Origin of the sequence: Cellulomonas cellasea (assembly GCF_006538745.1) — a bacterium.
Lineage (GTDB): Bacteria > Actinomycetota > Actinomycetes > Actinomycetales > Cellulomonadaceae > Cellulomonas_A > Cellulomonas_A cellasea.
The window spans coordinates 230,002-283,717 of sequence record NZ_BJLR01000001.1 but is presented as its reverse complement, the minus strand read 5'-3'; the positions used below and the strand labels follow the sequence as shown (position 1 = coordinate 283,717).

The following is a 53,716-nucleotide window of genomic DNA, read 5'->3' as shown; positions in this document are numbered from 1 at the left end:
GCAACGTCGACCTGCGCTGCCGCGCCACGGTCGGCGAGGTGGGCAACGCCGAGCAGTCGAACATCAACTGGGGCAAGGCCGGCCGCATGCGCTGGAAGGGCAAGCGGCCCTCCGTCCGCGGTGTCGCGATGAACCCGATCGACCACCCGCACGGTGGTGGTGAGGGCAAGACCTCCGGTGGTCGTCACCCGGTCAGCCCGTGGGGCCAGGCCGAGGGTCGTACCCGCCGTCCGAACAAGCCGAGCGACAAGCTCATCGTGCGCCGTCGGCGCACCGGCAAGAACAAGCGCTGATAGGAGCCTGAGATGCCACGCAGCCTGAAGAAGGGCCCGTTCGTCGACGGCCACCTGCAGAAGAAGGTCGACGTCCAGAACGAGAAGGGGACCAAGGCGGTCATCAAGACCTGGTCCCGTCGTTCGATGATCACGCCGGACTTCCTCGGCCACACGTTCGCGGTGCACGACGGCCGCAAGCACACGCCGGTGTTCGTCACGGAGTCGATGGTCGGGCACAAGCTCGGCGAGTTCGCCCCCACGCGTACGTTCCGCGGCCACGAGAAGGACGACCGGAAGGGCCGTCGCCGCTGACCCCCGGGTCAGCTCAGGCGACGTCCTTGACGGCAGAGACAGAAGGCAGGACAGCAATGGAAGCCAAGGCGAAGGCGCGGTTCGTCCGCGTCACGCCCCAGAAGGCCCGGCGCGTCGTGGACCTCATCCGTGGCAAGCAGGCCGGCGAGGCCGTGGCGGTGCTGAAGTTCGCACCGCAGGCCGCAGGGGAGACCGTCCTCAAGGTGGTCGAGAGCGCGATCGCGAACGCCCGTGAGGGTGCGAAGCGCGCGAACGAGCGTCTGGACGAGCAGGACCTCTACATCTCCGAGGTGTACGTCGACGAGGGCCCGACCCTCAAGCGGTTCCGCCCCCGGGCGCAGGGCCGCGCCAGCCAGATCCTCAAGCGCACGAGCCACATCACGGTCGTGGTCGCGGAGCGCGAGAGCACGAAGGGAAGGACCCGATAGTGGGACAGAAGGTCAACCCGCTCGGGTATCGCCTGGGCATCACGACAGACCACCGTTCGCGCTGGTTCGCCGACTCCACCAAGCCGGGGCAGCGCTACCGCGACTACGTCCGCGAGGACGTGCAGATCCGCAAGCTCATGAGCACGGGTCTCGAGCGCGCGGGCATCGCCAAGGTCGAGATCGAGCGCACGCGTGACCGCGTCCGCGTCGACATCCACACCGCCCGCCCGGGCATCGTCATCGGGCGTCGTGGCGCGGAGGCCGACCGCATCCGCGGCGAGCTCGAGAAGCTCACGGGCAAGCAGGTCCAGCTGAACATCCTCGAGGTCAAGAACGCCGAGATCGAGGCCCAGCTGGTCGCCCAGGGCATCGCGGAGCAGCTCGCGAGCCGTGTCTCGTTCCGTCGCGCCATGCGCAAGGGCATCCAGAGCGCCCAGCGCGCGGGTGCCAAGGGCATTCGGGTGCAGGTCTCCGGCCGCCTCGGTGGCGCGGAGATGAGCCGTACGGAGTTCTACCGCGAGGGTCGTGTGCCGCTGCACACGCTGCGCGCGAACATCGACTACGGCTTCTTCGAGGCCCGCACGACCTTCGGGCGCATCGGCGTCAAGGTCTGGGTCTACAAGGGCGACATGACGGAGAAGGAGTTCGCCCGCGAGCAGGCGACCCAGGCTCCGCGCCCGGCCCGTGGCCCGCGTCAGGACCGTGGCGGCGAGCGTCCCGCCCGCGGCGGCGCACCGCGTCGCAACGACCGCACCGAGGCTCCGGCCGAGGCCGCGGCCGAGGCCCCGGCAGCAGCGACCGAGTCGGCCGCTCCTGCTCCTGAGTCCGGAACGGAGGCCTGAGCCGTGCTGATCCCGCGCAGGCTGAAGCACCGCAAGCAGCACCACCCGGGGCGCTCCGGCGCCGCGACCGGTGGCACGACGATCACGTTCGGTGAGTACGGCATCCAGGCTCTCGAGCCGGCCTACGTCACGAACCGGCAGATCGAGGCTGCTCGTATCGCGATGACCCGCCACATCAAGCGTGGCGGCAAGGTCTGGATCAACATCTACCCGGACCGTCCGCTCACGAAGAAGCCCGCCGAGACCCGCATGGGTTCCGGCAAGGGCTCGCCCGAGTGGTGGATCGCCAACGTCAAGCCGGGTCGAGTTCTCTTCGAGCTCGCCGGCGTCCCGGAGCCGCTGGCTCGCGAGGCCATGCGCCGCGCGCAGCACAAGCTCCCGATGAAGACCCGTTTCGTGGTTCGCGAGGGTGGTAACTGATGGCTATCGGAACCAAGGACCTGGCTCCCAGCGAGCTGGACGCCTTCGACGACGAGCGCCTGGTCGCCGAGCTGAAGAAGGCCAAGGAGGAGCTGTTCAACCTCCGCTTCCAGTCGGCGACGGGCCAGCTCGAGAGCCACGGGCGGCTCAAGGCCGTGCGCCGCGACATCGCCCGGATCTACACGATCCTGCGCGAGCGCGAGCTCGGAATCCGTACCGCCCCGAGCGCGAGCGAGTGAGGTCACGATGAGCGCGAAGACTGACGACAAGGCAACGGCCTCCTCGGCTGCCGAGGAGACCACCGCCGCCGCCGCCGCCCGTGCGGACCGCAAGGTCCGCCGCGGGTACGTGGTGAGCGACAAGATGGAGAAGACCGTCGTGGTGGAGGTCGAGGACCGGGTCAAGCACCCGCTCTACGGCAAGGTCATCCGGCGCACGAGCAAGGTCAAGGCGCACGACGAGGCCGGCGCTGCCGGTGTCGGCGACCTCGTCCTGATCATGGAGACGCGTCCCCTCTCGGCCACCAAGCGGTTCCGCCTGGTGGAGATCCTCGAGAAGGCCAAGTAGTTCCCTGCAGTACTCAAGGTTGCCCACGGGCTCCGGCCGAGCCAGCTCGGCCGGAGCGACGTGTGCACGACGGCAACGACACGTTCGGCCAGGCTCGCCCCGCGAGAACCGGCAGACGACAGGAGTTCAGTAGATGATTCAGCAGGAGTCCCGACTTCGGGTCGCCGACAACACGGGTGCCAAGGAGATTCTGTGCATCCGCGTCCTCGGTGGCTCCGGGCGTCGCTACGCCGGCATCGGTGACGTGATCGTCGCGACGGTCAAGGATGCGATCCCCGGCGGCAACGTCAAGAAGGGCGACGTCGTCAAGGCGGTCATCGTCCGTACCCGCAAGGAGCGTCGGCGTCCCGACGGCTCGTACATCAAGTTCGACGAGAACGCGGCCGTGATCCTCAAGAACGACGGTGAGCCTCGTGGCACGCGCATCTTCGGCCCGGTGGGCCGGGAGCTGCGTGACAAGAAGTTCATGAAGATCATCTCGCTGGCTCCGGAGGTGCTCTGACCATGGCCAAGATCAAGAAGGGCGACCTCGTCGTCGTCATCTCGGGCCGCGACAAGGGCCAGCAGGGCCGCGTGCTCGAGGTCCTGACGGAGACGCAGCGCGTCGTCGTCGAGGGCGTGCAGCGCGTGACCAAGCACACGAAGGCCGGCCAGTCGGCGCGCGGCACCCGCACGGGTGGCATCGAGACCGTCGAGGCCCCCATCCACATCAGCAACGTGATGCTGGTGGACCCGGAGACCAAGAAGGGCACCCGGGTCGGCTACCGCACCGAGCAGGTCGAGCGCGACGGCCGCACCCGTAACGTCCGGGTCCGCGTCGCCAAGCGCTCCGGTAAGGACATCTGATGACCGCGATCGACGACACCACCACGCCGGACGCGCCGCTCAAGCCGCGTCTCAAGTCGCGCTACGCCGAGGAGATCGTCCCGGCGCTGCGCGAGGAGTTCAGCCACGTCAACGTCAACCAGGTCGCGCGGATCGTCAAGGTCGTCGTGAACATGGGTGTCGGTGACGCCGCGAAGGACTCCAAGCTCATCGAGGGCGCGATCCGCGACCTGACCCTCATCACGGGTCAGAAGCCGCAGGTCACGAAGGCTCGCAAGTCCATCGCCCAGTTCAAGCTGCGTGAGGGCATGCCGATCGGCGCGCACGTCACGCTGCGTGGCGACCGGGCGTGGGAGTTCCTCGACCGCCTGCTCTCGACCGCTCTTCCGCGCATCCGCGACTTCCGCGGGCTGTCGCCGAAGCAGTTCGACGGGCACGGCAACTACACGTTCGGTCTCACGGAGCAGTCCATGTTCCACGAGATCGACCAGGACAAGATCGACCGCGTGCGCGGCATGGACATCACGATCGTGACGACCGCCTCGACCGACGACGAGGGCCGCTCGCTGCTGAAGCGTCTCGGCTTCCCCTTCAAGGAGGACTGACATGGCGAAGACCGCCCTGGTCAACAAGGCCGCCGGGACCCCCAAGTTCAAGGTGCGCGGCTACACCCGGTGCCAGCGGTGCGGACGTCCGCACAGCGTGTACCGCAAGTTCGGCCTCTGCCGCATCTGCGTCCGTGAGATGGCGCACCGCGGCGAGCTGCCCGGGCTCACCAAGAGCTCCTGGTAAAACCACTACGCCGCAGGTCTGTGCTCCGGTGGTGCGGCGCGAGCCGCACCACCGTGCAGATACCCCGGCGAGGAAGGGCTGACGCCCCATGACGATGACCGACCCGATCGCAGACTTCCTGACGCGTCTGCGCAACGCGAACTCCGCGCACCACGACTCGGTCTCGATGCCGTTCTCGAAGCTGAAGTCGCACATCGCGGAGATCCTTCAGGCCGAGGGCTACATCGCCGGCTGGAAGGTCGAGGACGCGCCCGTGGGCAAGTACCTCGTGATCGAGCTCAAGTACGGCCCGAACCGCGAGCGTTCGCTCGCCGGCATCAAGCGCGTGTCCAAGCCGGGCCTGCGCGTGTACGCCAAGTCGACCAACCTGCCCAAGGTGCTCGGCGGCCTCGGCGTGGCGATCCTGTCCACGTCCTCCGGTCTCCTCACCGACAAGCAGGCCGCCAAGAAGGGCGTGGGTGGGGAAGTCCTCGCCTACGTCTGGTAAGCCCGAGACGGAAAGGAGCTAGCCATGTCTCGTATCGGCAGAGTCCCCGTCCCGGTCCCCTCCGGCGTCGAGGTCACCATCGACGGCGCAGTCGTGACGGTCAAGGGCCCCAAGGGCACCCTGGCGCACACGATCGCGTCCCCCATCGAGGTCGCACGTGACGACGCGGGTGCGCTCGTGGTCACGCGCCCCAACGACGAGCGCAACTCGCGCTCGCTGCACGGCCTGACCCGCACGCTGCTCGCCAACCTCGTGACCGGTGTGACCACCGGCTACGAGAAGAAGCTCGAGATCGTGGGCACCGGTTACCGCGTCGCGGCCAAGGACGGCGGGCTCGAGTTCGCTCTCGGCTTCAGCCACCCGGTCGCGGTCAAGCCGCCGGAGGGCATCACGTTCACCGTCGAGTCGCCGACCAAGTTCGCGGTCGTCGGCATCGACAAGCAGCAGGTCGGCGAGGTCGCCGCGAACATCCGCAAGATCCGCAAGCCTGAGCCGTACAAGGGCAAGGGCGTGCGCTACGCCGGCGAGAACGTCCGCCGCAAGGTCGGAAAGGCTGGTAAGTAGCCATGGCCATCGGGATCAGGGGCAAGGGCAAGGCGATCGCGCGTACGCGCCGTCACCTGCGGCTCCGCAAGAAGATCAGTGGTTCGACCGCCCGTCCGCGTCTCGTCGTGACCCGGTCCGCCCGGCACATCACGGCGCAGGTCGTCGACGACAGCGTCGGCCGCACCCTCGCGTCGGCGTCGACCCTCGAGTCGGACCTGCGCGCACTGGGCGACGACAAGACGGCCAAGGCGCGCAAGGTCGGCGAGCTCGTCGCCGAGCGGGCGAAGGCTGCCGGCATCGACGCGGTGGTCTTCGACCGCGGCGGCAACAAGTACCACGGTCGTGTGGCAGCAGTCGCCGACGGGGCCCGCGAAGGCGGTCTGGCCCTGTGACGACGACCACCGACTCCGCATCGAAGAAGAGGACTCACTGATGGCTGCTCCTCAGCGCAGCAACACCGGCGGCGCGCCCCAGGGCGCGGCCGGCGGCGGCGACCGTCGTGACGGCGGTCGTCGTGACGGCGGCGGGCGTCGTGGCGACGCCGCAGAGAAGAGCGCCTTCGTCGAGCGCGTCGTGACGATCAACCGTGTGGCCAAGGTCGTCAAGGGCGGCCGTCGGTTCAGCTTCACCGCGCTCGTCGTGGTGGGCGACGGTGACGGCACGGTCGGCGTGGGCTACGGCAAGGCCAAGGAGGTGCCCGCCGCGATCGCGAAGGGTGTCGAGGAGGCCAAGAAGAACTTCTTCAAGGTCCCGCGCATCCAGGGCACGATCCCGCACCCCATCCAGGGTGAGGCCGCGGCCGGTGTCGTCTTCCTGCGTCCGGCGTCGCCGGGTACCGGTGTGATCGCCGGTGGTCCGGTGCGCGCCGTGCTCGAGTGCGCCGGCATCCACGACGTCCTGAGCAAGTCGCTCGGCTCGTCGAACGCGATCAACATCGTGCACGCGACGGTCGCGGCCCTGCGGGGTCTCGAGCAGCCCGAGGCCGTGGCGGCTCGCCGTGGTCTCCCGCTCGAGCACGTCGCGCCGGCCCCGCTGCTGCGGGCGCAGGCCGCGGGCATCGCTGCGAAGGCGGGTGTGTGATGGCCCGTCTCAAGGTGACCCAGACCAAGTCCGCCATCGGCGGACGGCAGAACCAGCGCGACACGCTGCGCACCCTGGGCCTCAAGCGGATCGGCGACGTCGTCGTCAAGGAGGACCGTCCTGAGATCCGCGGCATGGTCTCCACGGTGACGCACCTCGTCGCTGTCGAGGAGGTCGAGTGATGGCTGACGACAAGAAGGCCACGGACGACGCCGAGGTGACCACCCCGGCGAAGAAGGCTCCGGCCAAGAAGGCGGCGGCCAAGAAGGCTCCGGCCGAGGAGACCGCGACCACGGAGTCCGCCGCGAAGGCGCCCAAGGTCGCGACCACCAAGGCCGCTGCCAAGCCGGCAGCGACCAAGGCCGTCGCCGAGGAGCAGGGCGCGGGCGGCACGCTGCGCGTGCACCACCTGCGTCCAGCCCCCGGCGCCAAGACCGCCAAGACCCGCGTGGGTCGTGGTGAGGCGTCGAAGGGCAAGACGGCCGGCCGCGGTACCAAGGGCCAGAAGGCGCGCTACCAGATCCCGGACCGCTTCGAGGGCGGGCAGATGCCGCTGCACATGCGGCTGCCCAAGCTCCGCGGCTTCCGGAACCCGTTCCGCGTCGAGTACCAGGTCGTGAACCTGGACAAGCTCTCGGCGCTGTACCCGAGCGGTGGCGACGTCACGGTCGAGGACCTCGTCGCCAAGGGAGCCGTCCGCAAGGGCGCCCCGGTGAAGGTGCTCGGCACGGGCGAGCTCACGGTGAAGCTGTCGGTCGCCGTGGACGCCTACTCGTCGTCGGCCAAGGACAAGATCCTGGCTGCCGGCGGGAGCGTCGCGCAGGACTGATCGCAGGACGGGGTCGGCAGGGCACTGTTCCTGCCGGCCCCGTTCTCGCATCTTGGCGGATGTCCGTTAAGGTGCCCGGGGTTGCTCAGCGTCGCGCCACGTCCTGGCACGCTGCCTGAGACCCATCGGAGACGACCGGATCGGCCCGGCCGTACGACACACCGCCACGGCGGAGCAGGAGGACAGGTGCTCAGCGCATTCGTGCGGGCGTTCAGGACGCCCGACCTGCGGCGCAAGCTGCTCTTCACGATCGGCATCATGGTGGTGTTCCGGGTGGGCTCGTTCCTGCCCACACCCGGGGTCTCCTACACCAACGTGAACGCCTGCATCGCGCAGACCCAGGACAACGACCTGCTCGGGCTGGTCAACCTGTTCAGCGGCGGTGCGCTGCTCCAGCTGTCGGTCTTCGCGCTCGGGATCATGCCGTACATCACGGCGAGCATCATCGTGCAGCTGCTGCGCGTGGTCATCCCGCGCTTCGAGGCGCTGCACCAGGAGGGCCAGTCGGGCACCGCGAAGCTCACGCAGTACACGCGGTACCTGACGATCGGCCTGGCGATCCTGCAGTCGACGACGGTCATCACGATCGCGCGCACCGGGCAGCTCTTCCCGAACTGCACGGTCGACGTCATCCCGCAGGACACCCCGATCACGATCATCCTCATGGTGCTGACCATGACGGCGGGCACGGGCCTGATCATGTGGCTCGGTGAGCTCATCTCCGAGCGCGGCATCGGCAACGGCATGTCGCTGCTCATCTTCACGTCGATCGCGGCGACGTTCCCCTCGGCCATGTGGTCGATCGCGGGCGGCGACGGCGGCTTCGGCAAGTTCCTCGTCGTGCTGGCGATCGTCGTGCTCGTGATCGCGCTGGTCGTGTTCGTCGAGCAGTCGCAGCGCCGGATCCCGGTGCAGTACGCCAAGCGCATGGTCGGCCGGAAGATGTACGGCGGGTCGAGCACCTACATCCCGATCAAGATCAACATCGCGGGCATCATCCCGGTCATCTTCGCGTCGTCGCTGCTCGCCGTCCCGGGCCTCATCGCCCAGTTCGGCGACCCGACGCAGGAGTGGGTCGCGTGGGTGAGCAACAACCTCGCCGACCCGGGCGCGCCGCTGCACCTCGCGATCTACGTCGTCCTGATCATCTTCTTCTGCTACTTCTACACGGCGATCACGTTCAACCCGGACGAGGTCGCGGACAACATGAAGAAGTACGGCGGCTTCATCCCCGGCATCCGGGCCGGGCGTCCGACGGCCGAGTACCTCGACTACGTCATCACGCGCATCACCGCGCCGGGGTCGGTGTACCTCGCGCTGGTCGCGCTCATCCCGACGATCGCGTTCATCGTGCTCGGCGTCGGGACCAACATCCCGTTCGGTGGAGCCTCGATCCTCATCGTCGTCGGCGTCGGCCTCGAGACGGTGAAGCAGATCGAGTCGCAGCTCCAGCAGCGGCACTACGAAGGGTTCCTGCGTTGACAGCACGGCTCGTGATCATGGGACCGCAGGGTGCGGGCAAGGGGACGCAGGCGGCGCGGCTCGCCGACCGTCTCGGCGTCCCGGCGATCTCCACCGGTGACATCTTCCGCGCGAACATCAAGGGCGGCACCGACCTCGGGCGCCTCGCGCAGGAGTACACCGCCCAGGGCGAGCTCGTGCCCGACTCCGTGACCAACGACATGGTGCGCGACCGGCTCGCGCAGGCGGACGCCGCCGAGGGCTTCATCCTCGACGGGTACCCGCGCAACGCGGCCCAGGTGACCGAGCTCGACGAGATCCTCGCCGCGCTCGGCACCCGGCTCGACGCGGTCGTGGAGCTCACGGCCGAGCGAGACGAGCTCCTGGCCCGGCTGCGCAACCGCGCGCAGGTCGAGGGTCGCGACGACGACACCGAGGAGGCCATCGCCCGCCGCCTCGACATCTACGCCGAGCAGACGGCGCCCCTCACGACCGCCTACGGCGAGCGCGGGCTGCTGGTGCGGGTCGACGGCATCGGCGAGATCGACGAGATCACGGCGCGTCTGACGGACGCGCTCGCACCCGCGCTCGGCTGACGACGGGCCGGCGGGGGAGAGCCCGGTGTTCGGCCGCGAGCGGATCGAGTACAAGACGCGCGAGCAGGTCCAGGTCATGCGGCGCGCGGGACTGGTGGTCGCGGACGCGCTCGACGCGGTGCGCGACCAGGTCGCCGTCGGCATGACGACCGCCGACCTGGACGCGATCGCGGCCGACGTCATCCGGCGTGCGGGGGCGACCCCGTCGTTCCTCGGCTACGAGGGCTACCCGGCGACGCTGTGCGTCTCGGTCAACGACGAGGTCGTGCACGGCATCCCCGGCCCCCGCGTGCTGGACGCGGGCGACGTCGTGTCGATCGACTGCGGTGCGGTCGTCGACGGCTGGCACGGCGACTCCGCCATCACGGTCGTGCTCTCGGGCGCGGACCCGGCCGACGAGGCGCTCAGCGACGTCACGGAGCGCGCGATGTGGGCCGGCATCGCCTCGCTGGCGTCGGCGACGAGGCTCGCGGCGGTCGGCGAGGCCGTCGAGGGCGTCGTCGAGGCTGCGGCGGCCGGCGGCGGGCCGCAGTACGGCATCGTGCAGGAGTTCGTCGGCCACGGGATCGGCTCCGCGATGCACCAGCCGCCTGAGGTCCTCAACTACCGCAGCCGCGACCGCGGGGCGCGCGTGCGCCCGGGTCTGTGCGTCGCCGTCGAGCCGATGATCGCGCGCGGCGACCAGGCCACCCGCACGCTCGAGGACGACTGGACCGCGGTCACGGTCGACGGCTCGCGTGCAGCGCACTGGGAGCACTCCGTGGCGGTGCTGGAGGACGGCATCGTCGTGCTGACCGCGCGCGACGGGGGAGCGGCCCGCCTGGGCGCGCTCGGCGTCGAGGTCGTCGCGCTCGGCTGACGGGTCGCCGGCGGCCCTGGGGCTGCGGACCGGGGGTCCCGTCGCACGCTCGGTGTGCCGGTGTGCCGATGTGCCCGTGTGCCCCTGCGCCCGGCCGGTCGCACCCGGGGAACGCGCCCGTGCGCGCGTCGGTGGAGGAGCCGGCTGAGCCGTCCGGGGCGGATCTGGCGAAACTGGTGCAAAAGCCGGACACGTGTCCGGTTCGTCGGCTACGGTCCCCTATGTACGGGATCGACCGTCCCGGGACCCACTGCTGCGGCCCTCGTGTGCTCGCGCGGTGACGGCCGGTGACGGCGCGATCCTCCCTCGGGTAGTCGCGTCCCTGCCGCCTGCCCCCGGACCGATTGGTTTGCCCATGCTGCACGGCCTGCGTCCCTCCGCCCACGACCGCGGTGCCGCCCCGAGGCGACGGGCGCTGGCCCTGACGCTGGTCACCGGGGTGATCGCCGCCTCGACGCTCGCGGCCGCCGCGCCCGCGTCCGCGACCGACAAGCCGTACGGCAAGCCGTACTCGGTCGCCGCGTACGTGTACAAGAAGGTCGACCCCGCCAAGGACGCCGCGTGGGAGAACTCGACCCAGCAGTTCCTGGTCGCCGCGTGGGACGGCAAGGAGTACCGCGCCGACCTGACGCTCGAGGAGATCCAGGCCGCCGTGGCCGAGCCCGTCTGCGGTCCCGGCTGGGGCATCCAGCAGGACAAGGCGTTCGGGACGACGGCCGTCTTCACGGACCCGGACAAGCAGCCGTGGTACCCGAACAGCTACATCGGCTGGTGGGACTCGAGCAAGGGCGGCTACCAGCCCGGCAAGCTCTACCAGGCCGCGCACTGGAACCTCGAGGACGCGATCGGGTCGGTCCCCGAGTGCGACGAGGTCGCGCCGGTCCCCAGCGCGACGCCCACCCCCGTCGTGACGCCGTCGCCGCTGCCGACCGTCCCGCCGGTCACGACGCCCTCGGCCACGCCGACGCCGGTGGCGAGCGAGGACCCCACCTCGACGCCGACGCCCACCACGACGTCGTCGGGTGAGGTCTCCGCCGCACCGACGCCGTCGGCCACCCCGACCCCGTCCGCATCGACGGTCCCGGGTGCGAGCGAGGTGCTCAACTCCGCGCCGAGCCCGAGCCCGAGTTTCACCTCCGAGGTCCTCGCCGCACCGCCGAGCGGCCGCGTCCTCGCCGCGACGGGTTCGTCCGTCGGGCCGGTGCTCGCGATCGCGGGTGTGCTCGTCGCCGGTGGTGCCGGCCTGGTCGTCGCACGCCAGCGCCGGGCCCGCCAGCAGGGCTGACCCGCACGTCGAGCGACGGGCGGTCCGGGAGCATCTCCCGGGCCGCCCGTTCGTCGTGCCCGGCCGTGCCGAAGGTCACGCGGAGGCCCCTCGGGGGTGTCCTACCGTGGTTTCTTCTGCGGCGCCGATGCCGTAGGATTGTCCGTTGGGTGTGTGCGCCCCTTCGGGCGTTCGACCGGCATGCAGAGCGGCGGTTTCGCCTTCCGTGGGAGTCCTCGACCCCCACGGACGGAGCCGGCGGCTCGTGGGTCCAGCGGTCAGGGGCCCGGCGCGTCGGTGCACTCCCGACCACGGAGCGTGTGAGCGGTTCTCGCTGTCCGGGCCACGGCCCGCTCGGCGCAGAGGGCGCGGGCCGACGTGGTGCGTCTCATCCATCAGAGAGTTAGCGGAGGATATGGCAAAGAAGGACGGTGTCATCGAGATCGAGGGCAGCGTTGTCGAGGCCCTGCCGAACGCGATGTTTCGCGTGGAGCTGGCCAACGGCCACAAGGTGCTCGCCCACATCTCGGGGAAGATGCGTCAGCACTACATCCGGATCCTCCCCGAGGACCGCGTGGTCGTTGAGCTGAGCCCGTACGACCTGTCCCGCGGCCGGATCGTCTACCGCTACAAGTAACCGCCACTCGATCACGCCGTCGGTCCGGGCAACCGGGCGCCACGGCGGCGGAGGAACACGCAATGAAGGTCAAGCCCAGCGTCAAGAAGATCTGCGACAAGTGCAAGGTCATCCGCCGGCACGGTCGCGTCCAGGTGATCTGCGAGAACCTGCGCCACAAGCAGCGCCAGGGCTGACGCCCTGACGCTCGGCAGGCCCGAGCAGCACCACCGGCCCCCGCCCCCGGTTCTCCCGGGAAGGGCCAGCAAGCGCACAGCCACTCCGGCGCAGCACCACGGACCCCCGGGTCCGCGGGACCGCGCCGGCGAACCCTCGGTCGGAGGCCGGGGCCCGCAGAACGCGGGAGGGCCGTGCGGAAGACCTCCGATGCAGTACAGGAGCCACCAGGCACATGGCACGTCTTGTCGGCGTCGACCTCCCCCGCGAGAAGCGGCTCGAGATCGCGCTCACCTACATCTTCGGCGTCGGCCGGACCCGCGCCCAGCAGACGCTGGCCGCGACCGGCATCTCCCCGGACGTCCGCGTGAAGGACCTCGGTGACACCGAGCTCGTCGCGCTGCGCGACTACCTCGAGGGCAACTACAAGCTCGAGGGTGACCTTCGCCGTGAGGTCGCCGCGGACATCCGCCGCAAGGTCGAGATCGGGTCCTACGAGGGCCTCCGCCACCGTCGTGGCCTTCCGGTGCGCGGTCAGCGCACCAAGACCAACGCGCGTACCCGCAAGGGTCCGAAGCGCACCGTCGCCGGCAAGAAGAAGGCCGGCCGGAAGTAGCCCGCGACGGGCAGGCGGCGCGCACAGCGCCGCGGCCCGCGCGTCGGACACCCGACCTCACGACCCCCGCAGACCCGGAAGAGAACCCACATGCCTCCCAAGTCCCGTACCGCCGTGCGCAAGCCGCGCCGCAAGGAGAAGAAGAACGTCTCCCACGGCCAGGCGCACATCAAGAGCACGTTCAACAACACCATCGTCTCGATCACCGACCCGTCGGGCGCCGTCATCGCCTGGGCCTCCTCGGGCCAGGTCGGCTTCAAGGGCTCGCGCAAGTCGACGCCGTTCGCCGCGCAGCTCGCTGCCGAGGCCGCCGCGCGTCGTGCGCAGGAGCACGGCATGAAGAAGGTCGACGTCTTCGTCAAGGGTCCCGGCTCCGGCCGTGAGACCGCGATCCGCTCGCTCCAGGCCACGGGCCTCGAGGTCGGCTCGATCCAGGACGTGACGCCCCAGGCGCACAACGGGTGCCGTCCCCCGAAGCGTCGCCGCGTCTGATCCACCGGTGGGCCGGGTCGCCGCGGGAGTGCCCGCAGCGACCCGGCTCAGCCGTGCACGACTCACCGACCGGGTGGACCGAGACCGGGTCGGCCAGCAGTAGCTGCGCAGCGTCATATGGCGGACGCGCGCTGAGAGGAAACAAGAAGTGCTCATCGCACAGCGCCCCACCCTGACCGAAGAGGTCATCTCGGAGAACCGGTCGCGGTTCTCCATCGAGCCGCTCGAGCCGGGCTTCGGCTACACGCTCGGCAACTCGCTCCGCCGCACCCTGCTCTCCTCGATCCCCGGCGCCGCCGTCACGTCCATCCGGATCGACGGCGTGCTGCACGAGTTCACGACCGTGCCCGGGGTCAAGGAGGACGTCACCGAGATCATCCTCAACATCAAGAACCTCGTCGTCTCCTCGGAGAACGACGAGCCCGTCGTGATGTACCTGCGCAAGCAGGGCGCCGGCGTCGTCACGGCCGCGGACATCGTCCCGCCGGCCGGGGTCGAGGTCCACAACCCCGACCTGCACCTCGCGACGCTCAACGAGAAGGGCAAGCTCGAGATCGAGCTCACGGTCGAGCGCGGTCGCGGGTACGTCTCGGCGAACCAGAACAAGTCCTACGACGCCGAGATCGGCCGCGTGCCGGTCGACTCGATCTACTCGCCGGTCCTCAAGGTGACCTACAAGGTCGAGGCGACGCGTGTCGAGCAGCGCACGGACTTCGACAAGCTCATCGTCGACGTCGAGACGAAGGCCGCGATCACGCCGCGCGACGCCCTCGCCTCCGCGGGCAAGACGCTCGTCGAGCTGTTCGGTCTCGCCCGCGAGCTGAACGTCGAGGCCGAGGGCATCGAGATCGGCCCGTCGCCGACGGACGCCGCGCTCGCCGCGGACCTCGCGCTGCCGATCGAGGACCTGCAGCTCACGATCCGGTCGTACAACTGCCTCAAGCGTGAGGGCATCCACTCCGTGGGTGAGCTCGTGGCGCGCAGCGAGGCCGACCTCCTGGACATCCGCAACTTCGGCGCGAAGTCCATCACCGAGGTCAAGGAGAAGCTGGCCGAGCTGGGCCTGTCCCTCAAGGACAGCCCGCTCGACTTCGACCCGACCGCCGCCGCCGGCTACTACGACGGCGACGAGGGCGACTTCACCGAGGACGAGCAGTACTGACGCCCCCCGGGAGGCGTGCGGCCCGTCCGGCCCGCGCACAGCCCTTCACTGACCTCAAGGAGTAAAGACCATGCCTACGCCCACCAAGGGTCCTCGTCTCGGTGGCGGCCCGGCGCACGAGCGGCTGATCCTGGCCAACCTGGCCACGGCGCTGTTCGAGCACAAGCGCATCACGACGACGGAGACCAAGGCCAAGCGCCTGCGTCCCCTCGCCGAGCGGCTCATCACGTTCGCCAAGCGCGGTGACCTCGCGGCCCGCCGCCGCGTCCTGACCGTCGTCAGGGACAAGGGCGTCGTGCACACGCTCTTCACCGAGATCGCCCCGGCCGTGGCCGAGCGTCAGGGTGGCTACACGCGCATCACGAAGATCGGCCCCCGCAAGGGCGACAACGCGCCGATGGCCGTGATCGAGCTCGTCCTCGAGCCGCTCTCGCCGAAGCAGGCGGTCGTGCGCGAGGCCGAGAAGACGGCCGCGAAGTCCGCCCCGAAGAAGGCCTCGACGAAGGACGCCGCTGCGGCGCCCGCCGCCGAGGAGCCGGCTGCCGACGAGGCCGCTGTCGAGGAGACCACGGAGGCCCCGGCCGCCGAGTCCACCGAGGCTCCGGCCGAGGACAGCGCCGACAAGGCCTGAGCACCACCGACGCGAGGCCCGGACCGGGGGACACCCGGTCCGGGCCTTCGTCGTTCCCGCGGTCGGGCGGCGGTGGCCGGGACGCGTGTGGCGACGGCCGGGACCGGTGTGGCGACGGCCGGGACGGGCGCTCGCCACGTACGTGCCGCAGCTCGCCGAGGCCATCGCGGCCGTGGTGTGGCGAGGGGTCGGCAGGCCGCAGGACGGCGCAGGCCGGCGTGCGCGGTTCGCGGGGGCGGTGCCAGACTCCGAGGATGACGACCGCTGCGCCCCGCGACGCCCGCGACGGAACCGGCACGTCCGCGGGCGACGGAGCCGGCATGCGCACCGTGACGTGTGCGGGCACCGCGATCGACCCCGGCCCGCGCCGCGAGGTCGGTGCGCGGCCGGACGGTGCCGCGGATCCCGCCCCCGGCGACGGCCCGCCGGCGCCCGGGGCACTGCCGGTCGTGCTGCTGCACGGCCTGCGGACGTCGTCGACCATGTGGCGCGCGCAGGTGCGGGCGCTCGAGGCGGTCGGCCGGCGCGTCGTCGCCCCGGACTTCCCCGGGCACGGGACCCGGATCGACGAGCGCTTCACGCGCGCGGGCGCCGTCGAGACGGTCGAGGCGGCGGTCGACGGGGTCGGCGGGCGTGCGCTGGTCGTCGGGCTCTCGCTCGGTGGGTACATCGGGATGGCACACGCCGCGGCGCACCCCGAGCAGGTCGCGGGGCTCGTCGCGGCGGCGTGCTCGACCCGGCCGGCGCGCGTGCTCGTCGCCGGGTGGGCGCTGGCCGCCCGCGGGATCGTACGGCTGCCGGACCACGGGGCGGCGCTCAACCAGCTCCTCGTCGAGCGGGTCCTGCCGCCGTCCGCGGCGGAGGACGCCGGCGCCGGGGGCTTCGCCCTGCACGTCGTCGAGGACGTGCTGCGGGAGGTCTCCGCGTGCACGCCGATCGAGGACCTCGCGCGCATCGACGCGCCGGTGTGGCTCGTGAACGGGCGCTTCGACCACTTCCGCGGCGAGGAGCGGCGGTTCCTCGCGGCCTGCCGCGACGGCCGGCTCGTCGTCGTCGCGCGCGCGACGCACCTCGTGAGCCTCGTGGCGCCCGAGCGCTTCACGCGCGCGGTGCTCGAGGCGCTCGACGAGCTCGAGCACGCACCGCACCTGAGTGCCTCAGCGGCGGGGCGAGGGCCCGTGGGGTCGCGGTGAGCGGGCACGGCGGCGGTAGCACCGTGGGGAGGTCGGCGTGCGGTCGGCCTCAGGCGGGACGGCGCCGCGCCCCCGGCCCGGACGCTGCCCGGCTGCGTCAGTCCGGGCGGCGCAGGTCCCACGCCCGGACGCCACCGACGATCCCGGCCTGGTTGGGGACCACCACGACGTCGTCCCCGAGCCGGGCGAGCACCTGCGGGGTGATCTGGCGCGCGTTGCCGCCGCCGAGGTAGAGGCGGTCCCAGAGGAACACCGGGCGGAGCCCGTCGACGACGCGGCGGACCCGGCGCGACCACAGGCCGTTGCCGAGCCGCGCACGCTCGATCTGGCCGATGTAGGAGTCGTACGTGGTGTCGCGGCGGACCGGCGCGTGCGAGAGCTCGAGGTGCGGGGCGAGCACGCCGCCGTCGAACAGCGCGGAGCCGAGCCCGGTCCCGAGGGTGAGCACGAGCTCGACCCCTGTCCCCGAGACGACGCCCGCGCCGTGCACCTCGGCGTCGTTGAGCACGAGCGTCGGCATGCCGAGCTTCGCCTCGAGCAGCGCGCCGATGTCGCAGCCGGACCAGAGGGCGACGAGGTCGGGGTCGACGCGCGTGTGGGGGCCCGAGCGCGTGACGTAGTGCGGGGTCGCGACGACGACGCCGTGGCGCACCATCCCGGGCATCCCGACGGTCGCCCGCCCGGCGCGGGGGAGGCCGTCGGCGATCGACGCGATCGTCTCGACGGGCCGGTCGGGCGGCAGCGGGTAGGGGGTGGGAACGCGCACCGCCGGGGCGTGCAGGGTCCCGGCGGCGTCGAGGACGGACGCCTTGATCCCGCCGCCGCCGCAGTCGACCGCGAGCGTGAACGACGCGCGTCCGCCCGGGCCGGGGGCGACGGGTGCGGGCATCCGTCCACGCTAACCCGGTCGGCGGGGTGGCGGCCTGCGGCACGACGCCGGCGCTCGACCGGTGCCGACCGGGTGCGCGGGGAGGCAGGCGTGCACCGGGGGTCCCGCCCCGCGGCAACCCCGGCGTGCACGGCGCCTGCCCCGGGGCGACGACGGCGTGCGCCGGGGGTCCCGCCTCGCGGGCGTTACGGTGTCCGGCGTGAGCAGCGTCCGTGTCCGCCTCGACCTCGCCTACGACGGGACCGACTTCGCGGGCTGGGCGCGTCAGCCCGGGCTGCGGACGGTCCAGGGAGTGCTCGAGGACGCGCTCGGGCAGGTGCTGCGGACCGGCAACCCGCGCGTCGCGGTCGCCGGCCGGACCGACGCGGGCGTGCACGCGCGCGGCCAGGTCGTGCACGTCGACCTCACCTCGGAGGCGTGGGAGCGCGTCGTCGGGCGCTCGACGCGCACGCCCGCTCAGGCGCTCGAGCGACGCCTCACGGGCGTGCTCCCCGCGGACGTCGTCGTGCACCGGGTCGTGCTCGCGCCGCCGGGGTTCGACGCGCGCTTCTCCGCGCTGCGGCGGCGGTACACGTACCGGGTGTGCGACGACGCGCTGCTGCGCGACCCGCTGCGCCGCAGCCACGTGCTGTGGCACCGCGCCGCGCTCGACGTCGAGGCGATGGACGCCGCCGCGCGGCTGCTGCTCGGGCGGCACGACTTCGCGGCGTTCTGCCGGCCGCGCCCGGGCGCCACGACGATCCGCACGCTCGAGGTGCTGCGCTGGGAGCGGCCCGAGCACGGTGCCGACGCGGGGCTCGTCGTCGCGCACGTCCAGGCGGACGCGTTCTGCCACAGCATGGTCCGGGCCCTCGTCGGGGCGAGCATCGCGGTGGGCGAGGGCCGGCAGGACGTGACGTGGCCCGCGGACCTGCTCGCGGGTCGACGGCGGGACCCCGGCAGCGCGGTCGTGGCGGCGCTCGGGCTCACGCTCGAGGAGGTCGCCTACCCGCCGGACGCCGAGCTCGCTGCGCGCGCCGAGCAGACGCGGGCGACGCGTGCGGCCGACGACGTCGACGTCCTGCGCGGGGCGTGCACGGACGAGGGCTGACCGGCCCTCCGGAGCGGGGCCTCCTGCTCGACGCGACCTTGCGCCCCGACGCGACCTTGCGCCCCGACGCGACCTTGCGCCCCGACGCAACCTTGCGCCCCGACGCGACCTTGCGCCTCGACGTGACCTCGCACCGACGCGGCCTCGCACCCCCACCCGGCCGCGCGCGCAGCAACCGCCGGACGACCGGCCCCGGACGCACGACGACGCGGCACCCTCGCACGGGGTGCCGCGTCGTCCTGACCGGGCTCAGGCCTCGTCGTCGCGGGCGAGGTACGGCGCGTCGGTGCTGCTCGGGTCCTCGGTGAGCCCCAGGTCGCCCACCACGTCGCGGTCGGTCGCGTCCGCGCCCACCGTGACGTCGTCGACCAGGAGGTCCGTGTCGACGCGGGGGTCCTCGTCCTCGAACGTGTCGTCGCCCTCGTCGGCGGTCTCGAGCTGGTCGAGCACGATCTCCTCGTCGTCGACGATGTGGATCGCGGCCTCCTCGGCGCTCACGGTGCCGGCGGTCGAGCCGGTCTCGATCGCGAACGCGTCGGTGCCGTGCGCCGCGACGGCGTCGTCGTCCTCGACGAGCTGACCTGCGCCGTCGGGCGCGACGTTCGGGTCGACGGTCCGCTGCTCCTCCCAGACCTCGGGCTCCTCCTCGTCGAGGCGCTGCGCGAGGGTCTCGCCGTGCGCCTGCTCCCACGCGGTCTCGCCGAAGTGGTTGGGGCGGGGGTGGTCCGGCGGGGAGTAGCCCTCCTCGAGCATCGTGTCGTCGTCGGGCTCCGCGAGCGTGTCCTCGCCGGGCAGCTGGTTCGTGTCGCCCTCGGAGCCGAGGGCCGGGTCGGTGCTGGTGGCCGGGGTGTCTTCACTCATGGCACTCACCATGGCACCGCCGTGCGTGACCTGCGAGGGGAGCGCCGGTTCGCCCGGCGGGGGAGCTCGGGGTATGAGGTCGCCCGCAGGGCTCGCGGCCCGGGACACTGGTGGGGTGGGACACCTCGACATCAGCTCCGTGAGCTACTACCTGCCCGACGGCCGCCCGCTGCTCGACCAGGTCGACCTGCGCGTCGCGGACGGCGCCAAGGTCGCGCTCGTCGGGCCGAACGGCGCGGGCAAGACGACGCTGCTGCGGATCGTCGCGGGCGACGAGGCGCCGCACGGGGGAGCAGTCGCCCGCAGCGGGGGGCTCGGCGTGATGCGGCAGATGGTCGGCCGGATCGACGACGACCGCTCGATCCGCGACCTGCTCGCGTCGCTGGCGCCGGCGGCGGTCCGGGACGCCGCGACCGAGCTCGCCGCCGCCGAGCTCGGCATCATGGAGGTCGACGACGAGCCCGCGCAGATGCGGTACGCGACGGCGCTCGTCGACTGGGCGGATGTCGGCGGCTACGAGGCCGAGGCGGGCTGGGACCAGGTGACCGACTCGGTGCTGTCGATCCCGTTCGACCGCGCGCAGCACCGCGAGGTGCGCACGCTGTCCGGCGGCGAGCAGAAGCGGCTCGTGCTCGAGGCCCTGCTGCGCGGGCCCGAGGAGGTCCTGCTGCTCGACGAGCCCGACAACTACCTCGACGTCCCCACCAAGCGCTGGCTCGAGCAGCAGCTCGCGGCGTCGCCCAAGACGGTCCTGTTCGTGAGCCATGACCGCGAGCTCCTCTCGACGACGGCGACCCAGGTCGCGACGCTCGAGCCGACTGCCGCCGGCTCGAGCATCTGGGTGCACGGCGGCTCGTTCCGCACGTACCCGCAGGCGCGCGAGGACCGGCGCTCGCGGCTCGAGGAGCTCATGCGCCGCTGGGAGGAGGAGCACGCGAAGCTCAAGGACCTCGTCTTCACGCTGAAGAACAAGGCCGCGTTCAACGACGGGCTCGCGTCGCGCTACCAGGCCGCCCAGACGCGCCTGCGCAAGTTCGAGGAGGCCGGTCCGCCGCAGGTCATGGCGCGCGAGCAGAACGTGCGGGTGCGGCTGCGGGGCGGCCGGACGGCCAAGCGCGCGGTCGTCGCGACCGGGCTCGAGCTCACCGGGCTGATGAAGCCGTTCGACCTCGAGGTCTGGTTCGGGGAGCGCGTCGCGGTGCTCGGGTCGAACGGCTCGGGCAAGTCCCACTTCCTGCGGCTGCTCGCGACCGGCGGCTCGGACCCCGGCCCGGAGCACGAGCCCGCGGGCGAGGTCGACGTCGCCCCCGTGGCGCACAGCGGGCGCGTCGTGCTCGGCTCGCGCGTGCGCCCCGGCTGGTTCGCGCAGAACCACACGCACCCCGAGCTCGGGGGCCGCACGCTGCTCGAGATCCTGCACCGCGGCGACGGGCACCGCCCGGGGCTGGGCCGGGAGCCCGCGAGCAAGGCGCTCGACCGCTACGAGCTCGTCGCCGCGGCCGAGCAGGCGTACGACACGCTCTCGGGCGGCCAGCAGGCGCGGTTCCAGATCCTGCTGCTCGAGCTCGGCGGCGCGACGCTCCTGCTGCTCGACGAGCCGACCGACAACCTCGACCTGCACTCCGCCGAGGCGCTCGAGGCCGGCCTCGAGGCGTTCGAGGGGACCGTCATGGCCGTGACGCACGACCGGTGGTTCGCGCGCGGCTTCGACCGGTTCCTGTCGTTCGGGGCGGACGGCGAGGTCGTCGAGACGCCGGAGCCGGTGTGGGACGCGGGGCGGGTGCGGCGCGCGCGCTGAGCCGTCGGGCCGGTGCACGCGCTCGCGCGGGCTCGCGCGAATCCGGCGCGCCCGGCGACGTCACACCGGGTTCAGCCGCCCGCGTTTTGACCCTGCCTCGGCCCGGCGGCTACTCTGGTGTGTCGTTGTGCGTCTCCCGCCTGCGCTGGATGTGCGAAGAGCAGCCGCTACCTGCTCCCGCCGGGTCCAGCTCGGTCGGTCGTGCCGGTGCGATCCCACTCGCCGGCCAGGGATGCTCCACCGACAGCACTCATCGGCGGGACCCCCTGTGGTCCCACGCCGTGAACACATTCAGCAACACGAGACGAAGGCTTAGACCGTGCGCACGTACACCCCGAAGCCCGGCGACGTCGAGCGGAACTGGTACGTCATCGACGCGACCGATGTCGTCCTGGGCCGCCTCGCCACCCACGTGGCCACGCTGCTGCGCGGCAAGCACAAGGCGACCTTCGCCCCGCACGTCGACGGTGGCGACTTCGTCGTCGTCATCAACGCGGGCAAGGTGGCCCTCACGGGCAATAAGCGTGAGACCAAGCTTGCCTACCGCCACTCCGGTTACCCGGGTGGCCTGCGTGCCACCGCGTACGCCGACCTCCTCGACAAGCACCCCGAGCGGGCGATCGAGAAGGCCGTGCGCGGCATGCTCCCGAAGAACTCCCTCTCGCGCGCTCAGATGAGCAAGCTGAAGGTGTACGTCGGCGCGGAGCACCCCCACGCGGCCCAGCAGCCGAAGCCCTTCGAGATCACCCAGGTCGCTCAGCAGGCCTGAGCCTGCTGAAGCCAGCCACCCAGACAGGACGCGAGGACACACCAGTGGCCGAGACCACGGTCGACATCGACCTTGAGGGCGACGACACGCCCACCAGCTACACCTCCGAGACGGCGGCGCCCACGGGCCGCGGCCAGAGCATCACGGCTCCCGGCCAGGCCCTCGGCCGCCGCAAGGAGGCCATCGCCCGCGTGCGCCTCGTGCCCGGCACCGGGCAGTGGAAGATCAACGGCCGCACCCTCGAGGACTACTTCCCGAACAAGGTGCACCAGCAGCTCGTCAACTCGCCGCTCAAGCTCGTCGACGTCGAGGGCCGCTTCGACATCGTCGCGCGCATCACGGGCGGCGGCGTCTCGGGCCAGGCCGGCGCGCTGCGCCTCGGCATCGCCCGTGCGCTCAACGCGATCGACGCCGACTCGAACCGTGCGGCGCTCAAGAAGGCCGGCTTCCTGACGCGTGACGCGCGGGTCGTCGAGCGCAAGAAGGCGGGTCTCAAGAAGGCCCGCAAGGCGCCGCAGTACTCCAAGCGCTGACCCCTCAGCCGTGGCCCGATGGCCCCGACGGTCACCAGACCATCGGGGCCATCGGCGTCTCACGAGCCGGCCAGCACCGCACCATGCACGACGAAGGAGTCTCCTGATGGGTCTGTTCGGGACCGACGGGGTCCGTGGCCTCGCGAACCGCGACGTCACGGCCGAGCTCGCGCTCGACCTGTCCGTGGCCGCGGCGCACGTGCTCGGCTCGCTCGGCGAGTTCGAGGGGCATCGCCCGCGCGCCGTGATCGGCCGGGACTCCCGCGCCTCGGGAGAGTTCCTCAGCGCCGCGGTCGCCGCCGGGCTCGCCAGCGCGGGCGTCGACGTGGTCAACGTCGGCGTGCTGCCGACGCCGGCGGTCGCCTTCCTGACGGCGTCGCTGGACGTCGACCTCGGCGTGATGCTCTCGGCGTCGCACAACCCCATGCCCGACAACGGCATCAAGTTCCTCGCCCGCGGCGGCCACAAGCTCGACGACGAGCTCGAGGTCGCGATCGAGGGTCGCCTGCGCGAGGACTGGGAGCGTCCGGTCGGCGCGGCCGTGGGGCGCATCCGGATGGACAACGGGCAGGCAGGGGCCGACTACGTCGCGCACCTCGTCTCGACGATCGACGTGAGCCTCGCCGGGCTGCGCATCGCGGTCGACTGCGCGAACGGTGCGGCGAGCGAGGTCGGCCCGGCCGCGCTGCGTGCCGCCGGGGCCGACGTCGTCGTCATCAACGCCTCGCCCGACGGGCGCAACATCAACGAGAAGTGCGGCTCGACCCACCCCGAGCAGCTCCAGGCGGCGGTCGTCGCGTCCGGCGCGGACCTCGGTGTCGCGTTCGACGGCGACGCGGACCGGTGCCTCGCGGTCGACCACACGGGGGCGCTCGTCGACGGGGACCAGATCCTCGGGACCCTCGCGGTCGCGATGCGCGAGCGCGGCACCCTGACCGACGACACGCTCGTGGTCACCGTGATGAGCAACCTCGGGCTGCGGCTCGCGATGACGGCGGCGGGCATCCGCACGATCGAGACCGCGGTCGGCGACCGGTACGTGCTCGAGGAGATGCGTGCGGGCGGCTACTCGCTGGGCGGCGAGCAGTCGGGCCACGTGATCCTCGCGCAGCACGCGACGACGGGCGACGGCGTGCTCACGGCGCTCCAGCTCGCGGCGCGCGTCGTCGGGACGGGCCAGAAGCTCGAGCAGCTCGCGTCGATCGTCCAGCGGCTCCCGCAGACGCTCGTCAACGTGCCGCGCGTCGACCGGGCGCGTGCGTCGACCGACGAGGTGCTCGCGGACGCCGTGCGCGCCGCGACCGCTGAGCTCGGCGACACCGGACGCGTGCTGCTGCGCCCGTCCGGCACCGAGCCGCTCGTGCGGGTCATGGTCGAGGCCGCGAGCCAGGACGACGCCGAGCGCATCGCGAACGGGCTCGCGGACGTCGTGCGCGCCCGGCTCGCCCTGTGAGCACGACGACCCCCGGCGCGACCCCGGCCGCCGCCGTGCGCGAGCAGGTGCACCGCCTGCTCGACGCCGCCGACGCGCACGACGGTCTCGCCCCGATCGTCCAGGCCGGTCACCCGGTGCTCCGGGCCGTGGCCGCGCCGTACGACGGGCAGCTCGACTCGGCCGAGCTGGGTGCGCTCGTCGAGCTCATGCGCCGCACGATGCACGCCGCGCCCGGCGTCGGTCTCGCGGCGCCGCAGATCGGGTTGTCGCTCGCGCTCGCCGTCGTCGAGGACCCGGGCATGGTCGACCCCGACGTCGAGCAGGTGCGCGAGCGCCCGCGCCTGCCGTTCCGCGTGCTGGTGAACCCCCGGTACGAGGCGGTCGGCGACGAGCGCGTCTCGTTCTACGAGGGCTGCCTGAGCGTCGTCGGCTACCAGGCGGTCGTCGCGCGGCTCCGCTCGGTCCGCCTCACGGGCGCGGACGAGACGGGGCGGACGCTCGACGAGGTGCTCACGGGCTGGCCCGCGCGGATCGTCCAGCACGAGACCGACCACCTCGGCGGGACGCTCTACCTCGACCGGGCCGAGCTGCGCTCGCTCTCGCGCGCGGACGAGCTCGGCGCCCGCTGGGCCGGCGAGCCCCGGCCGGAGACCGCCGCCCGCGCGCTGGGCTTCCCGCTGCACTGACCCGTCCGGACGCGCCGGGGGCCGGACGCCGGCGCCTGCGCGCCGTGCGCGCGCCGTCGTGCCTGCACCGCCGCGCCGCAGGTCGCGCCCGGCAGCCCCGCAGGTCGTCCCGCGCGGGCGCCTTCGGCGCACGTTGGGGCGCCCTCGGTCGCGGGACGAGGTATCAGGTGTCGATCTGTCGGTCCCTCGGAGTAGCGTCCTGGACGCGATCTCATCCGGTCGACGGACGCGTCACCACGCCCGCGTCCAGCACGATCGAGGGGAACGGGAGGGCGCGCACCCCGGGGTCACCTGGGGGTCGCTGGGGGTCGGCTGGGGGGCTTCCCCCATTCCGGCAGCCACGGGCGGCGACCTACCGTGACAGGACGACCTCGCCGGCGGCTTCGCTGCCACGACCTAGTGGAGCTGATGACTGGTGCTGGAGGAGTGGATCCTCGCGCTCGCGGGCTCCGGGTGGATCTACCTGGGGATCTACGTGTTCGCGACGATCGACGGGTTCTTCCCGCCGATCCCGAGCGAGTCCGTCGTGATCGCGGTCGCGGCGACGGCGATGGTCGGGGACGGCGCGAACCTCGGGCTCCTCGTCCTGTCGGCGGCCGCGGGTGCGTTCACGGGGGACCAGATCGCGTACCAGATCGGCAGCCGGGTCGACGTCCACCGCGTCCGGTTCCTGCGCGGCAGGCGGGGCCGGGCGACGCTCGCCTGGGCGGAGCACGCCCTCGCGAACCGCGGCTCGTCGTTCATCCTCGCGGCTCGGTACATCCCCGTGGGGCGCGTCGCCGTCAACATGACCGCCGGGGCCCTGGGCTACCGGCGCCGGCGCTTCGTCGCGCTGACCGGGCTGGCGGCCGTGACCTGGGCCGTCTACGGCACCGCGATCGGCGTCGGCGCGGGGGCGTGGCTGCACGACCACCCGGTCATCGCGGTCGTGGCCGGCGTCGTGATCGGCGTGGTCGTGGGGCTGCTCATCGACTGGGTCCTGCGCCGGTGGCTGCAGCCGGGCGTCCCGGTCCTCGAGCAGAGCGTCGTGCTCGACGCCGCCGAGGACGTCGACGCCGCGGACGACCCGGCGGCCGACGTCGGCCCGGCGGGGCCGCTCCTGCACGAGACCCGGGTGCGGGCCGTGACCGACCCGCGCGCCGTCCGGCCGGTCACGTCTCCGCAACGATCCGCTCACCCGGGTTAACGATCTGGTCTCGTCCGAGGCCCTGCGCCGACGTCCGTCCTACGCTCGTCATGGGACGACACCGCTGTCGTCCCTCCCGCCCACCGGACCACCCCTGAGGGGGTGCTCCCTCGGTGCGCGGGTCGGCAGGGGGCGAGCGGGGGATCCGGCATGCGACGACGACACGAGGGACGCGGGCGAGGGAGCCCCGGGCGGCGCCGCGCCGCGCTCCTCGGCGGTGCGACGCTCGCGTGCGTGACGGTCCTGGCCGGCTGCGGCGTGGCCGACCCGCTCCCGGCGGAGGCCGAGACGGCACCGCGGGCCGACTGCCTCGCACCCCAGGTCATCGCCGCGCTCGGGCTGCGTGCGGACGACGCGCCGGGCACCGCGCACCCGGACGCCCCCGAGCCGGGCGCGGTCCCGGAGTCGTTCACGCCGGTCAGCGCGGTGCAGTGCATGAGCGGGGAGCGCCTCACCGACGCCGACGGCGTGTGGTCCGCGGTGACCGTGCGACAGCTGGAGGGCGACCTCGCGCCGCTGCTGGACGCGCTCGCGCAGCCGTCCGAGTCGGCACGCGCGGACCAGGCGTGCGCAGCCAGTCCGTTCCCCACGTGGGAGCTGTGGCTCGTCGACGCGCTCGGGCGCGCGGTGCGGGCCGAGCGGCCCGTCGATCCCTGCGGCGTACCGACCGCGCAGGTCACGGCCGCGGTCGAGCAGCTCGAGACGACGGGCGAGGAGCACTTCCCGGTGGCCCTGCTCGCCGCCCGGGTCACCGCGACGCCGACGCCCTGAGCGTCGCCGGGGGGCTCAGAGCTTGCGCAGGCGCACGCGCTGGACCGCGTGGTCGGGGCCCTTGGTCAGCACGAGCGTCGCGCGGCTGCGGGTCGGCACGATGTTGCGCTCGAGGTTCGGGGCGTTGATCGCGTCCCAGATGGCCTCCGCGCGGACCACGGCCTCGTCGTCGGAGAGCGACGCGTACCGGTGGAAGTACGACTCGGGACGGGCGAACGCCGTCGCGCGCAGGGACAGGAACCGGTCGACGTACCACTGCCGCACGTCCGCCGTGCGGGCGTCCACGTAGATCGAGAAGTCGAAGAAGTCGCTGACCGCGAGGTTGGAGACGCCGCCGTCGAGCGACGGGCGCGCCGGCTGGAGCACGTTGAGGCCCTCGACGATGAGCACGTCGGGGCGTCGCACGACGACCTCCGCGCCCGGCACGATGTCGTACGTCAGGTGGTCGTACACCGGTGCGCGGACCTCGGCGCGGCCGGCCTTGACCTTGGTGAGGAACCGCACGAGCGCGCGCCGGTCGTACGACTCCGGGAAGCCCTTGCGCTCCATGAGCCCGCGGCGGGCGAGCTCGGCGTTCGGGTAGAGGAAGCCGTCGGTCGTGAGCAGCTCGACCCGCGGGGTCGCGGGCCAGCGGGCCATGAGCTCGCGCAGCAGGCGCGCGGTCGTCGACTTGCCGACCGCGACGGAGCCGGCGACGCCGATCACGTACGGCGTGCTGCCGGTGTCCTCGCGCAGGAACGTGCTCGACGCCTCGTGCAGCCCGCGCGTCGCGCCGACGTACAGGTCGAGCAGGCGGGACAGCGGGCGGTAGACCGCGTCCACCTCCGCGAGGTCGATCGGGTCGCCGAGCCCGCGCAGCCGCGTGACGTCGGCGTCGGTGAGCGGCAGCGGCGTGGACTCGCTCAGCCGGGCCCACGCGGACCGGTCGAGGTCGACGTACGGGGACGACGGCGCGAGGGCGGAGGGGGCCACGAGGAGCCATTCTGCCGGACGGGACCGCGCCGGCCGGCCCGACGACCGCGGGGTCGCCGCACCCCTGCCGCCGGAGGCGGCTCCGCCCCGAGCGGCGCCGTCGTCACGTGCGCGAGATCACCCGGAGCCCGACGCGCGCACCCGTAGACTCCCCACCATGTGCGGAATCGTGGGATACGTCGGTAGCCAGGATCCGAGCGGTCGCCCGCTCGACGTCGTGCTGGAGGGTCTGCGCCGGCTCGAGTACCGCGGCTACGACTCCGCGGGCGTCGCGCTCACGTGCGGCGACGGCACGCTCACGAGCGCGAAGAAGGCGGGCAAGCTCGCGAACCTCGTCGAGGTGCTCGACGCCGAGCCGCTGTGCCCGTCGACCGCCGCGATCGGCCACACCCGCTGGGCCACGCACGGCGCGCCGAACGACGTCAACGCGCACCCGCACGTCGTCGGCAAGCTCGCGCTCATCCACAACGGCATCGTCGAGAACTTCGTCGCCCTCAAGGCCGAGCTGCTCGCCGCCGGTGTCGAGTTCGACTCCGAGACCGACACCGAGGTCGTCGCGCACCTCCTCGCGCGCCAGTACGAGCAGACGCCGGACCTGACCCAGGCGCTCACGACGGTCGTCCGCCGCCTGCACGGCACGTTCACGCTGCTCGCGGTGCACGCTGACCTGCCCGACGTCGTCGTCGGCGCACGGCACGACTCCCCGCTCGTCGTGGGCCTCGGGGACGGCGAGAACTTCCTGGGGTCGGACGTCGCGGCGTTCATCGCGCACACCAAGCAGGCGCTCGAGCTCGGGCAGGACCAGGTCGTCACGATCACCTCGACGTCGGTCACGGTCACCGACTTCGACGGCCGCCCCGCCGAGGGCCGGCGCTACACGGTCGACTGGGACGCCGCGGCCGCCGAGAAGAGCGGGTTCCGCTCGTTCATGGACAAGGAGATCCACGACCAGCCGCAGGCCGTCGCGGACACGCTGCTCGGCCGGACGGACCTGCAGGGCAGGCTCGTGCTCGACGACCTGCGCATCGACGAGTCGGTGCTGCGGTCCGTGGACAAGATCGTCGTGATCGCGTGCGGCACCGCCGCGTACGCCGGGCACGTCGCGAAGTACGCGATCGAGCACTGGTGCCGCATCCCGGTCGAGGTCGAGCTCGCGCACGAGTTCCGGTACCGCGACCCGGTCGTCAACGAGAAGACCCTCGTCGTGGCGATCTCGCAGTCGGGCGAGACGATGGACACGCTCATGGCGGTCCGGCACGCGCGCGAGCAGGGCGCCAAGGTGCTCGCGATCGTCAACACGCACGGCTCGACGATCCCGCGCGAGTCCGACGCGGTGCTCTACACGCACGCCGGGCCGGAGATCGCGGTCGCCTCGACGAAGGCGTTCCTGTCGCAGATCACCGCGGCGTACCTGCTCGGGCTGTACCTCGCGCAGCTGCGCGGCAACAAGTTCCCCGACGAGATCGCGGAGATCTTCGAGGACCTGCGCCAGATGCCCGACAAGATCCAGCAGGTGCTCGACCGCGCCGGGCGGGTCCGCGAGATCGCGCGCTGGATGTCGGACACGTCGTCGGTGCTGTTCCTCGGCCGGCACGTCGGGTACCCCGTCGCGCTCGAGGGTGCGCTCAAGCTCAAGGAGCTCGCGTACATCCACGCCGAGGGCTTCGCGGCCGGCGAGCTCAAGCACGGGCCGATCGCGCTCATCGAGCCCGGTCAGCCGGTCTTCGTGATCGTGCCGTCGCCGCGCGGGCGGGACTCGCTGCACTCGAAGGTCGTCTCGAACATCCAGGAGATCCGCGCGCGCGGCGCCCGCACGCTCGTGGTCGCCGAGGACGGCGACGAGGACGTCCGGCCGTTCGCGGACGAGGTGTTCTACGTCCCGCAGGCGCCCGTGCTGCTCGCGCCGCTGCTCGCCGTCGTGCCGCTGCAGATCTTCGCGTGCGAGCTCGCGACCGCGCGTGGCCTCGACGTCGACCAGCCGCGCAACCTCGCGAAGTCGGTCACGGTCGAGTGAGCGCGGGCCGCGGGCGGGCGCCGGCGGTCGGCGTGCTTCCGCTCGCGGGCCCCGCGCGGGTCGACCGGCGGGCTCCGGCCGCGCGGGTCGCCCGGTGATCGTCGGCGTCGGTATCGACGTCGTCGACGTCGCGCGGTTCGTGGCGACCCTCGAGCGTGCACCCGGGCTGCTCGAGCGGCTGTTCACGCCCGACGAGCGGCACCTGCCGCCCGCGTCGCTCGCCGCCCGGTTCGCCGCCAAGGAGGCGATCGCCAAGGCGCTCGGGGCGCCCGCGGGCATGAGCTGGCAGGACGCGACGGTCCGCCGCGTCCCGGGTCAGCAGCCCGTCGTCGAGGTGGTCGGGACGGTCGCGGCGCGCGCGGACGAGCTCGGCGTCGCGCGCTTCCACCTGTCGATCTCGCACGACGCGGGGATCGCGTCGGCGGTCGTGGTCGCCGAGCGCGACCCGGCCTGACCCCGGCCCGGCACGACGCGGGCCGCCCCTCCCGCAGGAGAGGCGGCCCGGTCGGGGGAGCGCCGGTCAGCGCAGCGCCGGCACGACCTCGCGCTCGAACAGCTCGATGCCCGAGCGGTCGTAGGCGGCCTCCGCGAAGTACGTGATCGCGTACGTCATGCCCAGGGCCTCGAGCTCACGGAGCTTCCCGACGATCTGCTCGGGGGTCCCGACGAGGGGCCCGTTGCGGAACTGCTCGACGACCTCGGCGGCCTTGGCGGGGACCGTGCGGCCGTAGTGGTCCGCGACCCACGCGAGCCGGTCCTCGACCTCCGCCTCGGTGGCACCGATCACGACGTTGTAGTTGGACGACCGCGTGATCTCCTCGAACGGCCGCCCGAGCGCCTCGCAGTGCCCGCGCAGGACCTCGGACTTGTGCGTGAACGTCTCGGGCGTCCCGTCGAAGTTCGTGTACTGCGCGTGCTGGGCGGCGATGCGCAGGGTCTTCTGCTCGCCGCCGCCCGCGATCCACAGCGGGGGGCCGTCGGTCTGCAGCGGCAGCGGCGAGAGCTGCGCGCCGTCGACCTGGTAGTGCTTCCCGTCGAGCGTCGCGGTGCCGGTCGACCAGAGCTGCCGGAAGATCTGCACGCCCTCGTCGAGCATCGCGAGGCGCTCGCCGGCACGCGGGAAGCCGTAGCCGTACGCGCGCCACTCGTGCTCGTACCAGCCCGCGCCGATGCCCATCTCGACGCGGCCGCCGCTGATGACGTCGGCGGTCGCTGCGACCTTCGCGAGGTAGGCGGGGTTGCGGTAGGCCATGCACGTGCACATCTGGCCGAGGCGGACGCGGCGGGTGCTCGCGGCGTACGCGTTGATGAGGCTCCACGCCTCGTGCGTCGCCTCGCCGTTGGGCTCGGGGACGGCGTGGAAGTGGTCGTAGACCCAGATGGACTCCCAGACGTCGCCGGTGTCGGCGTGCTGGGCGAGCCCGTTCATGACGTTCCAGTGGTCGGCCGTGGCGATGCCCGTGAGGTCCTGCCGCCAGCCCTGGGGGATGAAGAGTCCGAAGCGCATGAGACCAGAACCTACCCGCGGCTCGCGCGCGCGCCCGCCGAGACGGTCGCGGCCCGCCGAGCGGTGGCACGCCCGACTCCGCCAAGATGGGCCGGTGATCGTCGCCTACACCGCTGCGGACGTCCGCACCGCCGAGGAACCGCTGCTCGCCGCGGGCGTGCCGCTCATGGACCGGGCGGCGTTCGCGCTCGCCGGGGTGGTCGTCCGGGAGCTGCGCGCACGGCGCGGGCGCGTCGCGGGGAGCCGGGTCGTCGTGCTCGCCGGCGCGGGCAACAACGGCGGCGACGCGCTGCACGCCGGAGCGCTGCTCGCGCGTCGCGGCGTCGCGGTGCTCGCGGTCGCGACGGCCGAGCGCCTGCACGAGACCGGGCTCGCGGCGCTCCGGTCGGCCGGCTGCAGCGTCGTGAGCGTCGCCGACGGGGGCCCGGGCGCACGGGTGTGGCCGGGCGACGCGATCGCCGAGGCGTTCACGGCGGACGTGGTGCTCGACGGCGTGCTCGGCATCGGTGCGCGCGCCGGGCACAGCGCGGTGCGCGGGCCGGGGGCGGAGGTGCTCGCGCTGCTCGGCGAGCTCGTCGCGGACGAGCGGGCGGGCGGCCGCGGCGACGGTCCGTGCGTCGTGGCCGTCGACGTCCCGAGCGGCGTCGGGGTCGACGACGGGGACGTGCCGCGTCCGGGCGGGTCGAACGGGTCGGGGTCCGCGCCGGCCGGGGAGCCCGGAGCCGTGCTCGCCGCCGACGTGACCGTGACGTTCGGCGCCCCGAAGCCGGCGCTGCTCGTGCCCCCCGCGTGCGCGTCCGCCGGGCGGGTCGAGGCCGTCGACCTCGGGCTCGACCTCTCCGGCGCACGCCCCGCGGTCGCACGGCTCGAGCCCCGCGACGCCGCGGCCCTGTGGCCCGTGCCGCCCCGCGCGGCGCACAAGTACACGCGTGGCGTCGTCGGGGTCGTCGCCGGGACGCCCGCGTACCCGGGCGCCGCGGTGCTCACGGTCTCCGCCGCGGTGCACGCCGGGGTCGGCATGGTCCGTTACCTCGGGTCGCCCGGGGTGACCGCGGCCGTCGTCTCGCACCGCCCCGAGGTCGTCGCGGGCGACGGGCGGGTCCAGGCGTGGGTGCTCGGCCCGGGCGTCGACCCCACGGACTCGGCGCAGGCCGAGCGGGTGCACGGCGCGCTCGCGGGCGTGCTCGCCCAGGAGCTCCCGGCCGTCGTCGACGCGGGGGCCCTGACGCTGCTGCCGGAGCGGCTCGCGCCGTGGGTCGTGCTGACCCCGCACGCCGGTGAGCTCGCGACGCTGCTGAGCGCGCGCGGCGAGGACGTCGACCGCGCGCAGGTCGAGGCGGAGCCGCTGCGCTGGGCCCGGCGCGCCCGCGAGCTCACGCGCGCGACCGTGCTGCTCAAGGGGGCGACGACGCTCGTCGTCGGGCCGGACGACGCCGTGTACGCGCAGGCCGACGCTCCCGCGTGGCTCGCGACCGCGGGAGCGGGCGACGTCCTCGCCGGGCTGCTCGGCGCTCTGCTCGCCGGGCGGGCGCAGGACCTCGCGGGCGAGCCCTCGCTCGTCGCGGCGCTCGCGGCCTGCGCGTCGCTCGTGCACGGCCGCGCGGCCCACGTCGCGAACCCCGGGGGCCCGGTCGCGGCGCTCGCGGTCGCCGAGGCGCTGCCGCGGACCGTCGCCCAGCTGCTCGCGTCGTGATCCTCACCGACGCGCTCGCGGACCGCGTGCGGGCGCTGCTCGCGCGCGGCGGGCGCCAGGTGCTCGGGATCGCAGGTGCGCCGGGTGCGGGCAAGTCGACGCTCGCGGCGGAGGTCGCCGAGGCGTTCGGCGCGCGGTGCGTCGTCGTGCCGATGGACGGGTTCCACCTCGCGCAGACCGAGCTCGAGCGGCTCGGGCGCGCCGACCGCAAGGGTGCGCCGGACACGTTCGACGCCGCGGGGTACGTCGCGCTGCTGCGGCGGCTGCGGGACGTGCGCGGCGACGTCGTGTACGCCCCCGAGTACCGGCGCGACCTGCGCAACGGCGTCGCCGGGGCCATCGCCGTCCCGGCCACCACGCCGCTCGTCGTGACGGAGGGCAACTACCTGCTGCTCGACGACGCGGGGTTCGGGCCGGTGCGCGCGCTGCTCGACGAGGCGTGGTTCGTCGAGCCCGACGACGACGTGCGGCTGAGCCGGCTCGTCGCGCGGCACGAGCGCTTCGGCAAGGACCCCGCCGCGGCGCACGCCTGGGCGCACGGGCCCGACGAGCGCAACGCCCGGCTCGTCGCCGCGACGCGGGGGCGCGCGGACGTCGTCGTCCCCGTCTGACGGGGCACGGGCCCGGCCGGCCCGGGAACCGCGGACGGGTGACCGCGTGCGGTCGTCGACCGGTGGGAGACTGGGCGGGTGAGCGACTACCCCGCCCGTGCCGTCGTCGACCTCGCCGCGATCCGCGGGAACGTCCGCGCCCTCGCGCAGCACGCGCCCGGCGCCCAGGTCATGGCGGTCGTCAAGGCCGACGCGTACGGCCACGGGCTCGTCCCGAGCGCACGGGCCGCGCTCGCCGGGGGAGCGACGTGGCTCGGCGCCGCGCAGGCCGCCGAGGCGCTCGAGCTGCGGGCCGCCGGGATCACCGGGCGCGTCCTGACGTGGCTGCACGCGCCCGGCGCCCCGTTCGGCGCGCTGCTCGAGGCCGACGTCGACGTCTCGGTCGCGGGCGCGTGGGCCCTCGACGCGGTCGTCGACGCCGCACGCCGCACGGGCCGCACCGCGCGGGTGCACCTCAAGGTCGACACCGGGCTCGGCCGCAACGGGCTGACCCCGGCGGACCTCCCCGACGTGCTCGACGCCGCGCTGCGGGCGCAGGCCGAGGGGGCCGTGGAGGTCGTCGGCATCTGGTCGCACCTCGCGTTCGCCGACGAGCCGACGCACCCCACGGTGCTCGCGCAGGCCGAGGTGTTCGCGGACGCCGTGCGCCTCGCCGAGACCCGCGGGGCACACCTCGAGGTCCGCCACCTCGCCAACTCCGCCGCGACGCTCACGAGCCCCGCGGTGCACTACGACCTGGTCCGCCCCGGCATCGCGGTGTACGGGCTCTCGCCCGTCCCGCAGCTCGGCGGCCCCGCGGACTACGGGCTCGTCCCGGCGATGACGTTCGAGGCCGACCTCGCGACCGTGAAGACCGTCGGCGCCGGCCAGGGCGTCTCGTACGCGCACGCCTACACGACGACGACGCGCACGGTGCTCGGCGTCGTCCCGGTCGGGTACGCCGACGGGGTCCCGCGCCACGCGTCGGGCGGCCCCGACCACCCCGGCGCCCCCGTCCTCGTCGGCGGGCGGCGCGTGGCCGTCGCCGGCCGCGTGTGCATGGACCAGGTCGTGCTCGACCTCGGTCCGGGTGCGGTCGACCAGCCCGGGGACCGGGTCGTGCTGTTCGGCACCGGCGCGGACGGCGGCCCGACGGCCGAGGACTGGGCGCGCTGCGCGGGGACCATCAGCTACGAGATCGTCACGCGCCTCGGCGCGCGGGTCCCGCGCGTGCATGTCGACAGCGAGCAGCCCGGTGGCGGCGCGGCGACGGCCGCCGCGGGGACCGGCGCACCGGCCGGGCGCTCGGTGGACGGAGCGGCCGACGACGCGCCGGCCCCGCCACCCCCGGCGGCCGCCGGTGCCGTGACCGCCGCGCCCGCGGGTGCCGGCCGGTGAGCGCCGCGCAGGAGCAGCAGGTCGTCGTCGAGCTGGCCGACGCGGACGCGACGCGCGCGTACGGCCGGGCGCTCGCGGGCGTGCTGCGGGCGGGTGACCTCGTGATCCTCACGGGCGACCTCGGGGCCGGCAAGACGACGCTCACGCAGGGGATCGGCGCCGGGCTCGGCGTGCGGGGGCAGGTCGCGTCGCCGACGTTCATCATCGCGCGCGTGCACCCCCCGCTGCCGCCGGCGAGCGGGCCGGACGGTGAGGCGGCGGGCGCGGGGGCGACCGGGACCGTCACGGGGACCTCGCTCGTGCACGTCGACGCGTACCGGCTCGGCTCGCTCGACGAGGTCGACGCGCTCGACCTCGACGCGAGCCTCGACGAGTCGGTGACCGTCGTCGAGTGGGGCGAGGGGCTCGTCGAGGCGCTCGCGCAGGACCGGCTCGAGATCGTGCTCCGGCGCCCGCGCGGAGACGCGGCGACCGGGTCCGACGACGACCCCTCGGCCGGGGTGCGGACCGTCACGGTGACCGCCGTGGGCGAGCGGTGGGCCGGGGTCGCGCTGCCGCGCTGACGTGACCGCCGCGCCGCGCCGCGGTGCGTCGGCGTGCGGCGCGGCGGCCTGCCCGCGGTGACCCGGGCGGGGATGGGATGCTGGACCCGTGCCCGTCCTCGCCCTCGACACGTCCAGCTCCGTCGCCGTCGCGCTGACCGACGAGACCGGCCGCACGCTCGCCGCGCGGTCGGCCCCCGAGCAGCGCCACCACGCGGAGCTCCTCGCCCCGATGATCGACGCCGTCCTCACCGAGGCGGGCGTCGACCGCACGCAGGTCACCGCGGTCGTCGCGGGCACCGGCCCCGCGCCCTACACCGGCCTGCGCGTCGGGCTCGTGACCGCCCGGACGCTCGCGCTCGCGCTCGGCGTCCCGGTGCAGGGCGTGAGCAGCCTCGACGCGCTCGCGGCCGAGGCCGCCGACCGGCTCGGGCTCGCCGTCGGTGACGAGGTGCTCGTGGCGTCCGACGCGCGCCGGCGCGAGGTGTACTGGGCGCGGTACCGGGTCACCGCGGCGGGCGACGGTGCCGCTGCCGGTGCGGACACCGCGACCGGCGACGGCGCCCCGACCGCGGCAGGCCTCGACGCCGCGACCCCGAGCAGCGCCCGCGCCGCGCACACCGGCGCCCTCGTCGAGCTCGTCTCGGGTCCCTCCGTGGGTAGCGCCGCGTCGGTCGCCGCCGAGGGACGCGCCGCCGGGGCGGTCGTCGTCGGGCGCGGCGCGCTGCAGTACGCCGCCGACCTGCCGCCCGCCGAGGACGGACCGCTCGACCCGGACCCCGCGGTGCTCGCGCGCCTGGCCCTCGCCCGGCTCGCCGCCGCACCGGCCGGGACGCTGCTGCCGTCGGAGCCGCTCTACCTGCGCCGGCCCGACGCCGTCCCGCCCGCCGAGCGCAAGCGCGCGCTGGCATGACCGTCGGGCACCCGGGCGTGACGGTCGACCGGCTCGCGGTCGCGGACCTCCCGGCGCTCGCGCGCCTCGAGACGGAGCTCTTCGGGGCGGGGGCCTGGTCGCTCGCGTCGCTCGCGGACGAGATCTCCGGCGAGGACCGCTGGTACGTCGCCGCGCGCGACGCGGCGGGCGAGGTCGTCGGGTACGCCGGGCTGTGGTTCGACGGCGAGGACGCGCAGGTCATGACGATCGGCACGGCGACGCCCCACCAGGGCCGCGGGATCGGGCGCCTGCTGCTCGACCGGCTCGTCGACCGCGCGCATGGTCTCGGCGCCGCGCGCGTGCTGCTCGAGGTGCGCGTCGACAACGAGCCCGCGCTGCGGCTCTATGAGCGCGCCGGCTTCGAGCGGCTCGGGCGGCGGCGCGGGTACTACCAGCCGGAGAACGTCGATGCGTGGACGATGGGGCTCGCGCTCGACGCCGCGCCTGCGCCGGACGCGCCGGGCGCCCGCGCCGACGGGTCCGGCGCCGAGCCCGTCGCGGCGGACGCGACCCGGTCCGCGGTCCTCGTCACCGCTGGCGAGCTGGCCGCGCTCCTCGCGCGGGACGGCGACGCGCACCCGGTCGTGCTCGACGTGCGCTGGGCGCTCGGGCGGTCCGACGGCGCCGAGCAGCACCGCGCGGGCCACGTGCCCGGCGCGGTCTACGTCGACCTTGAGACCGAGCTGGCGGCACCCCCGACGCCGCAGGCCGGGCGCCACCCCCTGCCGGACGTCGCGGCGCTGCAGGCCGCGGCCCGCCGGTGGGGCGTCCGCCAGGGGACGCCGGTCGTCGCCTACGACGCCGTGGGCGGGATGTCCGCGGCGCGCGCGTGGTGGCTGCTGCGCTGGGCCGGCCGCACCGACGTCCGGCTGCTCGACGGCGGGCTCGACGCGTGGGTCGCCGCCGGGGGAGCGCTCGAGCAGGGGGACGTCGTGCCCGAGCCCGGGGATGTCGAGCTCTCGGCCGGGCGGCTCCCGACGGTCGACGCCGACGAGGCAGCCGCGCTCGCCCGCGCCGGGACGCTGCTCGACGCGCGCGCACCGGAGCGCTACCGCGGCGAGGTCGAGCCCGTCGACCCCCGCGCCGGGCACGTGCCGGCGGCGCTCAGCGCACCGACCGCGGGCAACCTCGGCCCCGACGGCCGCTTCCTTCCCGCCGACGCGCTCCGTGAGCGGTTCGCGGCGCTCGGCGTGGGGCCGGGCCCGGGCGAGGTCGGGGTCTACTGCGGGTCGGGCGTGACGGCGGCGCACGAGGTCGCGGCGCTCGCGTCGATCGGCGTCGAGGCGCGGCTCTACCCCGGCTCGTGGTCGCAGTGGTCGAGCGACCCGGACCGTCCCGCGGCGACGGGCCCCGAGCCCGGCTGACCGGAGGCGGGCCGCGCGCCACCTATCCTGGACGGCATGTCTGGTGGACCGCTCGTGCTGGGGATCGAGACGTCGTGCGACGAGACCGGGGTCGCCCTCGTGCGCGCGCACGACGACCGCAGCGAGCTCCTCGTGGACGCCGTCGCGAGCTCGATGGACGAGCACGCGCGGTTCGGCGGGATCATCCCCGAGATCGCCTCGCGCGCCCACCTCGAGGCGATGGTGCCGACGATCGAGCGTGCGCTCTCGGAGGCCGGGGTCGCGCTGTCCGACGTCGACGCGGTCGCGGTGACCGCCGGCCCGGGGCTCGTCGGGCCCCTCACGCTCGGGGCGTCCGCCGCGAAGGCGCTGGCGCTCGGGCTCGGCGTCCCGCTGTACGGCGTGAACCACGTGATCGGGCACGCGGCCGTCGACGAGCTCGTCGACGGGCTGTTCCCGGACCGGGTCATGGCCCTCGTGGTCTCGGGCGGGCACTCGAGCCTGCTGCTCGTCGACGACGTCGTCACGGGCGTCACCGAGCTCGGCTCGACGCTCGACGACGCGGCGGGCGAGGCGTTCGACAAGGTCGGCCGCCTGCTGGGCCTCCCGTACCCGGGTGGCCCGCACATCGACCGGCTCGCGCGCGCGGGCGACCCGACGGCGATCCGCTTCCCGCGCGGCCTGACCGCGCCGAAGGACCAAGCGGCGCACGCGTACGACTTCTCGTTCTCGGGGCTGAAGACGGCGGTGGCCCGCTGGGTCGAGGCCCGCCAGGACGCCGGTCAGCCGCTGCCGCTCGAGGACGTCGCGGCGTCGTTCGCGGAGGCGGTGGCGGACGTGCTGACCGCGAAGACGATCGCCGCGTGCCGCCGGCACGACGTGTCGACGCTCGTGGTCGGCGGCGGCTTCTCGGCGAACTCCCAGCTGCGGGAGATGGCCGCGAAGCGCTGCGCCGAGGCGGGCATCGACCTGCGCATCCCGCCGATCCGGTACTGCACCGACAACGGGGCGATGATCGCGGCGCTGGGCGCGGCGGTCGTGCGGCGCGGGCTGCCCGCCTCGTCGCTCGACCTCGCGGTGGACTCGTCGATGCCGCTCACGCAGGTCCTGGTCTGAGCGCTGCCGGGCCGGGCCGGGCCGGGCCGGGGCCGTGGGTGCTGCGGCCGCCGCGACGCCTCAGGCGGGCTGCCGCGTGCGGCGCGGCAGGAGACGCCAGAGCCGGGAGCCCAGCGCGAACCCGACCGCCGCGAGGCCGCCGACGACGAGCGTGCCGCGCAGCGTGAGGCTCGTGGCGAGCGCGAGCTCGTCGTCCGTCGCCGTGATCGTCGTCGGGGCGCCCAGGTAGTCGAGCGTCACGGTCCCGCCGCCCTGCGCGAGCAGCGTGTCGCCTGCGCCACCCCAGTACGCGAGCAGGCAGACCCACGCACCGAGCAGGACGAGGCCCAGGACGATGCCGCCGTCCCAGTAGCGCGGCCGCTCCCGGTCGAGCTCGGCGTAGTAGCCGGCCGCGAGGCGACGCGGCGAGCCGAGGTCGCGCAGGGCCTGCCGCATGCCGGTGTCCGCCGCGGCCGCGTCGATCTCGGCGGTGAGGGACCGGGCGATCCGGCGGTAGTCCTTCGGCGGGTAGTCCTGCATCGCAAGCTCGAAGCGCAGGCGGTACCAGTCGCGGCGGAGGCGGTCGCGCAGACCGGGGCGCGCGGGGGCGGTGGTGGTCATGAGGACTCCTTGCTGAGCGCCGGGGCTCCGGGCAGGGCCCGGGTGAGCACCGTGTCGACGGTGGTGACGAGCCCGCGCCACGCGGCCACGGCGTCGCCGAGCTCGGTGCTGCCGGCGGCGGTGGGGACGTAGTACTTGCGGGCGGGGCCGGCGGGGGAGGCGACGAGCCGGGAGGCGATCAGGTCGTCGCGCTCGAGGCGGGCCAGCACCGGGTAGACGGTCCCCGTGGTGATGTCGGTGAGCCCGTCGGACTGGAGGCGGGTGACGAGCTCGTACCCGTAGGACTCGCGCTCGGTGAGGAGCGCCAGGACGAGGATCGGGAGCACCCCCTTGAGGAGCTGGGGGTCGCGGGGGGACTCGGGCATGGAAGAAGGCTATACCCGCTAGTCGGCATAACCAAGTAGTGGACGACGCGACATCGACGGCACGCCCGGAAGGGCGGGACTCAGAGCGGGCGGCCGGCCCGCATCTCCGCGACCAGGGCCGCGACCACCGCGTCGAGCTCGCCGCCGTGGCGACGCGCCACGGCGCGCTGGCGCTGGTACGAGGCGCCGCGTCGCAGGATGACCCGGACCGCGTCGAGCTCCGCGGTGCACCCGAGGCGCTCGGCGACCGGGGCGAGGTCCACGAGGAGGCGCTCGACCGCGTCGGTCACGAGCTCCTCGTCGCCCGCGGCGTTCACGATCACGATCGCGTCCATGCCGTAGCGCGCCGAGCGCCACTTGTTCTCCTGGACGAACCACGGCTGCATCGTCGGCAGCTCCTCGCCCCGGTCGAGCATCGAGGAGAAGCGCTCGACGAGGCAGTGCGTGAGCGCGGCCAGCGCCGTGACCTCGAGCAGGTTCGACGCGCCGTCGCACACCCGGGTCTCGATCGTGCCGAACCGCAGCGACGGCCGCACGTCCCAGCGCACCTCGTCGAACGCGTCGATCACGCCGGTGTGCAGCATGTCGGCGACGTAGTCCTCGAGCTGCTCCCAGCGCTCGAACTGGAACGGCAGCCCGGCGGTCGGCAGCTGCTGGAACATCAGCGCGCGGTTCGACGCGTAGCCGGTGTCCCGACCGCCCCAGAACGGGCTGGACGCCGAGAGCGACTGCAGGTGCGCGAAGCACGTGAGCAGCGCGCGCGAGATCGGCAGCACCTTCGAGCGGTCCTCGATGCCGACGTGGACGTGCACGCCGTAGATGAGCATCTGCCGGCCCCACCACTGGGTCCGGTCGATGAGCGTCGCGTAGCGCTGCTTGTCGGTGACCTTCTGCTGCGCCCACCGCGCGAACGGGTGCGTGCCCGCGCACATGAGCTCGACGCGCAGCGGGTCCGTGACCGCGCGGACCTCCTCGATCGCGCGCGCGAGGTCGGCGCCGGCCTCCCCGACGGTCCGGCACACCCCCGAGACGACCTCGACGGTGTTGAGCAGCAGCTCCTGGCGGATCGCGGGGTGCTCGCGCCCGTCCGCGGGGCGCACCGCGTCGAGCACCGTCTGGGCGACCTGGCGCAGGTCCCCGGAGTCGGCGTCGACGAGCGCGAGCTCCCACTCGAGGCCGACCGTCGAGCGCTCCGACCGCGCGAACGGCAGCTCGAGGCGGCTCATGCGCGGCCCTCGCCGGAGCCGGCAGCGCCGCTCGGGCCGTCGGGTCCGCCGGCGTCGCCCGTCGCGTGCACGGGTTCGACCACGAGCACCTGCTGCGTCCCCGCGACGCGCGTGAGCACGATGGTCGACTCGTGCGGCCCGCGCAGGTCGAGCTGACGCCGGAGCTGCTCGGGGACGACGGCGGTGCCGCGCTTCTTGATCGTGAGGCGCCCGACGCCGCGCTCGCGCAGGTAGGTGCGCAGGCGCTTGAGGCCGAAGGGCAGCGTGTCGTGCACCCGGTAGGCGGTGGCCACGGGGCTGTCGTGGAGCGCGTCGGACGTCACGTAGGCGATCGTGCGGTCCACGAGCCGTCCGTGCACGCGGGCCGCGACCTCGCCGACGAGCCCGGCGCGGATCACGGCGCCGTCCGGCTCGTAGAGGTACCCGCCCACGGGGCCGACGTCGGGGACCGGCGGGCCGTCGGGGCCGGCGCGCACGACGTGCGTGCCGCCGGCGCCGAGCACGAGCGCGCTGCGTCCGGGCCCCTCGGGGGCCAGCGGGCCGAACCACAGCCCGACCTCGACGACGTCGCCGTCGACCGAGACCCACTGCGCCTCGGCGTCGTCCGGCAGCGCGCTGTGCGGCAGCCCGGGGCCGAGCTTGAGCCCGAGCGAGGGCACGGTGGCGCGCAGGGCGAGCAGCGCGTCGAGCGACGGCGCGTACGCGTTCGGGTCGAACACCCGGCTGCCCGACGAGGTGCGCCGCGCCGGGTCGGCGTACAGGCCGTCGACCCCGTCCGCCGCGAAGTCCGTCACGAGCCCGTCCCCGTGGCGCACCTCGGCCTCGGGGAAGTGGCGCAGGTTGACCGTCGCGACCGACGCGGTGATCTCGTCGACGTCGGTCGCGAGCACCGTGAGGCCCATGCTCGCGAACGCCATCGAGTCGGCGCCCACCCCGCACGTGAGGTCCGCGACCTTGGTGGTCCCCGCGGCGGTGTACCGGCGCGCGTGGTGCGCCGCGACGACGAGCCGGGTCGCCTGCTCGAGCCCCGCGGGGGTGAAGAGCATGCCGTCGGCGAAGTCGCCGAACTTCGCGTGCGCCTTCGCGCGCAGCCGCGACTGGGTCAGCGCGGCCGCGACGAGCTCGGCGTCGATGCCCTCCTTGCGCAGGCGCTCGGAGAGCGCCATCGCACGGTGCTCGTCGTAGGGGGGCAGGGCGCTCAGCAGCGCCCAGCCCGTCGGGCTCAGGAGCTTGGCCAGGCCGGTGGCGTCCATGCCTGCGATCCTTCCACGCCCGGTTCACCCGGGCCGCCCCGGGCGCACGCGCGGCGTCCGTGCCGCGCCGGTCTGGCACTCGCCTTGACCGAGTGCTAACCGCTTCCTAGAGTGAGGCGCGCTGGCACTCTCCGGTGGAGTGTGCCAGCAAGCACCGGACGGCTCCCCGGCTCCCGCGACGACGGGCGGGCCACGACGGTGCGTCATGGACATCACTGAAGAACTCACATGCGAAGGGGAGGTCCGCTGTGTCGGTCTCCATCAAGCCGCTCGAGGACCGCATCGTCGTCAAGGCCCTCGAGGCCGAGCAGACCACGGCGTCCGGTCTCGTCATCCCGGACAGCGCCAAGGAGAAGCCCCAGGAGGGCGAGGTCCTGGCGGTCGGTCCCGGTCGCGTCGACGACAACGGGAACCGCGTCCCCCTGGACGTGGCCATCGGCGACAAGGTCATCTACAGCAAGTACGGCGGCACCGAGGTCAAGTACGACGGCGAGGAGTACCTCATCCTCTCGGCCCGCGACATCCTCGCGGTCGTCGTCAAGTGACACCGGGTCAGCGCTGCTGACCGCGTGACGGAGCCCCTCCCGGCCTGGCCGGGAGGGGCTCCGTCGTGCTCGGGGTGGGCGCGACACCCGGTAGGGCGGCGGGGCCCGCGCGAGCGTGGGTGTGGCCGGGGCTGCGAGCGCCCGCGGGGCGCGTGAGCCCGGGTCCGCGTACGGGCCCGGACATGCACGAAGCCCCTCCGGACGAACCAGGAGGGGCCTCGGCGACGTGGGCCCGCGGTCAGGCGGGCGGTGCTGCGGGGTCGTGCGGGTGCGGCGTGAGCGTCAGACGGCGGCCTGACGCGTCGACGGCCGGGCGAGGATCGCGGCGCGCTCGTCCTCGGAGAGCCCGCCCCAGACGCCGTACGGCTCGCGGACGGCGAGCGACTGCTCGCGGCACTCCTTGAGCACGGGGCACGTCGCGCAGATGGCCTTGGCGGCCTCGGCGCGGCGGCGGCGGGCCGAGCCACGCTCACCCTCCGGGTGGAAGAACAGGTTCTCGTCGGCGTCGCGGCAGGCGCCCTCGAACTGCCACTCCCACAGGTCCATCACCGGTCCGGGCAAACGCGAGATCTCAGCCATGGGGTCCTCCTTGACGAGCTGTGCGCCGGCGGGGGTCCGCAGGCGGAAAGTTGTGTCGACGAGAGCTCGGGAACCGCGAGCGGCCCTGATCTGCTGCGTCTGAGGCGAGACACTACAACCGAGTCAGAAGTTGTTCAAGCCCCCTGTTCGATATCGCGCCACGTCCGGGGCGTCGATGACCAACTTGGTCACGTGCCCGACTCGCTGCCGGAACGCGTTGGCGACCGAGTCAGGACCTGGGCACAATCGCTTCATGGCATCCGCGGACGAGTCCGGCTCGGCGTCCGCAGACCCCTCCCCGCCCGGCGCGGGAGAGGCGCCCGCGCTGACCGTCGCCGCCGTCGCCCGGCGGCTCGGGGTGGCTCCGGCGACGCTGCGGACCTGGGACCGGCGCTACGACCTGGGCCCGTCCGCGCACTCCGCGGGCTCGCACCGGCGCTACACCGCCGAGGACGTCGCGCGCCTGCTCGTCATGCGCGGGCTCACGCTCGACGGGGTCGCGCCGTCCGAGGCGGCCCGGGTCGCACGCGAGTCGCACGTCCAGGCCGACGTCGACGGCCTCACCACACCGGCGACCCCGCGGTCCGCCGCGCCGGCCGAGCGTCGCGACGCGTCGGTCCCCGTGACGCCCACGCTCGTGGTCGACGCCGCGCTGCGCGGGGACGAGGCAGCCGTGCGCCGGCTGCTCGCGACGCCCGAGCCCGGGGGGGTGCTCGCGTGGTGGACGGAGCTCGTCGAGCCGGCCCGCCAGGCGATCGCGTCGCGCACCGTGCTCGCCCGTGCGGGTGAGGACGCCGACGCGCTCGTGGTCGCCGCGGTGCTGGCCGGGCTGCGCGCCCGCACCGCGCCGCTGCAGCACGCGCACGTCGCGGGCCGACGCGTCGTGCTGCTGCTCGCGCCGCCGGGGGAGGAGCGCCCGCTCGTGCTGCACATGCTCGCGGCGGCGTTCGCCGAGCAGTCGGTCGACGCGCGCATCGTGGCCGGGCGCATCGAGCAGAACCGCCTCGTCGAGATCGCGACGATGACGCGGCCCGCCGCGGTCGTGCTCGTGAGCGTCGGGGAGGCCCCCGACCTCGACGTCGTCGCGGCGCTCGCGGCGGCGCACCCGCAGGTCCCGCAGTTCGTGCACGTGCCCCACGACGCGGCCGCGGAGCACGTCCCGCTCGACCGGACGGTGCACCGCTCGCGGTCGCTCCCGGGCCTGTTGCACGAGGTCCTGGCCGTGAGCGCTTGACGGACGTCTGTCCAGCTTTGGGCCCCCGGGCCCGCCCTTTCACCCGTTCGGTGGACTAACCTTGCGGAGCGCTGCGTCGATACACAGTCGACGGCCGACGGATGCTCCGCGGCCAGGAGGAGGGATCTGATGGCTGGAGTCGTGGTCTGTCACGGCTCGACGACGGTGCGCGAGCGCCTCGTCCTGACGGCCCTCGGGGTCCCCTCGCTCGCACCTGTCCGGGCCGCGGCCTCGGTCGACGAGCTGGTGACCCTCGCGCGGCGCATGCCGCCGACCATCGTGCTGCTCGACGCGCACCTCGGTGGCGTCGGACCGATCGAGGCGATCCGTCGCCTGCGCTCGGTCTCGGGCGCCACCACGGTCGTGCTGCTCGCGACGCCCGGTGACGAGGTCGCGCTCGACCGCGCGATCGCGATCGGCGCACGCGGCTACCTCGCGCCCGACGTCGGGCGCGCCGAGCTCTCCGCGGTCGCCGCGCACGTGCTCGCGACCCCGGTCCTGCCCGCATCCGTCCCGGTCGGCGCGCGCACCGAGCCCTCGACGGGCGTGATCGAGGCGCTCACCGAGGTCCCCGCGCAGCCGCACGCACCCGAGACGGTCTCGCTCACCAAGCGCGAGATCGAGGTGCTCATCGGCATGAGCAACGGCCGGTCGAACTCCCAGATCGGCGCCGAGCTGTTCCTGTCCGAGGACACCGTCAAGACGCACGCGCGCCGCCTGTTCCGCAAGCTCGGCGCCGCCGACCGCGCGCAGGCCGTCGCGATCGGGCTGCGCCGCGGGCTCATCCGCTGACGCGTCGCACGCTGCTCGGAAGCCGCGGACGGCCTGCGATCGGCGCGGGGTCGGCTCGGTCGTGACGCGCTCGCGACCCGGTCCCGACGGGCTGTCCGTGTGACGGTCGGCACCTCGGAGGGCGGGGCCCCGCGGCGTATCATCGCCGGATGAGCGACGCTGGCACCCCCGGATCCGCTGCGCCGGCCGACCCGTTCGGCTACATCGGCCTGACCTACGACGACGTGCTCCTGCTCCCCGGGGAGACGGACGTCATCCCGAGCGAGGTCGACACCACGACCCGCCTCACGCGCGAGATCTCGATCGCCATCCCGCTGCTGTCCGCGGCGATGGACACGGTCACCGAGTCGCGCATGGCGATCGCGATGGCCCGCCAGGGCGGCATCGGGATCCTGCACCGCAACCTGTCCATCCAGGACCAGGCGCACCAGGTCGAGCTCGTGAAGCGCTCGGAGTCGGGCATGGTCACCGACCCGGTCACGGTCGGGCCGGACGCGACGCTCGCCGAGCTCGACGCGCTGTGCGGCAAGTACCGCGTCTCGGGCCTGCCGGTCGTCGACGACGAGCAGCGCCTGCTCGGCATCATCACCAACCGCGACCTGCGCTTCGTCTCCTCCTCGGAGTACGAGACCCGCACGGTCCGCGAGGTCATGACCCGGATGCCGCTCATCACGGCGCCCGTGGGCATCGAGCGCGACGACGCCGCCGCGCTGCTCGCGAAGCACAAGATCGAGAAGCTGCCGCTGGTCGACGCCGCGGGCGTGCTGCGCGGGCTCATCACCGTCAAGGACTTCGTGAAGTCCGAGCAGTACCCGCTCGCCACGAAGGACGGCGAGAGCCGGCTCGTGGTCGGCGCCGCGGTCGGCTTCTTCGGCGACGCGTGGGACCGGGTCACGACGCTCGTCGAGGCCGGGGTCGACGTGCTCGTGGTCGACACGGCCAACGGCCACGCGCGCCTCATGCTCGACATGGTGCGCAAGATCAAGTCCGACCCCGCGACGCGCGGCGTCCAGGTCATCGGCGGCAACATCGCGACGCGCGAGGGCGCCCAGGCGCTCGTCGACGCGGGCGTCGACGCGGTCAAGGTCGGCGTCGGGCCGGGCTCGATCTGCACGACGCGCGTCGTCGCCGGGGTCGGCGTGCCGCAGGTCAGCGCGATCTACGCGGCGTCGCTGGCGGCGAAGCCCGCGGGCGTGCCGGTGATCGGCGACGGCGGCCTGCAGTACTCGGGCGACATCGCCAAGGCGCTCGTCGCGGGCGCGGACTCGGTCATGCTCGGCGGGCTGCTCGCCGGGTGCGACGAGTCCCCGGGCGACCTCGTCTTCGTCAACGGCAAGCAGTTCAAGCGCTACCGCGGCATGGCCTCGCTCGGGGCGATGCAGTCGCGCGGCGACCGCCGCTCGTACTCCAAGGACCGCTACTTCCAGGGTGACCTGTCCGACGACGAGATCATCACCGAGGGCATCGAGGGCCAGGTCCCGTACCGCGGCCCGCTCGCGGCGGTCTCCCACCAGCTCGTCGGCGGCCTGCACCAGTCGATGTTCTACGTCGGTGCGCGGACCGTCCCCGAGCTGCAGGCGCGCGGCAGGTTCGTGCGGATCACGTCGGCGGGGCTCAAGGAGTCCCACCCGCACGACGTGCAGATGATCTCCGAGGCGCCGAACTACTCCTCGCGCTGACGTCCCTCGACGCCGGGTCGCCCCACGCGGGCGGCCCGGCGTCGTCACGCCGCTGTCGTCGCGCCCGGGCCGTCGCGTCGCCCGGTGTGGCGCAGCGAGGTCGGCCCGTGGGCCCCGCTCAGCCCACCGTGACGGGTGCGCCGGGGGCCGGCGCGTCATCGAGCGGCACGCCGTCGGTCGGGACGCGCGTCGGCCACGTCGTCTCGGCGCCCGGACCCTCGAGCCCGCGGTCCGCGCGCCAGGCGTTGAAGCTCTCGGCCCACGCGCGGTGCGCGGTCACCTGGTACTCGTGCAGCGTCTCGAGGTCGAGCGTGCGCAGGTGCGGGAACCGGCCGACGAGGCGGTCGAGCACGTCGAGGGTCGCCACGACGTCGACGTCGGCGGTGTGCAGCGCGCCCGGGTCGACGACCTCGTAGTGCCCGCACAGGTCGACGAGCTTGCGCCGCCCGGGCCGGTAGCGGTCCTCGTGGCGGTCGAGGACGAGCGGGTCGATCACGGGTCCGACGGCGCGGCCGAGGCGCGCGGACATCGGGCGCAGGCCGTGGCGGCGCAGCTCGGCGTCGAGCAGGCACAGGTCGAACGAGGCGTTGTAGGCGACGACGGGCGTGCCCTCGCGCAGCGCGGCGGCGAGCTCGGCCGCGATCTCCTCGAGCGCGGTCGCCGGGTCCGCGCCGTGGGTCCGGGCGTGCTCGGTCGAGATGCCGTGGATCGCGGCCGCCTCGGCGGGGATCTCGACGCCCGGGTCGACCAGCCAGGTCCGCACGTGCGTGCCACGCGCGTCCCGGCGCACGAGCGCGGCGGTGACGATGCGGTCGAGCTCGACGTCGACGCCGGTCGTCTCGGTGTCGAAGCCCACGAGGGGGCCCTGCGTCCAGCTCATCGTCGTGCTCCTCGCTCGCCCTGCTCGTGCTGCGCGCCGTCGGCGGCGCTCGTCGTCCACCCGCGCGCCCCCCGCGCCGCGGCTCGCGCCCACAGTGCCAGCGGGCACCGACACGGAGCGGGACGGCACGCCGGTAACCTGGACCGGTGAGCAACGAGATCGAGATCGGGCGCGGCAAGCGGGGGCGCCGGGCGTACTCCTTCGACGACATCGCGGTGGTGCCCTCGCGGCGCACGCGCGACCCCGAGGAGGTCTCGGTCAGCTGGCAGATCGATGCGTACCAGTTCGAGCTGCCGGTGGTCGCGGCGCCGATGGACTCGGTCATGAGCCCCGCGACGGCCGTCGCGCTGGGCCGGGCCGGCGGCCTCGGCGTGCTCGACCTCGAGGGCATCTGGACGCGCTACGAGTCGCCCGAGCCGCTGCTCGCGGAGATCGCGGAGCTCGACGCGGCGGACGCGACCGCCCGCATGCAGGAGATCTACGCGGCGCCGATCGACGCCGACCTCATCGCGCTGCGCCTCAAGGAGATCCGCGCTGCGGGCGTCACGGTCGCCGGCGCGCTGTCGCCGCAGCGCACGCGCGAGTTCTCCAAGGTCGTCGTCGACGCCGGGGTCGACCTGTTCGTCATCCGCGGGACCACGGTCTCGGCCGAGCACGTCTCGGGCCGCGCGGAGCCGCTCAACCTCAAGCGCTTCATCTACGAGCTCGACGTCCCCGTCATCGTCGGCGGCGCGTCGACGTACACCGCGGCGCTGCACCTCATGCGCACCGGCGCGGCCGGCGTGCTCGTCGGCTTCGGCGGCGGCGCGGCGCACACCACGCGCACGTCGCTCGGCATCCACGCGCCGATGGCGACCGCGGTCGCGGACGTCGCGGCCGCGCGGCGCGACTACCTCGACGAGTCGGGCGGCCGCTACGTGCACGTCATGGCCGACGGCGGCGTCGGGCGCTCGGGCGACATCGTCAAGGCGATCGCGTGCGGCGCGGACGCGGTCATGCTCGGGGCGGCGCTCGCCCGCGCGACCGAGGCGCCCGGCAAGGGCTGGCACTGGGGACCCGAGGCGCACCACCCGCAGCTGCCGCGCGGCGAGCGGGTCCGGGTCGGCTCGTCGGGCACGCTCGAGCAGGTGCTCTTCGGCCCCGGCCACACCGCCGACGGCACGCTCAACCTCATCGGGGCGCTGCGCCGCTCGATGGCGACGACGGGCTACTCGGACCTCAAGGAGCTCCAGCGCGTCGAGGTCGTCGTCTCGCCGTACCAGCCGCAGTGACACCCCGCCCGGCGGGGACCGGCCGGGCTCGCGGGAGCGCGGCGGGTCCACGCCGGGGGGCGGAATGCCCGACTACCCTGGCCGGATGGCGCACGACGACGAGCCCGTCCAGCTGATCGACCCCGAGACCGACCCGCTCGCGACGTACGTGCTCGAGCCGGACGACGTCCGCACGCTCCTCGCGCGCGTCGTGACGTCGCCGGGGCACGAGACACGCACGACGTACGCCCCGTTCACGGGCGGCCCCATCGCGGCGGTGCCGCTCTCGACGCCCGACGACGTCGCACGCGCGGTCCGGTCGGCGCGCCGCGCGCAGCACACGTGGGCCGCGCTGCCGCTGCGTCGCCGCGCCGCGGTGCTGCTGCGCCTGCACGACCTCGTGCTCGCGCACCAGAGCGACGTCCTCGACCTGATCCAGCTCGAGAACGGCAAGTCGCGGGCGAGCGCGTACGAGGAGGTCGTCGACGTGGCGATCGTCGCGCGGCACTACGCCGTCCGGGCCCGCTCCTACCTCGCGCCCCGGCGCAGCGGCGGGATCCTGCCCGGGCTGACGGGCACGCGCGTGCTGCGGCACCCGCTCGGGGTCGTCGGCGTCGTCGCGCCGTGGAACTTCCCCCTGACGCTCGCGCTGAGCGACGTGCTGCCGGCGCTCGTCGCGGGCAACGCCGTCGTGCTGCGCCCGGACCCGCAGACCGCGCTGACCGCGCTGTGGGCGGCCGAGCAGCTCGAGGCCGCGGGGCTCCCGCCCGGGGTGCTCCAGGTCGTCGTCGGCGACGGGCCCACGGTCGGGGCGGCCGTCGTCGAGCACGTCGACCAGGTGAGCTTCACGGGCTCGACCGCGACCGGCCGGGTCGTCGCCCAGCGCGCGGCCGAGCGGCTCATCCCCGCGACGCTCGAGCTCGGCGGCAAGAACCCGATGTACGTCGCCGACGACGTCGACGTCGAGACGGCCGCCGAGGGCGCGGTGCGGGCGTGCTTCGCGAGCACCGGGCAGCTGTGCGTGTCGATCGAGCGGCTCTACGTGCACGAGGCCGTCGCCGAGGAGTTCCTCGCGGCATTCGTCCGGCGCACGCGCGCGCTGTCGCTCGGCGCGGGGCTCGACTACGTGGCGGACGTCGGCTCGCTCACGTCGGCCGCGCAGCTCGCGACCGTCGTCGAGCACGTCGAGGACGCCCTGACCCACGGGGCGCGCGTGCTCGCGGGCGGCGTCCACCGCACCGACCTCGGGCCGTTCTTCTACGAGCCGACGATCCTCGACGGCGTCACCGAGGACGCCCGGGTGCACCGCGAGGAGACGTTCGGGCCGGTCGTGTCGGTGTACCGCGTCGCGTCCGACGACGAGGCGGTCGCCGCGATGAACGACAGCGACCTCGGGCTCAACGCGAGCGTCTGGACGCGGAGCACGCGGCGCGGGGCGGCCCTCGCGGCGCGGGTCCGGGCCGGCACGGTCAACGTCAACGAGGGCTACGCCGCGGCATGGACGTCGATGGGTGCGCCGCAGGGCGGCCGCGGGCAGTCCGGCACGGGGCACCGGCACGGTCCGGAGGGCCTGTGGGCGACGACCGCGACGCAGACGGTCGCGGTGCAGCGCGGGGTGCACGGCCTCGCCGGGGTGCCGGGGATCGGGCTGCGTCGGGTCTACGAGCTCGACGCCGAGCAGTGGACGTCGATGCTGACCGGCGCGCTGCGGGTCATGAAGGCGCTGCGCCGGCCGTGACCGGCGCCGGGGCCTGACTCTGCCTGCCAGCCGCAGCCTCCGCGGTGCGCCCTCACGGTGTTGGCCCGAACCCGGCGTCCGATGTGCCCGGGACGCGTAGTGTGCCCCGGGCGCAGGGGGTCGACCGGGCCGATCACGAAGCTCACGGAGGACGAATGGGTTCCGCACGAACGCGCAGTTCACGAGGGTCGGTGATCGTCGGAGCGGTGCTCGCGCTGGTGGCGGGGCTCCTCGTGGCGCCAGGGACGGCGCACGCGGCCACGACGACCTACACCGCGGACAACAGCATCTTCCCCAACCCCGAACGCGGGTTCCGCGACAGCGTCGACATCCTGCGGTTGTCCGCCGCGGAGATACGGTCCGCCAGGACGACGAACAGCATCACCCTGCTGCACTCGTACCTGCGCCTCGACGCGTTCCGCACGTCGGACATCGACCGGGCCACGCTCGACGGGCTGTCCGCCGGCCTCGCGACGGCGCGCGCGAACGGTGCCAAGGTGGTCCTCCGTGCCTCGTACAACTTCGGGCCCTACCCCGACTCCCAGCCCGACGCGTCGGAGGGCTGGATCGCCAGGCACCTCGACCAGCTGGCCCCGGTGCTCGCCGCGAACGCGGACGTGATCGCGTTCATCGAGGCCGGCTTCATCGGAGCGTGGGGGGAGTGGCACACCTCGACCCACGGGCACGACACGAACGTCGACGCCAAGGTGCGGATCCTCAAGAACATCCTCGCGGCGGCTTCCAGCGAGCAGGTCGCGCTGCGCTACCCGAGCGACGTGCGCCTCATGCAGTCCCGCCTGGGCTCGGCCGAGCTCAACCGCATCGGCAGCCACCTTGACTGCTACGGCGCCTCGGACCCGGGCGACATGGGGACGTGGGGCCGCGACGGCAGCACGCCCCAGGCGGACAAGGCGCTCATCGCGGCGGTCGGGGTCGACCGCTTCGTCGGGGGCGAGACCTGCAACCACGTGAACACGACGCGGGCCGACTGCACGACCGCGCTGGCCGAGATGCCGGCCATGCACTTCACGCAGCTGAACATCGAGTACGAGCCCACGGTCATCCAGAACTACCGTGACCAGGGGTGCTTCGACACGATGCAGCGGAACTTCGGTTACCGGCTGCGCGTCACGACCGCCACGTATCCCACGAGCCTCAGTCCGGGTGGCGTGCTGCCGCTCGAGATCGACGTCACGAACTCCGGGTGGGCCTCCGTCCTCAACCCCCGACCCGTTTTCGCCGTGCTGGACGGTCCGGGCGGCACGTTCCCGATCGCGATGTCGGCGGACCCGCGGACGTGGGAGTCAGGTCAGGACACCAGGATCAGTCAGAGCGTCACCGTGCCGTCGAACGTCCCGGCCGGGACCTACCGACTGGCGCTGTGGCTGCCGGACGAGGCCACCGCCCTGCGCGGTGATCCCCGCTACAGCATCCGGCTCGCCAACACCGGCACATGGGACGCGGCGACGGGCCTGAACGTCCTCGCGACCGGCATCACGGTGGGCGCGCAGTCCGACACGACGCCGCCGTCCGTGCCGACCGGTGTCCGGGCGACGGTGAGCGGCTCGTCCGCGACGGTCGCGTGGACCGCGTCCAGCGACGCCGCGGGCGGATCGGGCGTGGCGGGACACGAGGTGCTCCGCGGGGGCACGGTCGTCGGCACGGTCGGGCCTGACGTGACGACGTTCACGCAGACGGGCCTGCCCGCCGGCGCCTACAGCTATACGGTGCGCGCCTACGACGGTGCCGGGAACCGCTCGGCCGCGTCTGCAGCCGCGACCGTCACTGTCGCCGCCACGGCCGGTGTGACCCGGCTCGTGCTCGACAACTACGACGGCAACCCGGCATGGGGCACCGGCCGGAACGACCTCGCGAGATGGACGGGTGCCAACGCGTTCGCGAACGGGTCCGGTGCCGGCGTGATCAGCGGTGGAGCGCTGCGGCTGCAGTACGCCCGCACCGGCTGGTTCGGCTCGGACATCACCCGTGACCTGAGCGACCGGTCGGTCATGGTCGTCCGGGTCCGCGGCCTCATGGGCGGTGAGCAGAACCACATCGGCGTCTCGATCGGTGGTGTCACCAAGCGGTTCAGCGAGTACTCCACCAGCAGCGGAGGGAACGCCGTCATCACGCCCGCGTTCCAGGACATCCGCATCCCGCTGGTGGCCAACGGGATCAACCGTGCCGCGCCGGGTCAGCTGGCGCTGAGCTTTTGGCACGGCGGGAGCAGCACCGTCTGGATCGACGAGATCCGGTTCGAGTAGGCACGGCGCGGCGGCGAGAGCGCCGCCTGCACCGTTCCGCTCGTCGTGAGGCCGGCCGGGGTTCCGGCCGGCCTCACGCGCGTGCGCTCCTCGTCGGGCGACGCGTCATCCACGCGCTCGAAGGGCCGGGCGCACAGGTCCCGGTCGTGCCTCACATGGGCGGCCTACCCGCACATGTCGCGGGAGGGCGCGCTCTTCACGAGCCGTGCGGCCGAGTCAGCCCGCGGAGATCGTCTCGACCGCCTGGCGCGCGATCTCGAGCTCCTCGTTCGTCGGGATGACGAGCACCGTGACCTCGGCGCCGTCGGGCGAGATGACCTTCTCCTCGGTGATCCGCCCGGCGTTGCGCTCCGGGTCGACCTCGATGCCGAGCCGCTCGAGCCCCGCGAGGGCACCCGCGCGGACGAGGTCGTCGTTCTCGCCGATCCCGGCCGTGAACACGATCGCGTCGACCCGGCCGAGGTGCGCGTAGTAGCTGCCGACGTAGCCCTTGATGCGGTGGTAGTACACGTCGAGCGCGGTGCGGGCGTTCTCGTCGCCCGCCTCGACCGCGGCGTGCACGTCCCGCATGTCGGTGTGCCCGGACAGCCCGAGCATCCCGGAGCGGCGGTTGAGGAGGTCGTCGAGCTCGTCGATCGACATCCCGGCGACGCGCGCGAGGTGGAACAGCACCGCGGGGTCGAGGTCGCCCGAGCGGGTGCCCATGACGAGGCC

At 73.7% G+C, this 53,716-nt stretch carries 63 protein-coding genes and 1 pseudogene (2 of these 64 running past the window's edge); 53 read left to right on the top strand and 11 right to left on the bottom strand.

Translation table 11 applies throughout. From position 1 onward, the window contains the following. The 28 genes from rplB to CCE01nite_RS01150 all read left to right on the top strand — a co-directional run. Positions 1-293: the final stretch of a 50S ribosomal protein L2 gene (gene rplB, locus CCE01nite_RS01285; protein ID WP_034625889.1), read on the top strand. Its footprint begins 547 nt before the window's first position; 293 of the gene's 840 nt are visible here — the last part of the coding sequence; its start codon lies off the left edge, out of view; the stop codon is at positions 291-293. 12 nt (positions 294-305) lie between these two features. Then, positions 306-587 carry a 30S ribosomal protein S19 gene (rpsS, locus tag CCE01nite_RS01280; protein ID WP_034625887.1) on the top strand — a complete coding sequence of 94 codons (282 nt, stop codon included), beginning with the start codon at positions 306-308 and terminating at the stop codon, positions 585-587. A 56-nt stretch (positions 588-643) separates the two neighbouring features. Further along, positions 644-1,015 carry a 50S ribosomal protein L22 gene (rplV, locus tag CCE01nite_RS01275; protein WP_034625884.1) on the top strand — a complete coding sequence of 124 codons (372 nt, stop codon included), beginning with the start codon at positions 644-646 and terminating at the stop codon, positions 1,013-1,015. Beyond that, positions 1,015-1,857 carry a 30S ribosomal protein S3 gene (gene rpsC / locus CCE01nite_RS01270; protein WP_034625881.1) on the top strand — a complete coding sequence of 281 codons (843 nt, stop codon included), beginning with the start codon at positions 1,015-1,017 and terminating at the stop codon, positions 1,855-1,857. The genes rplV and rpsC overlap by 1 nt, the downstream gene beginning before the upstream one ends. A 3-nt stretch (positions 1,858-1,860) precedes the next feature. Next, positions 1,861-2,277, top strand: coding sequence for a 50S ribosomal protein L16 (rplP, locus tag CCE01nite_RS01265; RefSeq protein ID WP_034625879.1), 417 nt, complete (start codon positions 1,861-1,863; stop codon positions 2,275-2,277). Next, positions 2,277-2,516, top strand: a complete 240-nt coding sequence (gene rpmC, locus CCE01nite_RS01260) for a 50S ribosomal protein L29 (RefSeq protein ID WP_034625876.1) — start codon at positions 2,277-2,279, stop codon at positions 2,514-2,516. Before rplP ends, rpmC begins: the two co-directional genes overlap by 1 nt. Before the next feature lie 7 nt (positions 2,517-2,523). Beyond that, positions 2,524-2,844 carry a 30S ribosomal protein S17 gene (gene rpsQ, locus CCE01nite_RS01255; protein WP_034625873.1) on the top strand — a complete coding sequence of 107 codons (321 nt, stop codon included), beginning with the start codon at positions 2,524-2,526 and terminating at the stop codon, positions 2,842-2,844. A gap of 133 nt (positions 2,845-2,977) precedes the next feature. Beyond that, positions 2,978-3,346 carry a 50S ribosomal protein L14 gene (rplN, locus tag CCE01nite_RS01250; RefSeq protein WP_034625870.1) on the top strand — a complete coding sequence of 123 codons (369 nt, stop codon included), beginning with the start codon at positions 2,978-2,980 and terminating at the stop codon, positions 3,344-3,346. Between the two features lie 2 nt (positions 3,347-3,348). Beyond that, entirely contained in the window at positions 3,349-3,690 is a 342-nt protein-coding gene (rplX, locus tag CCE01nite_RS01245; RefSeq protein ID WP_034625867.1) for a 50S ribosomal protein L24, read from the top strand. Next, positions 3,690-4,274 (top strand): 50S ribosomal protein L5, encoded by a 585-nt coding sequence (gene rplE / locus CCE01nite_RS01240; protein WP_034625865.1) that lies wholly within the window; start codon positions 3,690-3,692, stop codon positions 4,272-4,274. Before rplX ends, rplE begins: the two co-directional genes overlap by 1 nt. A gap of 1 nt (position 4,275) precedes the next feature. Further along, a complete protein-coding gene (locus tag CCE01nite_RS01235; RefSeq protein ID WP_034625862.1) occupies positions 4,276-4,461 on the top strand; it encodes a type Z 30S ribosomal protein S14 in 186 nt (61 codons plus the stop codon). Between the two features lie 88 nt (positions 4,462-4,549). Further along, entirely contained in the window at positions 4,550-4,948 is a 399-nt protein-coding gene (gene rpsH, locus CCE01nite_RS01230) for a 30S ribosomal protein S8 (RefSeq protein ID WP_034625859.1), read from the top strand. Positions 4,949-4,972: 24 nt separating this feature from the next. Next, positions 4,973-5,512 carry a 50S ribosomal protein L6 gene (gene rplF, locus CCE01nite_RS01225; RefSeq protein ID WP_034625854.1) on the top strand — a complete coding sequence of 180 codons (540 nt, stop codon included), beginning with the start codon at positions 4,973-4,975 and terminating at the stop codon, positions 5,510-5,512. A 2-nt stretch (positions 5,513-5,514) separates the two neighbouring features. After that, complete coding sequence (gene rplR / locus CCE01nite_RS01220) at positions 5,515-5,886, top strand: 50S ribosomal protein L18 (protein ID WP_034625850.1); 372 nt, start codon at positions 5,515-5,517, stop codon at positions 5,884-5,886. A 40-nt stretch (positions 5,887-5,926) separates the two neighbouring features. After that, on the top strand, positions 5,927-6,574 hold the full coding sequence (rpsE, locus tag CCE01nite_RS01215; RefSeq protein ID WP_034625844.1) for a 30S ribosomal protein S5: 648 nt from the start codon (positions 5,927-5,929) through the stop codon (positions 6,572-6,574). Further along, positions 6,574-6,756, top strand: a complete 183-nt coding sequence (gene rpmD / locus CCE01nite_RS01210; protein ID WP_034625838.1) for a 50S ribosomal protein L30 — start codon at positions 6,574-6,576, stop codon at positions 6,754-6,756. Before rpsE ends, rpmD begins: the two co-directional genes overlap by 1 nt. Beyond that, the gene (gene rplO / locus CCE01nite_RS01205; RefSeq protein WP_084142479.1) at positions 6,756-7,403 is read left to right on the top strand and encodes a 50S ribosomal protein L15; all 648 of its coding nucleotides are present in this window, start codon (positions 6,756-6,758) and stop codon (positions 7,401-7,403) included. Before rpmD ends, rplO begins: the two co-directional genes overlap by 1 nt. 186 nt (positions 7,404-7,589) lie before the next feature. Then, on the top strand, positions 7,590-8,885 hold the full coding sequence (gene secY, locus CCE01nite_RS01200) for a preprotein translocase subunit SecY (RefSeq protein ID WP_034625832.1): 1,296 nt from the start codon (positions 7,590-7,592) through the stop codon (positions 8,883-8,885). Then, positions 8,882-9,460, top strand: coding sequence for an adenylate kinase (locus CCE01nite_RS01195; RefSeq protein WP_034625828.1), 579 nt, complete (start codon positions 8,882-8,884; stop codon positions 9,458-9,460). The genes secY and CCE01nite_RS01195 overlap by 4 nt, the downstream gene beginning before the upstream one ends. Positions 9,461-9,485: 25 nt before the next feature. Continuing rightward, entirely contained in the window at positions 9,486-10,319 is an 834-nt protein-coding gene (gene map / locus CCE01nite_RS01190) for a type I methionyl aminopeptidase (protein ID WP_034625823.1), read from the top strand. Between the two features lie 355 nt (positions 10,320-10,674). After that, on the top strand, positions 10,675-11,604 hold the full coding sequence (locus tag CCE01nite_RS01185; protein ID WP_034625822.1) for an LPXTG cell wall anchor domain-containing protein: 930 nt from the start codon (positions 10,675-10,677) through the stop codon (positions 11,602-11,604). A gap of 394 nt (positions 11,605-11,998) precedes the next feature. Continuing rightward, positions 11,999-12,220 (top strand): translation initiation factor IF-1, encoded by a 222-nt coding sequence (gene infA, locus CCE01nite_RS01180; protein WP_012867920.1) that lies wholly within the window; start codon positions 11,999-12,001, stop codon positions 12,218-12,220. Positions 12,221-12,282: 62 nt separating this feature from the next. Beyond that, positions 12,283-12,396 carry a 50S ribosomal protein L36 gene (gene rpmJ, locus CCE01nite_RS01175; protein ID WP_013117849.1) on the top strand — a complete coding sequence of 38 codons (114 nt, stop codon included), beginning with the start codon at positions 12,283-12,285 and terminating at the stop codon, positions 12,394-12,396. A gap of 215 nt (positions 12,397-12,611) precedes the next feature. Continuing rightward, positions 12,612-12,992: a 30S ribosomal protein S13 gene (gene rpsM / locus CCE01nite_RS01170; protein WP_034625821.1), complete on the top strand. Its 381-nt coding sequence runs from the start codon at positions 12,612-12,614 to the stop codon at positions 12,990-12,992. A 90-nt stretch (positions 12,993-13,082) separates the two neighbouring features. Continuing rightward, complete coding sequence (rpsK, locus tag CCE01nite_RS01165; RefSeq protein ID WP_034625818.1) at positions 13,083-13,484, top strand: 30S ribosomal protein S11; 402 nt, start codon at positions 13,083-13,085, stop codon at positions 13,482-13,484. Between the two features lie 148 nt (positions 13,485-13,632). Further along, positions 13,633-14,646 (top strand): DNA-directed RNA polymerase subunit alpha, encoded by a 1,014-nt coding sequence (locus CCE01nite_RS01160; RefSeq protein ID WP_034625816.1) that lies wholly within the window; start codon positions 13,633-13,635, stop codon positions 14,644-14,646. Positions 14,647-14,716: 70 nt separating this feature from the next. Next, complete coding sequence (gene rplQ / locus CCE01nite_RS01155) at positions 14,717-15,277, top strand: 50S ribosomal protein L17 (protein ID WP_034625804.1); 561 nt, start codon at positions 14,717-14,719, stop codon at positions 15,275-15,277. 254 nt (positions 15,278-15,531) lie between these two features. Then, positions 15,532-16,470, top strand: a complete 939-nt coding sequence (locus tag CCE01nite_RS01150; protein WP_246056249.1) for an alpha/beta fold hydrolase — start codon at positions 15,532-15,534, stop codon at positions 16,468-16,470. 97 nt (positions 16,471-16,567) lie between these two features. Here CCE01nite_RS01150 and CCE01nite_RS01145 read toward each other — a convergent pair whose 3' ends face one another. Beyond that, positions 16,568-17,359, bottom strand: a complete 792-nt coding sequence (locus tag CCE01nite_RS01145) for an ROK family protein (RefSeq protein ID WP_034625797.1) — start codon at positions 17,357-17,359, stop codon at positions 16,568-16,570. Positions 17,360-17,558: 199 nt separating this feature from the next. Here CCE01nite_RS01145 and truA point away from each other — a divergent pair, with 199 nt between their 5' ends. Continuing rightward, positions 17,559-18,449 carry a tRNA pseudouridine(38-40) synthase TruA gene (gene truA, locus CCE01nite_RS01140; RefSeq protein WP_084142481.1) on the top strand — a complete coding sequence of 297 codons (891 nt, stop codon included), beginning with the start codon at positions 17,559-17,561 and terminating at the stop codon, positions 18,447-18,449. Positions 18,450-18,698: 249 nt separating this feature from the next. On the opposite strand, the gene CCE01nite_RS01135 is transcribed toward truA, so the two are convergent. Further along, the gene (locus CCE01nite_RS01135; RefSeq protein ID WP_141371859.1) at positions 18,699-19,310 is read right to left on the bottom strand and encodes a DUF5709 domain-containing protein; all 612 of its coding nucleotides are present in this window, start codon (positions 19,308-19,310) and stop codon (positions 18,699-18,701) included. Between the two features lie 115 nt (positions 19,311-19,425). Here CCE01nite_RS01135 and CCE01nite_RS01130 point away from each other — a divergent pair, with 115 nt between their 5' ends. The 7 genes from CCE01nite_RS01130 (at position 19,426) to CCE01nite_RS01100 (ending at position 26,488) form a co-directional block, all read left to right on the top strand. Then, complete coding sequence (locus CCE01nite_RS01130; RefSeq protein WP_034625791.1) at positions 19,426-21,108, top strand: ABC-F family ATP-binding cassette domain-containing protein; 1,683 nt, start codon at positions 19,426-19,428, stop codon at positions 21,106-21,108. 319 nt (positions 21,109-21,427) lie between these two features. After that, a complete protein-coding gene (rplM, locus tag CCE01nite_RS01125; protein ID WP_034625786.1) occupies positions 21,428-21,877 on the top strand; it encodes a 50S ribosomal protein L13 in 450 nt (149 codons plus the stop codon). A 44-nt stretch (positions 21,878-21,921) separates the two neighbouring features. Next, positions 21,922-22,410 (top strand): 30S ribosomal protein S9, encoded by a 489-nt coding sequence (gene rpsI / locus CCE01nite_RS01120; RefSeq protein ID WP_034625781.1) that lies wholly within the window; start codon positions 21,922-21,924, stop codon positions 22,408-22,410. 106 nt (positions 22,411-22,516) lie between these two features. Beyond that, entirely contained in the window at positions 22,517-23,863 is a 1,347-nt protein-coding gene (gene glmM, locus CCE01nite_RS01115; protein WP_034625775.1) for a phosphoglucosamine mutase, read from the top strand. Next, positions 23,860-24,531, top strand: a complete 672-nt coding sequence (locus tag CCE01nite_RS01110) for a peptide deformylase (RefSeq protein WP_141371858.1) — start codon at positions 23,860-23,862, stop codon at positions 24,529-24,531. Before glmM ends, CCE01nite_RS01110 begins: the two co-directional genes overlap by 4 nt. A 415-nt stretch (positions 24,532-24,946) precedes the next feature. Then, on the top strand, positions 24,947-25,717 hold the full coding sequence (locus CCE01nite_RS01105; RefSeq protein ID WP_246056248.1) for a DedA family protein: 771 nt from the start codon (positions 24,947-24,949) through the stop codon (positions 25,715-25,717). Positions 25,718-25,951: 234 nt separating this feature from the next. After that, positions 25,952-26,488 carry a hypothetical protein gene (locus CCE01nite_RS01100; RefSeq protein ID WP_034625770.1) on the top strand — a complete coding sequence of 179 codons (537 nt, stop codon included), beginning with the start codon at positions 25,952-25,954 and terminating at the stop codon, positions 26,486-26,488. Positions 26,489-26,503: 15 nt separating this feature from the next. Here CCE01nite_RS01100 and coaA read toward each other — a convergent pair whose 3' ends face one another. Continuing rightward, positions 26,504-27,460 carry a type I pantothenate kinase gene (coaA, locus tag CCE01nite_RS01095; RefSeq protein ID WP_034625765.1) on the bottom strand — a complete coding sequence of 319 codons (957 nt, stop codon included), beginning with the start codon at positions 27,458-27,460 and terminating at the stop codon, positions 26,504-26,506. 157 nt (positions 27,461-27,617) lie between these two features. On the opposite strand from coaA, the gene glmS reads away from it, so the two are divergent. Together glmS and CCE01nite_RS01085 are read left to right on the top strand one after the other, a co-directional pair. After that, on the top strand, positions 27,618-29,474 hold the full coding sequence (gene glmS / locus CCE01nite_RS01090; protein ID WP_034625760.1) for a glutamine--fructose-6-phosphate transaminase (isomerizing): 1,857 nt from the start codon (positions 27,618-27,620) through the stop codon (positions 29,472-29,474). 94 nt (positions 29,475-29,568) lie between these two features. Beyond that, entirely contained in the window at positions 29,569-29,928 is a 360-nt protein-coding gene (locus CCE01nite_RS01085; RefSeq protein WP_034625757.1) for a holo-ACP synthase, read from the top strand. Positions 29,929-29,994: 66 nt separating this feature from the next. On the opposite strand, the gene CCE01nite_RS01080 is transcribed toward CCE01nite_RS01085, so the two are convergent. After that, on the bottom strand, positions 29,995-30,981 hold the full coding sequence (locus CCE01nite_RS01080) for an LLM class F420-dependent oxidoreductase (RefSeq protein WP_034625754.1): 987 nt from the start codon (positions 30,979-30,981) through the stop codon (positions 29,995-29,997). 94 nt (positions 30,982-31,075) lie between these two features. Between CCE01nite_RS01080 and CCE01nite_RS01075 the strand changes: the two genes are divergently transcribed. The 8 genes and pseudogenes from CCE01nite_RS01075 to tsaD all read left to right on the top strand — a co-directional run bounded on the left by CCE01nite_RS01075 (position 31,076) and on the right by tsaD (position 38,597). Next, positions 31,076-32,674: a bifunctional ADP-dependent NAD(P)H-hydrate dehydratase/NAD(P)H-hydrate epimerase gene (locus CCE01nite_RS01075; RefSeq protein WP_141371857.1), complete on the top strand. Its 1,599-nt coding sequence runs from the start codon at positions 31,076-31,078 to the stop codon at positions 32,672-32,674. Continuing rightward, positions 32,671-33,285: a nucleoside/nucleotide kinase family protein gene (locus CCE01nite_RS01070; RefSeq protein WP_141371856.1), complete on the top strand. Its 615-nt coding sequence runs from the start codon at positions 32,671-32,673 to the stop codon at positions 33,283-33,285. The genes CCE01nite_RS01075 and CCE01nite_RS01070 overlap by 4 nt, the downstream gene beginning before the upstream one ends. Positions 33,286-33,363: 78 nt before the next feature. Continuing rightward, entirely contained in the window at positions 33,364-34,662 is a 1,299-nt protein-coding gene (gene alr / locus CCE01nite_RS01065; RefSeq protein WP_141371855.1) for an alanine racemase, read from the top strand. Further along, a complete protein-coding gene (gene tsaE, locus CCE01nite_RS01060) occupies positions 34,659-35,225 on the top strand; it encodes a tRNA (adenosine(37)-N6)-threonylcarbamoyltransferase complex ATPase subunit type 1 TsaE (protein ID WP_141371854.1) in 567 nt (188 codons plus the stop codon). The genes alr and tsaE overlap by 4 nt, the downstream gene beginning before the upstream one ends. Before the next feature lie 88 nt (positions 35,226-35,313). Continuing rightward, positions 35,314-36,117 carry a tRNA (adenosine(37)-N6)-threonylcarbamoyltransferase complex dimerization subunit type 1 TsaB gene (gene tsaB / locus CCE01nite_RS01055; protein WP_141371853.1) on the top strand — a complete coding sequence of 268 codons (804 nt, stop codon included), beginning with the start codon at positions 35,314-35,316 and terminating at the stop codon, positions 36,115-36,117. After that, positions 36,114-36,548, top strand: a pseudogene (rimI, locus tag CCE01nite_RS21930) (ribosomal protein S18-alanine N-acetyltransferase); the annotation flags it as partial. The gene tsaB and the pseudogene rimI, both read left to right, overlap by 4 nt. A 9-nt stretch (positions 36,549-36,557) precedes the next feature. Then, positions 36,558-37,502 (top strand): sulfurtransferase, encoded by a 945-nt coding sequence (locus CCE01nite_RS21925; protein ID WP_428829498.1) that lies wholly within the window; start codon positions 36,558-36,560, stop codon positions 37,500-37,502. Positions 37,503-37,538: 36 nt separating this feature from the next. Continuing rightward, positions 37,539-38,597, top strand: a complete 1,059-nt coding sequence (gene tsaD / locus CCE01nite_RS01045; RefSeq protein ID WP_034629122.1) for a tRNA (adenosine(37)-N6)-threonylcarbamoyltransferase complex transferase subunit TsaD — start codon at positions 37,539-37,541, stop codon at positions 38,595-38,597. A 60-nt stretch (positions 38,598-38,657) separates the two neighbouring features. Here the strand turns inward: tsaD and CCE01nite_RS01040 are convergent, their stop codons facing one another. From CCE01nite_RS01040 to CCE01nite_RS01025, 4 genes are all read right to left on the bottom strand, one after another. Beyond that, the gene (locus tag CCE01nite_RS01040; protein ID WP_034629119.1) at positions 38,658-39,197 is read right to left on the bottom strand and encodes an HAAS signaling domain-containing protein; all 540 of its coding nucleotides are present in this window, start codon (positions 39,195-39,197) and stop codon (positions 38,658-38,660) included. Then, complete coding sequence (locus CCE01nite_RS01035; protein ID WP_034629113.1) at positions 39,194-39,562, bottom strand: PadR family transcriptional regulator; 369 nt, start codon at positions 39,560-39,562, stop codon at positions 39,194-39,196. Before CCE01nite_RS01035 ends, CCE01nite_RS01040 begins: the two co-directional genes overlap by 4 nt. 80 nt (positions 39,563-39,642) lie before the next feature. After that, complete coding sequence (locus CCE01nite_RS01030) at positions 39,643-40,788, bottom strand: glutamate--cysteine ligase (RefSeq protein WP_034629107.1); 1,146 nt, start codon at positions 40,786-40,788, stop codon at positions 39,643-39,645. After that, on the bottom strand, positions 40,785-42,041 hold the full coding sequence (locus tag CCE01nite_RS01025; protein ID WP_169744015.1) for a class I SAM-dependent methyltransferase: 1,257 nt from the start codon (positions 42,039-42,041) through the stop codon (positions 40,785-40,787). Before CCE01nite_RS01025 ends, CCE01nite_RS01030 begins: the two co-directional genes overlap by 4 nt. A 248-nt stretch (positions 42,042-42,289) precedes the next feature. Here CCE01nite_RS01025 and groES point away from each other — a divergent pair, with 248 nt between their 5' ends. Beyond that, on the top strand, positions 42,290-42,586 hold the full coding sequence (gene groES, locus CCE01nite_RS01020) for a co-chaperone GroES (protein ID WP_034629101.1): 297 nt from the start codon (positions 42,290-42,292) through the stop codon (positions 42,584-42,586). Between the two features lie 282 nt (positions 42,587-42,868). Here groES and CCE01nite_RS01015 read toward each other — a convergent pair whose 3' ends face one another. Then, positions 42,869-43,165 carry a WhiB family transcriptional regulator gene (locus tag CCE01nite_RS01015; protein ID WP_034629095.1) on the bottom strand — a complete coding sequence of 99 codons (297 nt, stop codon included), beginning with the start codon at positions 43,163-43,165 and terminating at the stop codon, positions 42,869-42,871. Positions 43,166-43,418: 253 nt separating this feature from the next. Here CCE01nite_RS01015 and CCE01nite_RS01010 point away from each other — a divergent pair, with 253 nt between their 5' ends. The 3 genes from CCE01nite_RS01010 (at position 43,419) to guaB (ending at position 46,870) form a co-directional block, all read left to right on the top strand. Beyond that, positions 43,419-44,399: a MerR family transcriptional regulator gene (locus CCE01nite_RS01010; protein WP_034629089.1), complete on the top strand. Its 981-nt coding sequence runs from the start codon at positions 43,419-43,421 to the stop codon at positions 44,397-44,399. A 129-nt stretch (positions 44,400-44,528) separates the two neighbouring features. After that, the gene (locus tag CCE01nite_RS01005) at positions 44,529-45,191 is read left to right on the top strand and encodes a response regulator transcription factor (RefSeq protein ID WP_034629084.1); all 663 of its coding nucleotides are present in this window, start codon (positions 44,529-44,531) and stop codon (positions 45,189-45,191) included. Positions 45,192-45,340: 149 nt separating this feature from the next. Further along, positions 45,341-46,870, top strand: coding sequence for an IMP dehydrogenase (guaB, locus tag CCE01nite_RS01000; protein WP_034629078.1), 1,530 nt, complete (start codon positions 45,341-45,343; stop codon positions 46,868-46,870). A gap of 118 nt (positions 46,871-46,988) precedes the next feature. Here guaB and CCE01nite_RS00995 read toward each other — a convergent pair whose 3' ends face one another. Then, positions 46,989-47,750 (bottom strand): exonuclease domain-containing protein, encoded by a 762-nt coding sequence (locus CCE01nite_RS00995; protein ID WP_052104048.1) that lies wholly within the window; start codon positions 47,748-47,750, stop codon positions 46,989-46,991. A gap of 146 nt (positions 47,751-47,896) precedes the next feature. On the opposite strand from CCE01nite_RS00995, the gene CCE01nite_RS00990 reads away from it, so the two are divergent. From CCE01nite_RS00990 to CCE01nite_RS00980, 3 genes are all read left to right on the top strand, one after another. Next, the gene (locus CCE01nite_RS00990; RefSeq protein WP_141371852.1) at positions 47,897-49,021 is read left to right on the top strand and encodes a GuaB3 family IMP dehydrogenase-related protein; all 1,125 of its coding nucleotides are present in this window, start codon (positions 47,897-47,899) and stop codon (positions 49,019-49,021) included. An 85-nt stretch (positions 49,022-49,106) separates the two neighbouring features. After that, a complete protein-coding gene (locus CCE01nite_RS00985) occupies positions 49,107-50,738 on the top strand; it encodes a succinic semialdehyde dehydrogenase (RefSeq protein WP_034629073.1) in 1,632 nt (543 codons plus the stop codon). A 191-nt stretch (positions 50,739-50,929) separates the two neighbouring features. Beyond that, complete coding sequence (locus CCE01nite_RS00980) at positions 50,930-53,002, top strand: DUF4832 domain-containing protein (RefSeq protein WP_052104046.1); 2,073 nt, start codon at positions 50,930-50,932, stop codon at positions 53,000-53,002. A 216-nt stretch (positions 53,003-53,218) separates the two neighbouring features. Here CCE01nite_RS00980 and CCE01nite_RS00975 read toward each other — a convergent pair whose 3' ends face one another. Further along, positions 53,219-53,716, bottom strand: the final stretch of a protein-coding gene (locus CCE01nite_RS00975; protein WP_034629070.1) for an acetate/propionate family kinase. It continues 699 nt past the right edge of the window; the window shows 498 of its 1,197 coding nt (coding positions 700-1,197); its start codon lies beyond the right edge, outside the window — the gene reads right to left on this strand; its stop codon occupies positions 53,219-53,221.

Excerpts from the sequence above, each read along its gene's own strand:
- CCE01nite_RS01080 (WP_034625754.1), bottom strand. The coding sequence starts at position 30,981 with ATGCGCTTCGGACTCTTCATCCCCCAGGGCTGGCGGCAGGACCTCACG.
- CCE01nite_RS01185 (WP_034625822.1), top strand. The coding sequence starts at position 10,675 with ATGCTGCACGGCCTGCGTCCCTCCGCCCACGACCGCGGTGCCGCCCCG.
- CCE01nite_RS00985 (WP_034629073.1), top strand. The coding sequence starts at position 49,107 with ATGGCGCACGACGACGAGCCCGTCCAGCTGATCGACCCCGAGACCGAC.
- rplO (WP_084142479.1), top strand. The coding sequence starts at position 6,756 with ATGGCTGACGACAAGAAGGCCACGGACGACGCCGAGGTGACCACCCCG.
- rplV (WP_034625884.1), top strand. The coding sequence starts at position 644 with ATGGAAGCCAAGGCGAAGGCGCGGTTCGTCCGCGTCACGCCCCAGAAG.
- rpmD (WP_034625838.1), top strand. The coding sequence starts at position 6,574 with ATGGCCCGTCTCAAGGTGACCCAGACCAAGTCCGCCATCGGCGGACGG.
- CCE01nite_RS01145 (WP_034625797.1), bottom strand. The coding sequence starts at position 17,359 with ATGCCCGCACCCGTCGCCCCCGGCCCGGGCGGACGCGCGTCGTTCACG.
- infA (WP_012867920.1), top strand. The coding sequence starts at position 11,999 with ATGGCAAAGAAGGACGGTGTCATCGAGATCGAGGGCAGCGTTGTCGAG.
- CCE01nite_RS01010 (WP_034629089.1), top strand. The coding sequence starts at position 43,419 with ATGGCATCCGCGGACGAGTCCGGCTCGGCGTCCGCAGACCCCTCCCCG.
- rpsS (WP_034625887.1), top strand. The coding sequence starts at position 306 with ATGCCACGCAGCCTGAAGAAGGGCCCGTTCGTCGACGGCCACCTGCAG.
- CCE01nite_RS01015 (WP_034629095.1), bottom strand. The coding sequence starts at position 43,165 with ATGGCTGAGATCTCGCGTTTGCCCGGACCGGTGATGGACCTGTGGGAG.
- glmM (WP_034625775.1), top strand. The coding sequence starts at position 22,517 with ATGGGTCTGTTCGGGACCGACGGGGTCCGTGGCCTCGCGAACCGCGAC.
- rpsH (WP_034625859.1), top strand. The coding sequence starts at position 4,550 with ATGACGATGACCGACCCGATCGCAGACTTCCTGACGCGTCTGCGCAAC.
- rpsE (WP_034625844.1), top strand. The coding sequence starts at position 5,927 with ATGGCTGCTCCTCAGCGCAGCAACACCGGCGGCGCGCCCCAGGGCGCG.
- CCE01nite_RS01135 (WP_141371859.1), bottom strand. The coding sequence starts at position 19,310 with ATGAGTGAAGACACCCCGGCCACCAGCACCGACCCGGCCCTCGGCTCC.
- rpsM (WP_034625821.1), top strand. The coding sequence starts at position 12,612 with ATGGCACGTCTTGTCGGCGTCGACCTCCCCCGCGAGAAGCGGCTCGAG.
- CCE01nite_RS21925 (WP_428829498.1), top strand. The coding sequence starts at position 36,558 with ATGGGGCTCGCGCTCGACGCCGCGCCTGCGCCGGACGCGCCGGGCGCC.
- rplN (WP_034625870.1), top strand. The coding sequence starts at position 2,978 with ATGATTCAGCAGGAGTCCCGACTTCGGGTCGCCGACAACACGGGTGCC.
- rplR (WP_034625850.1), top strand. The coding sequence starts at position 5,515 with ATGGCCATCGGGATCAGGGGCAAGGGCAAGGCGATCGCGCGTACGCGC.
- rplF (WP_034625854.1), top strand. The coding sequence starts at position 4,973 with ATGTCTCGTATCGGCAGAGTCCCCGTCCCGGTCCCCTCCGGCGTCGAG.
- CCE01nite_RS01035 (WP_034629113.1), bottom strand. The coding sequence starts at position 39,562 with ATGCCCGAGTCCCCCCGCGACCCCCAGCTCCTCAAGGGGGTGCTCCCG.
- tsaD (WP_034629122.1), top strand. The coding sequence starts at position 37,539 with ATGTCTGGTGGACCGCTCGTGCTGGGGATCGAGACGTCGTGCGACGAG.
- guaB (WP_034629078.1), top strand. The coding sequence starts at position 45,341 with ATGAGCGACGCTGGCACCCCCGGATCCGCTGCGCCGGCCGACCCGTTC.
- rpsK (WP_034625818.1), top strand. The coding sequence starts at position 13,083 with ATGCCTCCCAAGTCCCGTACCGCCGTGCGCAAGCCGCGCCGCAAGGAG.
- CCE01nite_RS01150 (WP_246056249.1), top strand. The coding sequence starts at position 15,532 with ATGACGACCGCTGCGCCCCGCGACGCCCGCGACGGAACCGGCACGTCC.
- rplE (WP_034625865.1), top strand. The coding sequence starts at position 3,690 with ATGACCGCGATCGACGACACCACCACGCCGGACGCGCCGCTCAAGCCG.
- CCE01nite_RS01040 (WP_034629119.1), bottom strand. The coding sequence starts at position 39,197 with ATGACCACCACCGCCCCCGCGCGCCCCGGTCTGCGCGACCGCCTCCGC.
- rplQ (WP_034625804.1), top strand. The coding sequence starts at position 14,717 with ATGCCTACGCCCACCAAGGGTCCTCGTCTCGGTGGCGGCCCGGCGCAC.
- CCE01nite_RS01005 (WP_034629084.1), top strand. The coding sequence starts at position 44,529 with ATGGCTGGAGTCGTGGTCTGTCACGGCTCGACGACGGTGCGCGAGCGC.
- glmS (WP_034625760.1), top strand. The coding sequence starts at position 27,618 with ATGTGCGGAATCGTGGGATACGTCGGTAGCCAGGATCCGAGCGGTCGC.
- CCE01nite_RS01030 (WP_034629107.1), bottom strand. The coding sequence starts at position 40,788 with ATGAGCCGCCTCGAGCTGCCGTTCGCGCGGTCGGAGCGCTCGACGGTC.
- rpmJ (WP_013117849.1), top strand. The coding sequence starts at position 12,283 with ATGAAGGTCAAGCCCAGCGTCAAGAAGATCTGCGACAAGTGCAAGGTC.
- CCE01nite_RS01025 (WP_169744015.1), bottom strand. The coding sequence starts at position 42,041 with ATGGACGCCACCGGCCTGGCCAAGCTCCTGAGCCCGACGGGCTGGGCG.
- rplX (WP_034625867.1), top strand. The coding sequence starts at position 3,349 with ATGGCCAAGATCAAGAAGGGCGACCTCGTCGTCGTCATCTCGGGCCGC.
- rpsQ (WP_034625873.1), top strand. The coding sequence starts at position 2,524 with ATGAGCGCGAAGACTGACGACAAGGCAACGGCCTCCTCGGCTGCCGAG.
- CCE01nite_RS01235 (WP_034625862.1), top strand. The coding sequence starts at position 4,276 with ATGGCGAAGACCGCCCTGGTCAACAAGGCCGCCGGGACCCCCAAGTTC.
- rpmC (WP_034625876.1), top strand. The coding sequence starts at position 2,277 with ATGGCTATCGGAACCAAGGACCTGGCTCCCAGCGAGCTGGACGCCTTC.
- CCE01nite_RS00995 (WP_052104048.1), bottom strand. The coding sequence starts at position 47,750 with ATGAGCTGGACGCAGGGCCCCCTCGTGGGCTTCGACACCGAGACGACC.